Annotated in this window: 44 protein-coding genes and 1 tRNA gene (1 of these 45 running past the window's edge); 26 read left to right on the plus strand and 19 right to left on the minus strand. The window is 61.4% G+C overall.

What is annotated here, in order from left to right; genetic code table 11:
* The 19 genes from C100_RS0125295 to C100_RS43620 all read left to right on the plus strand — a co-directional run.
* A partial coding sequence (locus tag C100_RS0125295) for a thiamine-monophosphate kinase (protein ID WP_031310141.1) occupies nucleotides 1–401 on the plus strand: 401 nt, incomplete at its 5' end.
* A gap of 224 nt (nucleotides 402–625) precedes the next feature.
* A complete protein-coding gene (locus tag C100_RS43540; protein WP_024021441.1) occupies nucleotides 626–2749 on the plus strand; it encodes a sodium-translocating pyrophosphatase in 2124 nt (707 codons plus the stop codon).
* 91 nt (nucleotides 2750–2840) lie between these two features.
* Complete coding sequence (locus C100_RS43545; RefSeq protein WP_024021442.1) at nucleotides 2841–4784, plus strand: alpha/beta hydrolase family protein; 1944 nt, start codon at nucleotides 2841–2843, stop codon at nucleotides 4782–4784.
* 258 nt (nucleotides 4785–5042) lie between these two features.
* The gene (locus tag C100_RS43550) at nucleotides 5043–6167 is read left to right on the plus strand and encodes an 8-amino-7-oxononanoate synthase (protein WP_024021443.1); all 1125 of its coding nucleotides are present in this window, start codon (nucleotides 5043–5045) and stop codon (nucleotides 6165–6167) included.
* A complete protein-coding gene (gene bioD, locus C100_RS43555; protein WP_024021444.1) occupies nucleotides 6164–6796 on the plus strand; it encodes a dethiobiotin synthase in 633 nt (210 codons plus the stop codon). Before C100_RS43550 ends, bioD begins: the two co-directional genes overlap by 4 nt.
* A 105-nt stretch (nucleotides 6797–6901) precedes the next feature.
* The gene (locus tag C100_RS43560; RefSeq protein ID WP_024021445.1) at nucleotides 6902–8941 is read left to right on the plus strand and encodes a M13 family metallopeptidase; all 2040 of its coding nucleotides are present in this window, start codon (nucleotides 6902–6904) and stop codon (nucleotides 8939–8941) included.
* A 193-nt stretch (nucleotides 8942–9134) separates the two neighbouring features.
* Entirely contained in the window at nucleotides 9135–9548 is a 414-nt protein-coding gene (locus C100_RS43565) for a DUF4168 domain-containing protein (RefSeq protein ID WP_024021446.1), read from the plus strand.
* Nucleotides 9549–9674: 126 nt separating this feature from the next.
* Nucleotides 9675–11498 (plus strand): cation:proton antiporter, encoded by a 1824-nt coding sequence (locus tag C100_RS43570; RefSeq protein ID WP_024021447.1) that lies wholly within the window; start codon nucleotides 9675–9677, stop codon nucleotides 11496–11498.
* The gene (locus C100_RS43575) at nucleotides 11495–12100 is read left to right on the plus strand and encodes an OmpA family protein (RefSeq protein ID WP_024021448.1); all 606 of its coding nucleotides are present in this window, start codon (nucleotides 11495–11497) and stop codon (nucleotides 12098–12100) included. Before C100_RS43570 ends, C100_RS43575 begins: the two co-directional genes overlap by 4 nt.
* Nucleotides 12101–12133: 33 nt before the next feature.
* A complete protein-coding gene (locus C100_RS43580; protein WP_024021449.1) occupies nucleotides 12134–13423 on the plus strand; it encodes an adenosylmethionine--8-amino-7-oxononanoate transaminase in 1290 nt (429 codons plus the stop codon).
* Nucleotides 13424–13482: 59 nt separating this feature from the next.
* A complete protein-coding gene (gene infA, locus C100_RS43585) occupies nucleotides 13483–13701 on the plus strand; it encodes a translation initiation factor IF-1 (RefSeq protein ID WP_003049127.1) in 219 nt (72 codons plus the stop codon).
* 12 nt (nucleotides 13702–13713) lie between these two features.
* Nucleotides 13714–14286: a Maf family protein gene (locus C100_RS43590; protein ID WP_024021450.1), complete on the plus strand. Its 573-nt coding sequence runs from the start codon at nucleotides 13714–13716 to the stop codon at nucleotides 14284–14286.
* Between the two features lie 8 nt (nucleotides 14287–14294).
* The gene (locus tag C100_RS43595; RefSeq protein WP_024021451.1) at nucleotides 14295–15284 is read left to right on the plus strand and encodes a hypothetical protein; all 990 of its coding nucleotides are present in this window, start codon (nucleotides 14295–14297) and stop codon (nucleotides 15282–15284) included.
* A complete protein-coding gene (locus tag C100_RS48035) occupies nucleotides 15274–15468 on the plus strand; it encodes a DNA gyrase inhibitor YacG (protein ID WP_024021452.1) in 195 nt (64 codons plus the stop codon). Before C100_RS43595 ends, C100_RS48035 begins: the two co-directional genes overlap by 11 nt.
* 48 nt (nucleotides 15469–15516) lie before the next feature.
* Nucleotides 15517–15592: transfer RNA gene (locus C100_RS43600), tRNA-Phe, on the plus strand.
* Between the two features lie 336 nt (nucleotides 15593–15928).
* Nucleotides 15929–16807 carry a LysR family transcriptional regulator gene (locus C100_RS43605; RefSeq protein WP_200866588.1) on the plus strand — a complete coding sequence of 293 codons (879 nt, stop codon included), beginning with the start codon at nucleotides 15929–15931 and terminating at the stop codon, nucleotides 16805–16807.
* Between the two features lie 145 nt (nucleotides 16808–16952).
* Nucleotides 16953–17927, plus strand: a complete 975-nt coding sequence (locus tag C100_RS43610) for an alpha/beta fold hydrolase (RefSeq protein WP_031310146.1) — start codon at nucleotides 16953–16955, stop codon at nucleotides 17925–17927.
* A 58-nt stretch (nucleotides 17928–17985) separates the two neighbouring features.
* The gene (locus tag C100_RS43615) at nucleotides 17986–18615 is read left to right on the plus strand and encodes a pyridoxamine 5'-phosphate oxidase family protein (RefSeq protein WP_024021455.1); all 630 of its coding nucleotides are present in this window, start codon (nucleotides 17986–17988) and stop codon (nucleotides 18613–18615) included.
* Nucleotides 18615–19085: a nuclear transport factor 2 family protein gene (locus tag C100_RS43620; protein ID WP_024021456.1), complete on the plus strand. Its 471-nt coding sequence runs from the start codon at nucleotides 18615–18617 to the stop codon at nucleotides 19083–19085. The genes C100_RS43615 and C100_RS43620 overlap by 1 nt, the downstream gene beginning before the upstream one ends.
* Nucleotides 19086–19112: 27 nt before the next feature.
* Here the strand turns inward: C100_RS43620 and C100_RS43625 are convergent, their stop codons facing one another.
* From C100_RS43625 to C100_RS43635, 3 genes are all read right to left on the minus strand, one after another.
* Entirely contained in the window at nucleotides 19113–20354 is a 1242-nt protein-coding gene (locus C100_RS43625) for an FAD-dependent oxidoreductase (protein WP_024021457.1), read from the minus strand.
* A gap of 188 nt (nucleotides 20355–20542) precedes the next feature.
* A complete protein-coding gene (locus tag C100_RS43630; protein WP_235219132.1) occupies nucleotides 20543–23284 on the minus strand; it encodes a TonB-dependent receptor in 2742 nt (913 codons plus the stop codon).
* Between the two features lie 325 nt (nucleotides 23285–23609).
* A complete protein-coding gene (locus tag C100_RS43635; protein WP_031310148.1) occupies nucleotides 23610–24620 on the minus strand; it encodes a zinc-binding alcohol dehydrogenase family protein in 1011 nt (336 codons plus the stop codon).
* Nucleotides 24621–24691: 71 nt separating this feature from the next.
* Between C100_RS43635 and C100_RS48685 the strand changes: the two genes are divergently transcribed.
* From C100_RS48685 to C100_RS43645, 3 genes are read left to right on the plus strand one after another with little or no spacing between them, the layout of a single operon-like run.
* Nucleotides 24692–24949, plus strand: coding sequence for a hypothetical protein (locus C100_RS48685; protein ID WP_031310150.1), 258 nt, complete (start codon nucleotides 24692–24694; stop codon nucleotides 24947–24949).
* Nucleotides 24946–26061, plus strand: coding sequence for a D-mannonate oxidoreductase (locus C100_RS43640; protein ID WP_024021460.1), 1116 nt, complete (start codon nucleotides 24946–24948; stop codon nucleotides 26059–26061). Before C100_RS48685 ends, C100_RS43640 begins: the two co-directional genes overlap by 4 nt.
* On the plus strand, nucleotides 26061–27563 hold the full coding sequence (locus C100_RS43645) for a UxaA family hydrolase (protein ID WP_024021461.1): 1503 nt from the start codon (nucleotides 26061–26063) through the stop codon (nucleotides 27561–27563). The genes C100_RS43640 and C100_RS43645 overlap by 1 nt, the downstream gene beginning before the upstream one ends.
* Before the next feature lie 106 nt (nucleotides 27564–27669).
* On the opposite strand, the gene C100_RS43650 is transcribed toward C100_RS43645, so the two are convergent.
* The 4 genes from C100_RS43650 to C100_RS43660 are packed head-to-tail and all read right to left on the minus strand — an operon-like array spanning nucleotide 27670 to nucleotide 32730.
* Nucleotides 27670–28029: an L-rhamnose mutarotase gene (locus C100_RS43650; protein ID WP_037531150.1), complete on the minus strand. Its 360-nt coding sequence runs from the start codon at nucleotides 28027–28029 to the stop codon at nucleotides 27670–27672.
* Between the two features lie 8 nt (nucleotides 28030–28037).
* Nucleotides 28038–28214 carry a hypothetical protein gene (locus tag C100_RS48690; protein WP_024021463.1) on the minus strand — a complete coding sequence of 59 codons (177 nt, stop codon included), beginning with the start codon at nucleotides 28212–28214 and terminating at the stop codon, nucleotides 28038–28040.
* Nucleotides 28211–31081 carry a TIM-barrel domain-containing protein gene (locus tag C100_RS43655; protein WP_024021464.1) on the minus strand — a complete coding sequence of 957 codons (2871 nt, stop codon included), beginning with the start codon at nucleotides 31079–31081 and terminating at the stop codon, nucleotides 28211–28213. The genes C100_RS48690 and C100_RS43655 overlap by 4 nt, the downstream gene beginning before the upstream one ends.
* A gap of 17 nt (nucleotides 31082–31098) precedes the next feature.
* The gene (locus tag C100_RS43660) at nucleotides 31099–32730 is read right to left on the minus strand and encodes a DUF5597 domain-containing protein (protein ID WP_031310151.1); all 1632 of its coding nucleotides are present in this window, start codon (nucleotides 32728–32730) and stop codon (nucleotides 31099–31101) included.
* On the opposite strand from C100_RS43660, the gene C100_RS48695 reads away from it, so the two are divergent.
* From C100_RS48695 to C100_RS43675, 4 genes are read left to right on the plus strand one after another with little or no spacing between them, the layout of a single operon-like run.
* Entirely contained in the window at nucleotides 32722–33012 is a 291-nt protein-coding gene (locus C100_RS48695) for a hypothetical protein (RefSeq protein ID WP_161633935.1), read from the plus strand. The genes C100_RS43660 and C100_RS48695 overlap by 9 nt on opposite strands.
* A 56-nt stretch (nucleotides 33013–33068) precedes the next feature.
* A complete protein-coding gene (locus C100_RS43665; RefSeq protein ID WP_024021467.1) occupies nucleotides 33069–34616 on the plus strand; it encodes an alpha-L-fucosidase in 1548 nt (515 codons plus the stop codon).
* Nucleotides 34617–34658: 42 nt separating this feature from the next.
* Nucleotides 34659–36749 (plus strand): beta-galactosidase, encoded by a 2091-nt coding sequence (locus C100_RS43670; RefSeq protein ID WP_024021468.1) that lies wholly within the window; start codon nucleotides 34659–34661, stop codon nucleotides 36747–36749.
* Between the two features lie 37 nt (nucleotides 36750–36786).
* Nucleotides 36787–37617 (plus strand): IclR family transcriptional regulator, encoded by an 831-nt coding sequence (locus tag C100_RS43675; RefSeq protein ID WP_235219133.1) that lies wholly within the window; start codon nucleotides 36787–36789, stop codon nucleotides 37615–37617.
* 540 nt (nucleotides 37618–38157) lie between these two features.
* On the opposite strand, the gene C100_RS43680 is transcribed toward C100_RS43675, so the two are convergent.
* The 12 genes from C100_RS43680 to C100_RS43730 all read right to left on the minus strand — a co-directional run.
* A complete protein-coding gene (locus C100_RS43680; RefSeq protein ID WP_161633936.1) occupies nucleotides 38158–39561 on the minus strand; it encodes a DNA phosphorothioation-associated putative methyltransferase in 1404 nt (467 codons plus the stop codon).
* On the minus strand, nucleotides 39558–40025 hold the full coding sequence (locus tag C100_RS48700; protein WP_024021471.1) for a hypothetical protein: 468 nt from the start codon (nucleotides 40023–40025) through the stop codon (nucleotides 39558–39560). Before C100_RS48700 ends, C100_RS43680 begins: the two co-directional genes overlap by 4 nt.
* On the minus strand, nucleotides 40026–45365 hold the full coding sequence (locus C100_RS43690) for an FtsK/SpoIIIE domain-containing protein (RefSeq protein ID WP_024021472.1): 5340 nt from the start codon (nucleotides 45363–45365) through the stop codon (nucleotides 40026–40028).
* Entirely contained in the window at nucleotides 45352–46989 is a 1638-nt protein-coding gene (locus C100_RS43695; RefSeq protein WP_024021473.1) for a hypothetical protein, read from the minus strand. Before C100_RS43695 ends, C100_RS43690 begins: the two co-directional genes overlap by 14 nt.
* Nucleotides 46989–48839 (minus strand): hypothetical protein, encoded by a 1851-nt coding sequence (locus C100_RS43700; protein ID WP_052028374.1) that lies wholly within the window; start codon nucleotides 48837–48839, stop codon nucleotides 46989–46991. Before C100_RS43700 ends, C100_RS43695 begins: the two co-directional genes overlap by 1 nt.
* On the minus strand, nucleotides 48836–49660 hold the full coding sequence (locus tag C100_RS43705) for a phosphoadenosine phosphosulfate reductase family protein (protein WP_024021475.1): 825 nt from the start codon (nucleotides 49658–49660) through the stop codon (nucleotides 48836–48838). Before C100_RS43705 ends, C100_RS43700 begins: the two co-directional genes overlap by 4 nt.
* A complete protein-coding gene (locus C100_RS43710) occupies nucleotides 49657–52827 on the minus strand; it encodes a hypothetical protein (protein WP_052028375.1) in 3171 nt (1056 codons plus the stop codon). Before C100_RS43710 ends, C100_RS43705 begins: the two co-directional genes overlap by 4 nt.
* Nucleotides 52824–53732 (minus strand): DUF4007 family protein, encoded by a 909-nt coding sequence (locus tag C100_RS43715; protein WP_024021477.1) that lies wholly within the window; start codon nucleotides 53730–53732, stop codon nucleotides 52824–52826. Before C100_RS43715 ends, C100_RS43710 begins: the two co-directional genes overlap by 4 nt.
* On the minus strand, nucleotides 53729–55045 hold the full coding sequence (locus C100_RS43720) for a cysteine desulfurase family protein (protein ID WP_084625500.1): 1317 nt from the start codon (nucleotides 55043–55045) through the stop codon (nucleotides 53729–53731). The genes C100_RS43715 and C100_RS43720 overlap by 4 nt, the downstream gene beginning before the upstream one ends.
* 496 nt (nucleotides 55046–55541) lie before the next feature.
* Nucleotides 55542–56774 carry a type II toxin-antitoxin system HipA family toxin gene (locus C100_RS43725; RefSeq protein ID WP_024021479.1) on the minus strand — a complete coding sequence of 411 codons (1233 nt, stop codon included), beginning with the start codon at nucleotides 56772–56774 and terminating at the stop codon, nucleotides 55542–55544.
* Nucleotides 56774–57151, minus strand: a complete 378-nt coding sequence (locus C100_RS48040) for a helix-turn-helix domain-containing protein (RefSeq protein ID WP_080622530.1) — start codon at nucleotides 57149–57151, stop codon at nucleotides 56774–56776. Before C100_RS48040 ends, C100_RS43725 begins: the two co-directional genes overlap by 1 nt.
* A gap of 165 nt (nucleotides 57152–57316) precedes the next feature.
* On the minus strand, nucleotides 57317–57671 hold the 3' portion of the coding sequence (locus tag C100_RS43730) for a type IV toxin-antitoxin system AbiEi family antitoxin domain-containing protein (protein WP_024021481.1). It continues 224 nt past the right edge of the window; the window shows 355 of its 579 coding nt (coding positions 225–579); its start codon lies off the right edge, out of view — the gene reads right to left on this strand; its stop codon occupies nucleotides 57317–57319.

The following is a 57671-nucleotide window of genomic DNA, read 5'->3' on the forward strand; positions in this document are numbered from 1 at the left end:
ACCCCGCCGCCGCCGGCCCGCTGGTGGAGGCCTATCGCCGCCCGCGCCCGCGCCTGGCGGAAGGGGCGCTGCTCGCCCCCATCGCCACCGCGATGATGGACCTGTCCGACGGCCTGCTCATCGACGCGTCCCGCATGGGCGCGGCGAGCGGCGTCGCCATCACCATCGACCATGTGCCGCTGTCGCCCGCGCTGGAACAGGTGCGCGGCGCCAGCACCGCGGTCCAGATCGCCGCCGCGCGCGCGGGCGACGATTATGAGCTGCTCTTCACTTTGCCGCGCGGGCGCATGTGCCCGGTCCGCGCCATCCCGATCGGCCATGTCGCGGCCGGGTCGGGCCTCATCCTGATGATCGACGGCGCGTCCATTCCCTTGCCCGACCGGCTCGGCTGGGAGCATTGATCCCCATCCGCCGCCCGTCTTGACGCGGGCGGTGCGGTCTGTAGCTTTGCGTCACCCTATTTCTCAGCCGGTTGGAGCGCGTGCGATGCGTGACGTCCTGATGCTGATTGACGCGGTGCCCTATGCCGAACCCTTGTCCGGCAGCCCGCCCTTGCGCCCTTCGTCTGCCCGTCATTCCCTGCGGAGCGGCCGATGACAGCAACAACAGGGGGAGAGGAACAAGCATGGAGATAGTCTATATCGCCATAGGATGCGGCCTGCTGGCCGTGCTCTACGGGCTGTTCACGAGTCGCCAGATATTGGCCGCGTCACCGGGCAATGAAACGATGCAGGCGATCGCCGGCGCGATCCAGGAAGGGGCGAAGGCCTATCTTGGCCGCCAATATACGGCCATCGGCATCGTCGGCATCGTCGTTGCGGTGCTGGTCTTCGTCTTTCTCGGCCTGACGTCGGCGGTCGGCTTCCTGATCGGTGCGATCCTGTCGGGGGCGACGGGCTTTATCGGCATGAATATTTCCGTGCGCGCCAATGTCCGCACCGCCGAAGCCGCGCGCGGCACGCTGCAAAGCGGCCTGACCGTCGCGTTCCGGGCGGGCGCCATCACCGGGATGCTGGTGGCCGGCCTCGCCCTGCTCGCGATCAGCGCCTTCTTCTGGTATCTGACCGGCCCGGCCGGCCATGCGCCCGACGACCGGCTGGTGATCGATTCCCTGGTGGCGCTGGCCTTTGGCGCGTCGCTCATCTCCATCTTCGCGCGGCTGGGCGGCGGCATCTTCACCAAGGCGGCCGATGTCGGCGCCGACCTTGTCGGCAAGGTGGAAGCCGGCATCCCGGAGGATGATCCGCGCAATCCCGCCGTCATCGCCGACAATGTGGGCGACAATGTCGGCGATTGCGCCGGCATGGCGGCCGACCTGTTCGAAACCTATGTCGTCACCATCGGCGCGACCATGGTATTGACCGCGCTGCTGGTCACCGGCGTCGACAACGCCTTTCTGATGCGCCTGATGGCGTTGCCGCTGATCGTGGGTGGGGCGTGCATCATCACGTCGATCATCGGCACCTATATGGTGCGGCTGGGCGCCAGCCAATCGATCATGGGCGCGCTCTACAAGGGATTCTGGACCACCGCGATCCTGTCCATCCCGGCGATCTACGGCGTCACGACCTTCGTGCTGGGCGACATGACCACGGTGTTCGGCGCGGATCTGGATGGCGTGGGCGGCTATACCGGCATGGCGCTGTTCTGGTCGATGATGGTCGGCCTGGCGGTCACCGGCCTGCTGGTCGTCATCACCGAATATTATACCGGCACCAATTATCGCCCGGTCCGCTCGATCGCCAAGGCGTCGGAAACCGGCCATGGCACCAATGTGATCCAGGGGCTGGCGATCAGCCTGGAGGCCACGGCGCTGCCGACCCTGGTCATCGTCGTCGGCATCATCGTCGCCTACGGCCAGGCGGGGCTGATCGGCATCGCCTTCGCCGCGACCGCGATGCTGGCGCTGGCGGGCATGGTGGTGGCGCTCGACGCTTATGGCCCGGTCACCGACAATGCCGGCGGCATCGCCGAAATGAGCCATCTCGACGAAAGCGTCCGGGTCAAGACCGACGCGCTCGATGCGGTCGGCAACACGACCAAGGCGGTGACGAAGGGCTATGCCATCGGGTCGGCGGGGCTGGCTGCGCTGGTGCTGTTCGGCGCCTATACGGAGGATCTGAAATTCTACAACAGCGCGCTGGGCCTCACCGCGCCGGTCGATTTCAGCCTGTCCAACCCCTATGTCATCGTCGGCCTGCTGCTGGGGGCGCTGCTGCCCTATCTGTTCGGCGCCATGGGGATGACCGCGGTCGGCCGCGCGGCGGGCGACGTGGTCAAGGATGTGCGCGACCAGTTCGCCACCAACAAGGGCATTATGGAGGGCACGTCGCGGCCCAACTATGCGCGCACGGTGGATCTGGTCACGCGCGCGGCGATCAAGGAGATGATCGTGCCCAGCCTGCTTCCGGTGCTGGCGCCGATCATCGTCTATTTCGCGATCGCCGCCGTGGCGGGCGTCGATAATGGCTTTGCCGCACTGGGCGCGTTGCTCTTGGGCGTCATCGTGTCCGGCCTGTTCGTCGCCCTGTCGATGACCAGCGGCGGCGGCGCATGGGACAATGCGAAGAAATATATCGAGGATGGCCATCATGGCGGCAAGGGGAGCGAGGCGCACAAGGCCGCGGTCACCGGCGACACGGTGGGCGATCCCTACAAGGATACCGCCGGCCCGGCGGTCAACCCGATGATCAAGATCACCAACATCGTGGCCCTGCTGCTGCTCGCCGCGCTGGCGCATGGCGGTTGATTCAAGATATTGATTAACAGTCAATTTCAGGTGACGCGGGATCGGCTCCGTCCTAATAGGGGGCGGGGCCGATCTTGTTCGGGGGGAATGAATGAAACGCGTTGTCATCATGCTGGCGGGGGTCGCCGGCCTGTGGGGAACCATGGCTGCGGCGCAGACGCAGGCGCCTGCATCGCAATGGACGATCCAGGATTTCGCGGCGCTGCCGCTGATGGACCAGCCCATGCTGTCCCCCGACGGGCTGCACATCGCCAGCCGCGTGGCGATTGGCGGCGAACAACGGCTGGTGATCGCCGATGTTCACGAAGGACCGGACCGCATCCATATGCTGGGCCTGGGCGACAATGACCTCAACTGGTGGAAATGGGTGAATGACGACTGGCTGATCGCCGGCGTCGGCAATGAAAGCAATATCCGGGGTATGCCCTGGTATATCAGCCGCGTCGTCAGCGTGAAGCGCGATGGCAGCAAGATCAATCTGCTGGCCAAGAATGTCGCCGCGCAAAATGCCGACGATGTCATCTGGATGGCGCGCGACGGCACGCCGCGCATCCTGCTCTCCTATCAGACGTCCATCTATTCCAACGACGCGGGCTTCTGGCCGAAAGTGGATGAAATCGACGTCACCAACGGCCGGATGCACAGCGTCATCGCGCCCAGGGAATTTGTGCGCAGCTGGTATGCCGATGCGACGGGCACGGTGCGGATGGGCATCGGCTATAATGATTCGAGCCGCACCGCCAAGCTGCTCTACCGGCCCGACGCGCGGTCCAGTTTCCGCACCGTCGATCGCGCCGACCGGCGGCGCGACGAATCGCTGGTCGTGCCGCTGCTCTTCACCGCCGACCCGGCCCGCGCGGTCGCCAGCGACGATCATGAGGGCACCGATGCGCTCTATGAACTCAATCTCGATACGCTCGAACTGGGGGCGAAGATCTTCGCGGCGCCCGGCTTCGACATTGGCGGGATCGAGGAGGATGCCGCCGGCACGGCGCTGGCGGGCGTGCACTACACCGCCGATGCGCCGTCGGTGCATTGGCTGGACGCCAATCTGGCGAAGATTCAGGCCGATCTCGACAAGGCGGTGGGCGATCGGCGCGCGCGGATCATTTCCACCAGCCGCGACGGCCAGCGCATGATCGTCCATGTCGGCACGCCCGACCAGCCTGGCGCTTATTATTATTACGACACCGCCGCCGGGGCGATGAGCCTGCTTTCGCGGGTCAGCGACAAATTCGCGACCAAGACCCGGCTCTCCCCGGTCAGCACCATCCACTATAAGGCGCGCGACGGGCTGGACATCGCCGCCGTGCTGACCCTCCCGGCGGGCAAGGATCCGAAAAACCTGCCGTTCATCCTGTTGCCGCATGGCGGCCCCTTCGCCCGCGACGCGGAAAGATGGGACTGGTGGGTGCAGTTCCTCGCCTGGCGCGGCTATGCCGTGCTCCAGCCCAATTATCGCGGATCGTCGGGCTTTGGCACCGCCTTCGCCGAAAAGGGGGAGGGACAATGGGGCCTCGCCATGCAGGACGACCTTAACGATGCGGTCGACTGGGCGGTGAAGCAGGGCATCGCCGATCCAGGACGCGTCTGCATGGTGGGCGCTTCCTATGGCGGCTATGCGGCGATGCGCGCGGCCCAGCGGGACGGCGCCAGATATCGCTGCGCCGTATCCTATGCCGGCGTGTCCGACCTTGGCGCGATGATGCGCTATGACCGGCGCTTTCTCTATCATGGCACGCGCAAGGACTGGATGAAGGAACAGGCGCCCGATTTCGCGTCGGTGTCGCCGATCGGCCATGCGGCGCAATTTACGACGCCGATCCTGTTGATGCACGGCAAGAAGGACCGCCGCGTCCAGGTCAGCCAGTCGCGCGAGATGGCGGAAAAGCTCAAGGCCGCCGGCAAGGTGGAGGGCAAGGACTATATCTATGTCGAACAGCCGCTGGCCGACCATCATTTCTCGCGCGAGGCGGACCGGCTGGATTTCCTGGAGCGGCTCGACGCCTTTTTGAAAGCGCATAATCCCGCCTGATCCCGACGGGCGGGCGCGACCATGATTCCCGGCCGGAATCATGGTCGGCCGCGCCTCTTTGCGCGCTGTCCTATCGCCATGCGGTCATGCGACGGGCAGTGCGAAGATCCGCGGCGAGCTATCTGCGATATTTACCTTAATTTTCAATATATTGTGCCCTGAAAGGAAAAATGTCGCCATGCTTCACTCGCGCGATCTTTCGGCGCGGCGACCGGGCGCCGCTTGCCCCTCTTTCCGGCCGCGCCTATAGGCCGCGCCATGACCGCCGAACCTTTCCGTTCCCAGCTCGCGGCGCTGGAACAGCGCGGCCGGCTGCGTCGCCTGTCGCCGCGTGCCGGCCGCGATTTCGCCTCCAACGACTATCTCGGCCTGGCCGGCGATCCGATGATCGCCCAGGCCGTGGCCGACGCCGTCGCCCGCGGCGTGCCGCTGGGATCGGGCGGCTCGCGGCTGCTGCGCGGCAATGCGCCCGAACATGAAGGGCTGGAGGCGAAGGCCGCCGCCTTCTTCCGCACCCAGGCCGCCCTGTTCGTCGCCAATGGCTATGTCGGCAACCTGGCGCTGTTCTCCACCCTGCCGCAGCGTGGCGACCTGATCGTCGCGGACGCGCTGATCCATGCCAGCGTCCATGACGGCATCCGCATGTCGAAAGCGACCGCCGTCTTTGCCGCGCATAATGACGTGCAGAGCTTCGCCGACCTGATCGCCGCCTTCCGCGCCGAAGGGGGCAAGGGGCGCGTGTGGATCGCGGTGGAAACGCTCTATTCGATGGACGGGGACATGGCCCCGCTCGCCGACCTCGCCAAGCTGGCGGCGAAGCATGATGCGATGCTGTTGCTGGACGAAGCGCATGGCACCGGCGTCTTCGGTCCCGGTGGCCGGGGGCTTTCGGCGGGACTTGACGGGCTGCACAATGTCGTCACGCTCCACACCTGCGGCAAGGCGATGGGGGCCGAAGGGGCGCTGATCTGCGGGCCGCGCATCCATGTCGACTATCTCATCAACCGCGCCCGTCCCTTCATCTACTCCACCGCCCCCTCGCCGCTGATGGCCGTCGCCGCCTCCGCCGCGCTCGACCGGATCGAGGCGGCGGATAATCGCCGCGACCGGCTCGCCACCCTGCGGCAGGACGCGGCGGAGGCGATCTGCGCGCCGCTGGGCCTGCCGCGTCCGCGCAGCCAGATCGTGCCGGTAATCCTGAACGAGGATGCCCGCACCATGGCCGCCGCCGCCGCCTTGCAGGAGGCCGGCTTCGACGTGCGCGGCATCCGCCCGCCCACCGTTCCGGCCGGCACCAGCCGGCTGCGCGTCTCCCTGACCCTCAATATCGGGCGCAGCGACGTGCTGGCCCTTGGCGACATGCTGCGCCGGCTGGCGCAATGACCGTCCTCATCGTCACCGGCACGGACACCGACATCGGCAAGACCGTCTTTGCCGCCGGCCTCGCCGGGGCGCTCGGTGCTTATTACTGGAAGCCGGTTCAGGCCGGGGTCGAACCGGAAGGGGACAAGGAACGGGTCGCCGCCCTGTCCGGCCTGCCCGCCGACCGCATCCTGCCCGAAGCCTATCGTCTCGCCACCCCCGCCTCGCCCCACCTCGCCGCGCGGATCGATGGCGTGGACATCCGCCTCGATCGCCTGACCCTGCCGCAGGTCGAAGGGCCGCTGGTGGTGGAAGGGGCAGGGGGCGTGCTCGTCCCGCTCACCGATACGCTGCTGATGGCGGACCTGTTCGCGCATTGGCGTTGTCCGGTGATCCTGTGCGCGCGCACTGGCCTTGGCACCATCAACCACAGTCTGCTGAGCGTCGAGGCGCTGCGGGCGCGGGGCGTGGCGATAGCCGGCATCGCCTTCATCGGCGATCCTCATGCGGAAAATGAGCGCATCATCCCGCAGCTTGCCCGCGTGCCCTCGCTCGGCCGTCTGCCGCGGATCGACCCGCTCGACGCCGCCAGCCTGGCCGCGGCCTTCGCCACGCATATCCGCTTGCCCGAAGCTCTCAACCGCCGATAGATTTCGACCAACGACATGGACAAGCCTGTTGCACGAGCGTTCAAGTCCCGCTCAGGCCGGGCGTGTCACAAGCGCCCGAACGGATAGCAAGCAAGGGACGCTTTGATGAACAAACTCCTCCTGGGCGCCGCCGCCGGCGCGCTCGCCCTGGCCGTGACCACGGCCCATGCCGATCAGGCAGCGACGCCCGCCGCCGCTTCCACCGCCAAGCCCACTTATGGCACATTCGGCTTCGACAGTGCCGGCATGGACAAGTCGGTGAAGCCGGGCGACGATTTCTATGATTATGCCAATGGCACCTGGGCGAAGAACACGCCCATCCCGGCCGACAAGTCCAACTATGGCGCCTTCAACACGCTGGACGACCTGTCGCGCGAGCGCACCAAGGGCATTCTCGAAGCGGCGCAGGCGGACCCGAACAGCAAGATCGGCAACGCCTATGCCGCCTATATGGACGGCGGCACGGTCGAGGCCAAGGGATTGGCGCCGATCAAGCCCTGGCTCGCCGAGATCAATGGCGTCACCGATCGCGCCCAATATGCGAAGATCGCCGCCAAGGCCGCGCGCGCCGGCATTCGCGGCCCGTTCCGTTTCTATGTCGGGCAGGATGACAAAGACCCGGAAACCTACATCCTTTCCATGATGCAGGGTGGCCTGGGCCTGCCCGACCGCGACTATTATCTCGACCAGGGCGAGAAGATGGCGGCGATCCGCACCGCCTATGTCGCGCATCTGGAAAAGATGCTGACCCTGGCCGGCGAGGCCGATGCCAAGGCCCGCGCGCAGGCGCTGATGGCGTTCGAGACGGAGATCGCCAAAGTCCATTGGACCCAGGTCGACAGCCGCGATGCCGACAAGACCTATAACAAGATGACGCTGGCCCAGTTGCAGCAGGCGGCCCCCGGTTTCGACTTTGCCGGCTATTATGCCGCCAATGACCTGAAGCCCGCCGACCTGATCGTCGCCCAGCCCAGCGCGGTCGCCGGCGAAGCCGCGCTGATCGCCAAGGCGCCGCTGCGGGTGCTCAAGGATGGGCTGCTGCTTTCCAGCCTGCACGCCTATGCCGACTATCTTCCCGACAGCATCGCCAATGCCGATTTCGCCTTTTACGGCACCACCTTGTCCGGCACGCCCGAACGCGAGGAGCGCTGGAAGCGGGGCGTGACCTTCCTCAAGGAGTCGCTTGGCGAAGAAGTGGGCAAAGTCTATGTCGCCAAATATTTCCCGCCCGAAACCAAGGCGGCGATGGACGAACTGGTCAAGAATGTGCTCGCCGCCATGGGACGCCGCATCGACGGTCTGTCCTGGATGAGCGACACGGCCAAGGCGCGCGCGCACAAGAAGCTGGCCGCCTTCACGCCCAAGATCGGCTATCCCGACAAATGGCGCGATTATACGGGGCTGGAGATCAAGCGCAACGACCTGTTCGGCAATGCGATGCGCTCCAACAATTTCGAGTTCGCCTATAATATCAACAAGCTTGGCAAGCCGATCTATCGGTGGGAATGGGGCATGACGCCGATGGAGATCAACGCCTATGCCAATTTCGGCATGGTGGAGATCGTCTTCCCCGCTGCCATCCTGCAACCGCCCTTCTTCGATCCGCACGCCGACCCGGCGGTCAACTATGGCGGTATCGGCGCGGTGATCGGCCATGAACTCAGCCATCATTTCGACGATCAGGGCGCAAAATATGACGAGACCGGCAAGCTCAACCAGTGGTGGACAGATCAGGACGTCGCCAATTTCAAGGCGCTGACCCAGAAACTCGGCGCGCAATATGACGCCTATGAACCCTTCCCCGGCGCGCATGTGAAGGGCGCCTTCACCATGGGTGAAAATATCGGCGACCTGGGCGGCCTTGCCGTGGCGCTTGATGCCTATCATGCCTCGCTTGGAGGCAAAAAGGCGCCGGTGATCGACGGGCTGACCGGCGATCAGCGCTTTTTCCTGGGATGGGCGCAGGTGTGGCGGCGCAATTATCGCGAGGCGAATCTGCGCCAGCGCCTGGTCACCGACCCCCACGCGCCGTCGCAATATCGCGCCGACATCGTGCGCAATTTCGATGCCTGGTATGATGCGTTCAAGCCTGCGCCAGGCGGTAAAATCTATTTGGCTCCGGAGAATCGAGTGAAGATCTGGTAAGAAATGGCCGGGCCGGCACAGCATTATGCGCCGGCCCGATACTATATCTGTCTGTCAGGCCGTTTGGTAAAAAGGACAGGGTGAATGGAACCCGGCAATCGTCCTTATAATGGCTCGATTCGACGGAATACCCCTTTTCTGCTTCGGGCACGTCCCTCAAATTATTGGGGTGACAGTGCAAAGGAGAAGACAAATGAAGGGTCTGAGGAGTTCTTATATGATGAAGGCCGGCATCGCGTCGGCCGCTCTGTTCGTCGCCATGCCGCTTGCCGCACAGTCGAGCCCGGCCGCACCCGCTGAGCCTGCCGCCCCTGCCGCGAGCGCCGGCAATTTCAGCGATGCCGAAATTCAGCAGTTTGCAGCAGCGGCAATGGAAGTGACCAAGATCCAGCAGGATTCATCCATTGCGGCGGCCGACAAGCAGCCCAAGATGCTGGCCGCCGTCCAGTCGTCGGGCCTGCCGCCCGAAAAGTTCAATCAGATCGGTCAGGCGGCCGCTGCTGATCCAGCGTTGCAGCAGCGGATCCAAGCGTCTGCGCCTGCCGCTGCGGCGCCCGCTCCCACAACGCCAACCGAGCCGGCACAGCCAGCCCAGCCGCCGCAATAATATAGGCTGAATATCGACAAAGAGGCGGCCCCCGCAAGGAGGCCGCCTCTTGCACATTCGCCATTGTAACCTGGTTCCCGGCGCGAGGAAAAATATCGGGGGTGACGCCGTCGCCTGCGTCTGTCTATGCTGCTCATTATGCAGGAACAGGCCCTTTCCATTGCGCTGATCGGTATATTCGGGATTGGCGCGCAATGGATCGCCTGGCGCACGGGCTGGCCCGCCATTGCCCTCATGCTGGCCGCTGGTGTGATCGGCGGTCCGGTGCTGCACCTCATCAATCCCGAGCATGTGTTCGGGGAACTGCTGGAACCGATGGTGTCGGTCGCGGTGGCGCTGATCCTGTTCGAAGGCGGGCTCAGCCTCAATTTTCGGGAACTACGCAAGACCGACGGCGCCGTCACGCGGCTGGTGTTGCTCGGCGCCCCGATCGGCTGGGTGCTGGGGGCGATCGCCTGTTTCTATGTGGCCGGCCTCGTCTGGCCGGTGGCCATCCTGTTCGCGGGCATATTGGTCGTCACCGGGCCGACCGTCGTGATGCCGCTGTTGCGCCAGTCGAACATAGCCGCCCGGCCGCGCGCAATCCTGAAATGGGAGGCGATCGTCAACGATCCGGTCGGCGCGCTGCTGGGCGTCGTCACCTATGAATATCTGCGCCGCGCGGGTGAGGGCGGAACGCTGGCGTCGGTCATCCTCTCGCTGGTCGCCGCCGCGGTCGTCGCCGGCCTGATCGGCTGGCTGGCGGCGCGCGCTGTCTGCTGGCTGTTTCCACGCGGTCATGTGCCTGAATATCTGAAGGCTCCGGTGCTGCTGGTCGCGGTGATCGGCGTTTTCGTCCTGTCCAACGCCATCCAGCAGGAAACCGGGCTGCTGGCAGTTACGGTCATGGGCGTGGCGCTGGCCAATATGCGGCTCGATTCGTTGCGGGACATCCAGCCGTTCAAGGAGAATGTCACCGTTCTCCTCATCTCCGGCGTGTTCGTGATCCTTTCGGCGTCGCTGGATTTCGACGTGCTGCGCCAGTTCGAATGGCGCTTCCTCGCCTTCCTGCTGGTGCTGCTGTTCCTGGTGCGCCCGGCGACGGTGTTGCTGAGCCTCGCCTTCAGTCCCGTGCCCTGGAATGAAAGGCTGCTGGTCGCATGGATAGCGCCGCGCGGTATCGTCGCGGTGGCGATCTCGGGTCTATTCGCGCTGCGGCTCGACCGGCTCGGCTATAGCGATGGGTCGATCCTTGTCACCTTGTCTTTCGCGGTGGTGGTGGTGACCATCCTGTTTCATGGCTTTTCGATCAAGCCGGTGGCCCGCCTGCTCAAGGTGACAGGCGCGTCCGACCAAGGGTTGCTGATCGTGGGCGCCACGCCCTTCAGCCTGGAACTGGCCACGCAATTGCGCCAGCTGGAAGTGCCGGTCACGATTGCCGACAATAGCTGGCAGCGGCTGGCGCCCGCGCGCCATGCGAACATTCCGACCTACCATGGCGAGATATTATCGGAAGCGACGGAAGAGCGGTTGGACCTGACCCAGTTTCAGGTGCTCGCCGCCGCGACCGACAACGAAGCCTATAATGCGCTGGTCTGTAGCGAGTTCGCGCCGGAAATCGGCCGTGACAATGTCTATCAACTGGGCGATGCGAGCGATGACGAGGATCCGCGCGCGCTGCCAGAATCGCTGCGCGGCCGTGCGCTGTTCTCGTCAGGCCATGGCGTGGAAGACATCATGCAGCGCGAGGAGCAGGGCTGGGCCTTTCGCAAGACGCGGATCAGCGAGCAGTTCGATTATGAGGCGGCCCGCGCATCCCTGCCCGAAGGCGCGGACATGCTGTTGCTGCTGCGCAAGGGAGGCGCGCTGCGTTTCTTCACCCATGCCTCGCGTCCCACGCCCCAACCCGGCGACACGATCCTGTCCTATGTGCCGCCCGCTCCGCCCAGGTCGAAAGGAGAGGAAGAATGACAAGATTGGCCCCTGTCGTGCTGCTATGCACCCTGGCCGCCTGCCAGCCGCCCGAGGCGGACAAGATGGTCAACGAAGCCGACGCCGCCGGCAACGCCGCCAACATGGCGGCGGCCAATGAGAGCGACAATGCGGACGAACCGCAGCGCTCGATCCTGCGCCCGGAGGTGATCGAACCGGAAGAGCCGCCCAAAATCGAGCCTGCACAAGCCGTGATCGGGTTCGGCGCCACGCCGATGAAGCTCGACGATGCGGCCACCGCGGCGCTTGATGCGGTGATGGATACGCCGGCGTTCAAGGCGGGCGGGCCGATCATCCTGCGCGGGCATAGCGATTCGCGGGGCGCGGACGGCGACAACAAGGTGGCGTCGCGTATCCGCGCCGAATTGGCGCGCGACTATCTGGTCAAAAAAGGCGTGGCCGAGGATCGGATCAGCGTGATCGCTATCGGCGAAGGCCGGCCCATAGCACCCAATGCGAAGGAAGACGGCAGCGATGATCCGGAAGGCCAGGCGAAGAATCGCCGGGTCGAGGTGACCGTTGCACTGCCGACGGTCGTCGTCCCGCCCCCAATCGAGCCGAACGCGCCGGAGACACCATAGCCATGATCCGCGCTCTTCCCTAAAGGGCGGGACATGATTTCTCCCGTCTGGCACCCCTTCACCCAGCATGGCCTGAACGAGCCTGTTCCCCACATCGTCCGGGCGGAAGGCGCGTTGCTGCATCTGGCCGATGGGACGACCCTGATCGACGCCATATCGAGCTGGTGGGTGACGACGCATGGCCATTGCCATCCGCGCATCGCCGCTGCCATCGCCCAACAGGCGAGCACGCTGGATCAGTTGATCTTCGCAGGCTATACCCATGAACCGGCCGAAGAGGTGGCGCGGGGTTTGATCGATCTGGCGCCGCGCGGGCAGGGGCAGCCCGACCTGCGGCATGTCTTCTATTCCGACAGCGGGTCGACCGCGGTCGAGGTCGCGCTCAAGATGGCGCTTGGCTATTGGCACAATCTGGCGCTCGACGGGCGCGGGGAAGCGCGCAGCCGCATCCTCGTGCTGGAGCATAGCTATCATGGCGACACCATCGGCACGATGTCGGTGGGCGAGCGCGGCGTCTACAATGCCGCCTGGACGCCCCTGCTCTTCGACGTCGACACCATCCCCTTTCCAGAGCCGGGCAAGGCGCAGGCGTGTCTCGACGCGCTCGAAGCCGCCTGCGCGGACCGTCCCGCCGCCTTCATTGTCGAGCCGCTGATTCTGGGGGCCGGGGGAATGCTCGTCTACCCGCCCGCTATCCTGCGCGATATGGCGGCGATCTGCCGCCGTCATGACGTGCTCTTCATCGCTGACGAGGTGATGACCGGTTGGGGCCGGACCGGGACGCTCTTCGCCTGCGAACAGGCAGGGGTCGTGCCCGACATCATGGCCGTGGCCAAGGGGATTACGGGCGGCGCAATTCCGCTCGCCGCCACGCTGGCGACCGAATCGATTTTCGAGGCGCACCGTTCGACCGACCGCGCCCGGCTTTTCTATCATTCGTCCAGTTATACGGCGAATGCCATCGCCTGCGCCGCCGCCGCCGCCAATCTGGCGATCTGGCGCGAGGAGGATGTGCTGGGCCGAATCGCAACTCTCGCTGACGGGATCGCGCACCGCTTGGCCGAACTGGCGCTGCATCCCGCCTTTGCCAATCCACGTCAGCTGGGCACGATCGCCGCCATCGACCTGACCGCGCCGGATGCGGGCTATCTGTCCGATCTTGCGCCGCGCCTGCGCGCCTTCTTCCTGGAACGCGGCCTCTTGCTCCGGCCGCTGGGCAACACCATCTATATGATGCCGCCCTATTGTCTCGATGTTGACCAGCTCGATTTGATGTTCGCGGCACTTCACGCTGCCGGTGAAAAGTTTGGCGTGCACAGCTGACTTTCATTTTGCACGATTTGGCGCTATGGCGGCGCGATTTTTTGCTTACTCGGGATATTATGGCCAAAGAAGAACTGCTTGAAATGCGCGGACAGGTTGTGGAGCTTCTCCCCAACGCCATGTTCCGCGTCCGGCTTGAGAATGATCATGAAATTCTCGGCCACACTGCCGGCAAGATGCGCAAGAACCGCATTCGTGTGTTGGTGGGCGACGAGGTGCTTGTCGAACTCACCCCCTACGACCTGACCAAGGGTCGGATCACCTATCGTTTCAAATAAGCCGCGCGACTGATGCGGCTCATCCTTGCTTCGGCTTCTCCCAGGCGGCGCGACCTTCTGGGGCAGATCGGCGTCGTGCCTGATGCCGTCGATCCGGCCGATATCGACGAAACGCCCCGCAAGCACGAACTGCCCGCCGTCTACGCCGCGCGCGTCGCGGCGGAAAAGGGCGTGGCGGTGGCGGCGCGCCATCCTGGTGCGCTGATCCTGTCGGGCGACACGGTGGTCGCGGCGGGCCGACGAATCCTGCCCAAGGCGGAGAGTGAGGCGGAGGCCCGTGCTTGCCTGACCCTGCTTTCAGGGCGCCGCCACCGCGTGTGGAGCGCGATCACGCTGATCGACGGTGAGGGGCGCGCGCGCCATCGGCTGTCCGACAATGTGGTCATCTTCAAGCGGTTGGAGCGGGCGGAGATCGACCGTTACATCGCCAGCGACGAATGGCGCGGAAAGGCGGGCGGCTATGCCATACAGGGCCGCGCGGCGGGTTTGATCCGCGCGATCCAGGGCAGTCACAGCGCCATCATGGGCCTGCCCCTTTACGAAACCCGCGCGCTGCTCAAGGCGGCGGGCTATCCCCTCGACTAGGAAAAGAAATGGCCGAATGGCTCTATGAAGAAGGTATTGGCGAGGCGCGCGCCGCGTTGATCGAACATGGCCGCCTGGTCGAAGCGCTGGTGGAGCGCGAGGGCGAGGCGGCGCGGGCAGGCGCGGTGGCACAGGGGCGCCTGATCGCCACCATCATTCCGAGAAAGCGGGGCATTGTGCGCCTGACCTCCGGCGAAGAGCTGTTGCTGGAGCCGATCCCGCCCCGGCTGGCCGAGGGCGCCAATGTCCTGGTGGAGATCATGCGCGAAGCCATTCCAGAGGAAGGTCGCCCCAAGCGCGCGAAGGGCCGCGTGGCGCAACCGGGCGTGAAAGCGCATCAAGGTCCCAGCCTGTTGCAGCGCATCCGGGCGACCGGGGTGCCCGTCACGCCATGCCCCGCGCATGAGGAAGACCGGCTGGAGGCGCATGGCTGGAGCGAGTTGATGGAAGAGGCGATAAGCGGGGAGGTCGGGACCGAGGCCGCCGCGCTGCGGCTCTATCTGACACCGGCGATGCTGCTGATCGATGTGGACGGATCGCTGCCGCCCGCGCAGCTTGGCCCCAAGGGCGCGAAGCTTGCGGCGCAGGCGGTCCGCCGCATGGGCCTGAGCGGTTCGATCGGCATCGACCTGCCGACGATGAACAACAAGGATGAGCGGATGATCGCCGCGGCGCAGATCGACAAATATCTGCCGCTCCCTTTCGAGCGGACGGCTGTCAACGGTTTTGGTTTTCTGCAGATCATTCGTCGTCGCGAGCGCGCCAATTTGATGGAGTTGCTGCGCGAGGATGCGGTTCTGACCGCGACGCTGGCGCTGCTGCGACGGGCGGAGCGGCATGGGACGGGCGGCGCGGCCGCGCTGACCGCTGCGCCCGCCATCATCGACTTGCTGCATCTGCGCCAGGACTGGACCGAGCAGCTTTGCCGTCGCCGGGGCGGCGCGATAAGCTTGCACGCGGACCCGGCGCTCACCATATCGGGCGGACATGTCGCCTAGAGCCTCCCATTGCCCGATCTGCGGTGCGTCTTCGCAAGCCGAGACCCGCCCCTTTTGCGGCCCTGCCTGCCGCGACCGGGATCTGCTGCAATGGCTGGGCGAGGGCTATCGCGTCGCTGGTTCGCCGGCGGACGAAATCATGCAAAAAAACCGCAACGAAGGGCTGGACAGTCAGTCGGATTGACGCTTATAGGCACGCCTCCATCCGGCGGGGCCTCCGCCGAAGGCCCGTGCCCGGGTAGCTCAGTTGGTAGAGCATGCGACTGAAAATCGCAGTGTCGGCGGTTCGAATCCGTCCCCGGGCACCATTTCCTCATTCGTTGTTCCCGATACCTTGTGCCACAACCGGTTCAGAATCGACTGGCCGATGGCGCTGAAAATAATCGCTGTTCCTGCCTCCAGGCCCCTCAAGGCCTCAGCGGGCAACGATATAGAGTCTAAATTCGACTCCTTGGATGCCTTCAGGCTAACGGCAAGGCTCCCCCTTATCGGGAGTGAAGAAGGGCGGGCAGGGGCGAAACGGACGTCCTCCGCTGATGCCAGAGGAAATCCATGCGGCTCGAGCATTGACCCGCCGGCGGGACTACGCACAAATCCTGCAACGATAACGCAACCGGGGAATGGCAGTGGACCGTTGGCAAGCCATGAAGATTTTCGTCCGAGTGGCGGAGACGGGCAGCTTCGCTCAGGCTGCGCGGCAATTGCACCTGAGCCCGCCAGTGGTCACCCGTGTGATCGCGGCGCTGGAAGACCAGATTGGTGTGCGGCTCCTTACCAGGACGACGCGTTCGGTAAAGATGACTGAAGCGGGCAGCGGCTATTTCGAAGATTGTCGCCGCATTCTGGCTGACATGGCGGATGCGGAAGCGGCGGCGGCGGGGTCGCACGGCAATCCGACGGGCACCCTACTGGTCACGGGATCGGTGATGTTCGGGCAGATATATGTGCTGCCTATCCTGCTCGAATATCTTGATCGCTTTCCGGCTGTGACGGGACGCAGCCTGTTCGTCGATCGCATCGTCAATATCATCGAGGAAGGGGTCGATGTTGCGATCAGGATTGGCCACCTGCCTGATTCAGGTCTCAGCGCCATCAGGGTGGGGCAGGTCAGGCGGGTTATCTGCGGCGCGCCAGCCTATTTCGAAAAGCACGGCATCCCGCGCACCCCGGCCGATCTGGCGCATCATCGGATAATATTGCCGACGGGCGCCTGGGTATCGCCGGACTGGCATTTCGGAACGGACGGCAAGACCAGCATCACGGTCCATCCCCGGTTGCTCTGCAATACCAATGAGGCGGCTATCGCTGCGGCCGAGCAGGGATGGGGACTGACCCGCATTCTGTCCTATCAGGTCGGCGAGCCCTTAGCTGACGGGCGCCTGCTTGCAGTGCTCGATCAATATGCAGAAAAACCCCTGCCCATTCATGTCGTTCACGCCGAGGGCCGCCGTACCGCCGCTAAGGTGCGGAATTTCGTAGATTTGGCGGTGGAACGTCTAAGAGCATATCCGCCATTCCAGTGATGGCCTCGCCGCATATCGGCATCATTCCATTTTCAAGAATTATGAGTTCGGTAATGAGGAAATTATCACCGATCTCCGCAACGATTATCTCTGCTTGCACAGGCTGATGCCGCTGCTCGGCACTGCGGGCAAGATGGAGGACAAGATGAACCGACTGGTCATTTCGCTGCTGCTGGCGACCGCCAGCATGACGGTGTCGATGAATGCGATCGCTGCCCCGGTCCCCGATACGACCATGGCCCGCCCGGCGCCTGCCACCGTTCACTATCGCACCGCCACGGTTGAGGGCGTGAAGATATTCTATCGCGAGGCCGGCCCGGCCGACGGCCCGGTTGTGTTGCTGCTCCACGGTTTTCCGACATCGTCGCACATGTTCCGCAACCTCATCCCGCAACTGGCCGACCGCTATCATGTGATTGCACCCGACTATCCGGGCTTTGGCCAGAGCGATGCGCCCGGTCATGAGACATTCACCTACAGCTTTGCCCATTATGCTGACATGGTCGATACGCTGATGGGCCAGCTCGGCGCAAAGCGCTACGCCATGTATGTCATGGATTACGGCGCCCCTGTCGGCTATCGGCTGGCGCTCAAGCATCCCGAGCGGGTCAGTGGGCTGATCGTTCAGAACGGCAATGCCTATGAGGAGGGGCTGGGCGCCTTCTGGGATCCGGTCAAGGCCTATTGGAAAAGCGGTTCGGCCGAAGATCGCGCCGCGCAGGCGTGGGTGGTGACACTCAAGGCGACGAAGTTCCAATATACCGATGGTGTCAAGGACGTGTCGCGCATCAGCCCGGACAATTGGGTGCAGGATCAGGCGCTGCTCGACCGGCCGGGGAACAAGGACATCCAGCTCGACTTGTTCTACGACTATCGCACCAACGTGCCGCTCTATCCCCGATTCCAGCAATTCTTCCGCGACCGCAAGCCGCCGACGCTGATCCTGTGGGGCAAGAATGACACGATATTCCCCGAATCCGGCGCGCATCCTTACATGAAGGATCTGCCCGATGCGGAGATGCACATCCTCGACACCGGGCATTTCGCGCTGGAGGACAAGCTTGATGTGATGGCGCCGCTGATCCGCGATTTCCTCGACCGCGAGGTGGCGGCCCGCTGAGCTGTTGGCCAGGGCGGCGCCCGCCGCCCCGGTATCCCTGCCGACCCGGAGACGATCCATGCCCTACGGCTTTCTCGACATCGCCATCACCCCCAGTGTCCGCGCGGCGCAGGCCGAAATGGGTGCCGCTGAGCAGTGGGAGCAGTTCAAGGGGCATAGGGAATTCGACCGGTTCACCCCCCATGAAACCGCGTTCATTGCGGCGCGCGACAGCTTTTACATCGCATCGGTGTCTCAAAGCGGCTGGCCCTATGTTCAGCATCGCGGCGGACCGGCCGGCTTCCTCAAGATGATCGACGACCAGACCCTGGCCTTTGCCGACTATCGCGGCAACCGCCAATATATCAGCACTGGCAATTTCGCGGCGGACGATCGCGCGAGCCTGATCCTGGTGGATTATCCCCGGCGCGCCCGGCTCAAAATCTACACCCATGTCGAAAAGCTGGCGCTTGATGCCGATCCGGCGCTGACCGATCTTGTCATCGACGGCGGCTACAAGGCGCGGCCCGAGCGGATATTCCGGCTGCGGCTGGCGGCGTTCGATTGGAACTGCCCCCAACATATCACCCCGCGCTTTACCGAGCGCGAGATCGAGCAGGCGGTGCAACCGCTGCATGAGCGGCTTGCGCAGCTGGAAGCGGAAAATGCGGCGCTGCGAGGCCGTCTGGATGGAAAAGGAGACGCATGATGGACAGCCCGAGACCACCCCTGCCGCCCTTCACGATAGACAGCGCAATCGAGAAGGTCCGACTGGCCGAAGATGGCTGGAACAGCCGCGATGCCGCCAGGGTCGCGCTGGCCTATACGCCTGACAGCCAATGGCGCAACCGGGCCGAATTTGTGACCGGCCGCACCGCCATCGTCGAGTTCCTGACCCGCAAATGGCAGCGCGAACTGGATTATCGGCTGATCAAGGAATTATGGGCGTTCGCCGGAAACCGCATTGGGGTGCGCTTCGCCTATGAATGGCATGACGACAGCGGCAACTGGTTCCGCTCTTACGGCAACGAGAATTGGGAGTTCGACGAGAGCGGGCTGATGCGCAGGCGCTTTGCCTGCATCAATGACGCGCCGATGCGCGAGCAGGACCGCCGCTTTCACTGGCCGCTCGGCCGCCGCCCGGAGGACCATGCGAGCCTGAGCGATCTGGGTCTCTAGCTGTTTTTGCCGATGGGAATATTCCCTCTAGGTTCGAACCGGACCAGAGAGGATTTCGTACGACGAGGGCTCCTCGTGCAGCCCGAGCGGTCGGAGTGGATCGGCAATCAGGCCGCTGACCATCGCGGCCTGAATGGTTGTGACCGGCCAGAATCTGGACAACGGCCCCACCAACCGGTCGCGGATCAATGGCAACAACCGGCTGTCCGATTGGTATACGGGCGTGAACAGAGCCGTGAGCCACTGATAGATCAGCACATGGCGACGGCGCAGCTTGACGCCCTGCGCAATGCCCTCGTCGATGTTGCAAGCCCCCGCCAGCCCCTTGGCGAGCGCCCATGCGTCGAGCAGGGCCATGTTCGCGCCTTGCCCGAGTTGCGGACTGGCTGAATGCCAGGCGTCGCCGATATGGACCAGCGCCGGTTCCGCAGGTGCGCGAAGCGTTCGATGGGCGTAACGGGCGAAGGTCAATTGCGCGACATCGTGAAGTTGATCGAGCAGCGGCGCGCAATCCGGCCATAGCGCCGCGACCTGATTTTTCCATGGCGCCAGTCCGCCCTGTCGCCAATCCTCCAATCGATCGGCCCGAAGAGACCAGAAGAAGGCGGCCTTTGGCGATTGCGCATCCGGTGGTGTGCCGATGGGCAGGACGCCCGCCATGATATTCGCGCGATTATAGCGCTGTTCGAGCATGTGGGGATTAAAGCCTCCTTCCTGGGGCCAATCGAGACTGGCCCACAGTGCGCCATAGGCCAGTTCCCGGCCCGATGGTGGCGCCAGCGGTGTTCGGGTGCCCAACGCATCCACGACAAGATCATGGGGGCCGCTTGTATCACCATCAGTGAAATGCAGCGCGCGTTTCGTTCCGACCAGGCTGCTTCCAGTCAATGTCCGATCGGTATGGATGGCGATGCCGGATTGCCGCACCGCTTCATGCAATATCATGAACAGGCTGGCGCGATGAATGCCGATCCCGAACAGGTCCGGGCGGCGCAGAGCCGTATAGCGGACGTCCAGGACGACGCGTTCGCCCGCCTTGCCGAACAGCCGGTCGACCCGCGACCCCTGGGCCAGCACCGCATCCAGCAGGCCGAGCCTGGCAAGGACCGCCATGCCCGTGGGCTGGATCATCAAGCCCGAACCAACCGGCCGCGCGCTGTTGAAGCGTTCGAACAGGGTGACTTTGTGCCCCGCGCGATGGAGTAACAGCGCTGCTGTAAGTCCGCAGGGTCCACAGCCCGCGATCGCAATGTCCAACCCCCGCATCATGCCGGTCTAAACCAGGATCACATGGCTTCCAATAGGATCAAGGATGGGGATAGAGCTTCAATTTGAAGATCTTGCATCCAGCGACGCCGTTTCGTCGTGCCTCGGCTCATATCGCCAAACCTGCCCGTCCCGCAGAAAAGGGCCGAAGCATCGCTTCGGCCCGGAGGAAGATCAGCCTGTCATGTCGATCAATAGGTGAGCCGCGCCGTAACGCTGAGGCGGCGGTCGGAAATGGTGGCGGTTCTCGGCCGCGTGCTCAGGCCGAAATAGGAGTCCTTGCGCGCATTGGTGATATTGCGCGCATCCATGCCCAGCGTGAATTGCGGCGTGACTGCATAGGTCATCGAGGCGTCGAGCTGACCGAATGGCCGCACGAAGATAGGCAGGTTGCCCGTCCCTACTCCCGATGTCGTCTCCACGAACTTGCTGCGCCAATTGTAGGCGGTCCGGAGCGAAAAGCCGCCCTTTTCGTAGATGCCGACGATGTTATAGCTATATTTCGACAGCTGTTCGAGCGGCACCTGGATCGCCGGACCGGAAATGGCCGGACTGGGCGCCTCGGAGTCCACATAGGTGAAGTTGGCTTGCATGCCGAGGCCGTTGAGCGGTCCCGGCAGGAAGTCGAAAAACTGTTGGTAGGACAATTCCGCGCCCTTGACCGTGGCCGTGTCGGCGTTGGTGTAGGACGTCACCTGATAAGTGTAAGTGTCGCCACTGGGGAAAGTAATGTCACGCGGGCTGATCGCTGTCTGAATGAAGCCCTTGATCCGCTTGTAGAAACCGGCGACCGCAATATAGCCGGTACGATCGAAATACCATTCCAGCGATGCGTCGAAGTTCCGCGATGTCATCGGCTTCAGGAACGGATTGCCTCCCGATGCCGTGTGGATCTCGTTCTGTTGCGCGGGGCCGGGTTCTGTGAGGGTCAGGCTGGGGTTCAGTTGACCGAAGCTGGGCCGTGCCAGGTTGGCCGACGCCGCCAGCCGCAATTGCAGATTGTCGCGAAGGTGCACCCGAAAATTGAGGCTGGGCAGGACTTTGGTGTAGGAATCGCTGAATGTGATCTGATTGAATTCCGGCGGACCGGTCATGCTCGAACCGTCCGGCGCGATGATCTGAGGCACCTGCTGATAGAAGCCCGATACATCGAGGCTGGTCTTCACGATACGAACGCCGATATTGCCATCGACCGGAACCGACAGGGGCCGCGCGTCAAAGAAGGCGGCGATGTAGCCCGCATAGGTCTGCTGGCTCTGCGCGTTCGACCCGCTCGGCAGATATTCGGGCGGGCCGTCAATGCCGAACGCGGCCAGCGTCTCATCATAGTTGCCGATCGTATCGAGCGGGAAGGTGATCACGCTGTCGAATACGTCCGCCTTGCCGCGGAAAATGTCAGATAGTGAATAGGGTACATAATCACCGCGACCGTTGACGCTGGTATAGCGATACCCGGTGGTACGCGTGCCGGCCTGACGATCGGCATAGCGAAATCCTGCGCGCAGCGACTGTAGGATGCTGTCGTCGAAACTATATTTGATATCCAGCCTGCCGCTCTTTTCGGTGCCGCGAGAGCGGCTGAAATTGTCGAGATAGCCATTATGCGTGAACAGCGACGGGTCGCTGGTGTCGGTTGCCGGAACGGTGCCGAAGGACGGCACGGCGCCGGATACGTCCTGGTAGAAGGTCGTGCTCGGACCGTTGGTGATGACGATCTGATTGGCGGTGCGGGTGTTCGACCGGATATATTGGCCATCGGCCGTGATTTCCAGATTGGACGTAGGCGTCCAGCGCGCATTGAGTGAATAGTCCGTGGTGGTCGACCGTCGGGTGGTGAGACTGGCATAGGAGCCGAGCGGTACGTCCTGCCATGTGCCGCTCAGGAAATCGCCGTTGTCGGAAAATTCGAAGTCTGCTCCGGGCGCGGGCGTGATGGGTGCATCACCCGTCGTCGCAAAGAAGGCGTTGCCGCGGATGTTGAACTTGTAATTGTTGCGGAAGACTTCTCCCGTCACAGTCAGCGTGTCGGAAGGCTTCCACTGAAGCGCGACATCCAGCCCGAAGCGTCGGCGATTGCCGCTGTTCTTGTTGAGGCCACCTCCATGCGGGATCGTCGTGGCGATCCCCGACCGCCCCAGCGCCGCCGCAACGGCAGCGTCGTCGGGATTGATGAAATTGCCGTCTGCGTCACGGTCCTGATTGAGCGTATAGAAGGGTTCGGTCGAAATCTGGTCGTCGCGGAAATAGGCCTTCTGGTAGGCGACGTCGATCAGCAGGCCGATTTCGCCGATGCCCGTATCCCATCTGTCGCTCAGAAGCACCGACCCCGAAGGGCCGCTTTTACGGACGAGATCATAATAATTGTTGGTGATGGATGCGGCAGCTTTGAAACCGCTGAAATCAAAGGGCTTACGCGTGCGGAAATTAATGACGCCGCTCAATTGCCCCTCAATCTGGTCCGCCGATGGATTCTTGTATACGTCGACGCCCGCCAGCAGTTCGGCCGGCACATCCTCAAGATTCAGCTGATCCGTGTCGCTGGCGGTGAAGATGTCGCGGCCGTTGAGCTCTGTGCGAACCTGTGTAAGCCCACGGATCGCAACCGAACTGCCTTCGCCATAGCTACGCTGGATCTGAATGCCTGCCACGCGTTGCAGCGCCTCGGCAACATTGCGATCAGGCAATTTGCCGATGTCTTCTGCAACGATCGAATCCACAATCTCGTCGGAGTTGCGCTTGCGCGCCTGCGCTGACTGAAGGCTTGCGCGAACACCGGTGACGATGATGTCGGTGGTCTGCGCATCATCCTGAACCGAAGTCGTGGCTGCGTCGCTTTGCGCGACCGCAGGAGCGGCCCACGCAAGGCATAGCGGCAAGGGGGTCAGCGCGAGGCGCATCCGATTCCGGTAGAGCCCGAAACTATCCTGCGTCAACACATCTCTCCCGCATGAATTCTGATATATTCTCACGGATAGAATTCAAATCTCACAAGTGCAATGTAAAAATCCAGTTTTTCTGGGCCTTTGCCGCAAAGCCAGCCACTCCCAGCCTTTTCAAAGCATTTCTCTATATGAAAAATTATTTGTAAAAATGCGAATCACGGCAATTGACAGGCTGCAAAGCCGAACGCGGTAAACAATGGCGAGCGGGGAGTCGTGGCCTCGCGCGCGCTCCTGTCGCTAACCTGGCAAGAGACATTGCCAGGGACAGATGCGCCGACCGGAGATGTTGGGCGACCCGCGGTGAGCAGGGCGTCGCTCAGAATATCGCGATGGCTTTCAGCACATGATCCGCATCGTCGATCAGTTGTGGCAGCCGGGTCGCCATGTTCTGCGCGTCGAAACTGTGCGTGTGCAGGGCAGACACGGGTATCTTCCCATCAAGCATCGCCTGCTTCACCCGCTCAAAATCCGATGAGAGGGCGTTGCGACTGGCCATCACCGTCGTTTCACGCTTGTGCAGTTCCGGGTCTGGCAGAATCAGATCCCCAGGCGCGACGCCGACAAAGACCAGCGTCCCGCCATGCGCGACATAATGGAGACTCTGCGCCATCGCGCTCAGCGATCCCGTCGCGTCGAACACGATATCGAACATTTCGCCGTCGCTTCTGTCGAGCAGGGCCTCGGCCAGGGTCGTGTCGGCAAGGGCGACATGGTCGAAGCCGAGATGGTCGCGCGCATAGTCAAGGCGGGCCTGCCGGGTGTCAATCATTGTGATGTCTGCGCCGTTCAGCCGCGCGAACAATCCGGCGGCAACGCCGATCGGACCTGCGCCGACGATCAGCACCCGATCGCCTGCGCCGACCGTTGAACGCGCGACCGCGTGCGCGCCGATGGCCAGAAATTCGAGCATGGCGGCCTCGTCCGGCGTCAGGCCGGTCGCGTCAATAAGGGCGCTCTCTGGAACGGAAAGCATTTCCGCCATGCCACCATCGGCATGGACGCCCAGGACGCTGACGTTGACGCAGGCATTGGGTTTGCCCTTGCGACAGGCGATGCAGACGCCGCATGCGAGGTAGGGATTGATTGCTACCAACTGGCCGGGCCGCAACGACGAACCTGCGGCAATCGCTTCGATTTCGCCTGACAATTCATGGCCCATCACACGCGGATAGGAGAGGAATGGATGACGGCCGCTGTAGATGTGAAAGTCAGTGCCGCACAGTCCCACGCGGCGGATCCGGATGAGTGCTTTCCCCGGCTGGGCCGTTGGAGAGGGCCGATCCTCAATGTCGATCTTGCCTGGCTCACGACACACAACAGCCTTCATCACCGGTTCCTCATGCTGATATCGCATAAAACTAGACGTTGTATATCATATATGCAAGTAAATGAGCACATATGCGAAATGATGCCCCTCATAATCATCCCTGGCAATATGATGCCGTCCCCCATGGCCGGACCCAATCCGGATCGGCCACATGGCAGTCTGAAGCAGAAACGCGATGTCCACTCGGCGCGACCTTCGGGGCCTTCGGGATCATTGGCGTAGGAGGACGGCTGGAGAATTTCGTTTTGCGTCGTTGCTTGGAAAAGGACGCTGCGATCTTCGTCGGCGATGTCGCTCAAGCCCATGTAGGGAAGGCGATGATTGGATGATATTTCAGTTCGGAACAAGTCGCTTCCTTCAGGCCCATGTCGATCTGTTCGCGTGGGAAGCATCGAAAGCAGGACAGAAGGTGCCTGCCATTGCGATCGTACAGGTCAGCAATGATCCCGGCCGAGGCGAACGTCTTCACGCATTCAACAACCCGTCGGGTTTCCCAGTGCATATTCGCGGCCTGAAAGATGGCCGGATTATCGATGAATCCACCCAGGTCAAAAGCGTCAAATGCGGCCTTTCCGCGTCCCGCGACTGGGCCGCGCTCTGCTCGGCCTTCGTCCATCATGCGACCCACATCGTGTCGAACAGCGGTGACGCGGGCTTTGAGATTCCACAGGAGGATCATGTTCGACCCTCGGAGGGCGCGCCGCGCAGCTTTTGCGCCATTCTGCTGAGCCTTCTGCATCTTCGGTGGCGTGCAGGACAGCCCGGCATCACGCTGATGCCATGCGAACTGGTGGCTTCCAATGGCCGGACGCTTCAGCGGCACGTCAGTGCGCTGGCAGAAGCATGGGCGCTTGACGCGCTTTTCCGGCAGTGGCTGGCGACGGACTGCAAATGGGTCAACACGCTGGTCGATCGCATTGTGAGCGAGCCGCTGGAGCCGGCGGGGGCAGTCGCGGAACCCTACGCGCTATGGGCGATAGAGGAGCAGCCGGAACTGCGCCTTCCTTTCACCCATCCCTCAGTCGTCCTGACACCCGACCTTGCGCCATTTGAGCGGCTGAAGCTGCATATATTGAACCTTGGTCACACCTGGCTTGCCGAACAATGGCAATCGGCTGGCGCTGATTTCCAAGTGACGGTGCTGGCGTTGATGCAGGACGATGGATCCCGGAAAGGGCTGGAGGAACTTTATGAGGGAGAGGTTCTTCCGGGCTTCGCTGCGCGCGGGATGGAATGGGCCGCGAAAGCCTATATCGCCGAGATACTTCAGCGTTTCGCCAATCCCTATCTTCATCATCGAATGACCGATATCCACAGCGCGCACCCTGCCAAGATGCGGAAAAGAATGGGCGGGTTCGTGCGTTGGGTGGACGATAGTGGCCGCAATGTTCCTCTGCCGCGCCTGAGAGCGGCTCTGGGCCCCTACGAAGGACAGAAATAATGGTTCGTGCGCTGCGCATAACGTCGCATGACGATGTCGCTATTCTGATCGATCCGGCCGAACAAGGCAGTGTGGTTCTGGGTTTGGTTGCCCGCGACGCGATACCGGCGGGGCACAAGATGGCGCTCCATGACATAACTACCGGGTCGATAGTGCATAAATATGGACAAATGATCGGAGTGACGTCTCGCGCCATCCGGGCTGGAGAGCATGTTCATTCGCACAATCTGGCCGTGGGAGAGCATCGATCGCATGTCGATGCGATCAGCCGGCCCGGCGCTTCCCGGCCGGCATCTTCCCTTTCTGACGGCGTTACCTTCGATGGCTATGCGCGCGCGGACGGCCAAGTGGGAACGCGCAATGCGATCGGCATCATCGCCAGCGTGAATTGCGCGGCTACGGCCGTGCGCCGGATCGCCCGGCGATTCGAACAGGATCTTCCGCCGACGATCGACGCGGTGGTTCCCTTCACCCACAACAGCGGATGCGGCATGGCGAAATCGGGAGATGGCTTCGAAACGCTGGAACGGACACTCGCCGGCTATGCCCGCCATCCCAATTTCGGAGGCGTATTGATGCTCGGCCTGGGGTGCGAGGTCGCGCAGATCGACGGGTTGCTGGAGCGACATGGTCTGCGGACCGGACCACGCTTACGCACGCTGACGATTCAGGATGCGGGAGGCACCGCGCAGGCCATTGAGCAAGGCAGCGCGATCGTCCGGGACCTGATCGAGGAGGCGTCAGGCGATCGCCGTTCCCCCCGGCCTCTGACCGATCTGGTGCTGGGTCTGCAATGCGGCGGGTCGGATGGCTGGTCCGGGGTGACGGCCAATCCCGCGCTGGGGGCAGCGACGGATATGCTCATTGCGGCAGGCGGATCGGCCTATCTGTCCGAAACGCCAGAGATTTACGGTGCGGAACATCTGTTGATGGCACGGGCGACCAGCCTTGAGGTCATTCAGGCGCTTAAGGCGCGGATCGACTGGTGGGAAGCTTATGCTGCCCGTAACGGCGCCAGCCTCGACAATAATCCCTCGCCGGGCAACAAGGCCGGTGGGCTGACGACGATCTTTGAAAAATCTCTGGGCGCGATAGCGAAGGCGGGCACTGCGCCGCTGGCGGACGTTCTTCTCTACGGAGAACAGCGGCGCGTGCGCGGTCTGAGTTTCATGGATTCTCCTGGCTATGATCCCTGTTCGGCAACGGGCCAGATCGCGTCGGGGGCCAATCTCCTGGCTTTCACGACAGGGCGCGGATCGGTGTTCGGATCGCAGCCTGCGCCTTGCCTGAAGATCGCGTCCAACGCCGCGCTCGCGCGGGCCATGGCGGATGACATGGATATCGACGCCTCACCCGTTCTGGATGGCATGTCCGTGCAGGAAGCAGGTGCGACGATTTTTCGCGCCCTGATCGCAACGGCGTCGGGCAAGCCGACGAAGTCGGAGCTACTTGGGGTGGGCGATTTTGAATTCGTGCCATGGCAACTGGGCGCCTGGATGTAGATGTCCCATCGAAGGTGTCGGCGCAGATCCACGACTGCGCTGTTCAGTCGCTTCATGGCTTACATCGGCGTTTGCCGCACCCGATGGTCTGCGCGGCTTCGGCAGATCAGGGTTGATCGTCCAGCGAATAAATGCGTTGCGCCCGCACCCATTTGGTGTCGGTGGGAGCGGAAGGCAGGCGGCGCTGGAATTGGTCCATCAGCGCTTCCCATGCCTGGACGTCAGGATCCGCCGCATCCGCCGCCGCCTTTGCCTCGAAGGAAAATCCGGGAGCCGTTTCCATGACCATCGCCAGCCGATCGAACATATGCCAGATTTCGAGCGAAACAATGCCGCTCTGGCGGATCGATCGCGTGATGGCCTCTGGCGGTCCGCCGGCGCGATGCCAGTCGCGATAGGCGCTGACGTTCGCGTCGTCGGGGTGAATGTCGAGCAGCAGAACGTGCCGCGTTGTGGGGGCGGGCATCGCGTTGCTCATTTTGCCATCGGTTCAAGGGTGACGGGGACAACATCATCGATGCTGAAAGGCAGTGTCCGGTATCGCATTCCGTCAGTCGTGCCTGCTGCCTGTGCCTGCATGGGCAGGGGGCGCGCGGCGGCTGCGACCAGCAGTGGTTTCAGACGTATTCCGGCTCGGGACAGCATGGTCATGGGCGCTCGACGGTCCTTGCGGCGCCGTCATAGCTGATCTCGGCGTCATAGCTCATGTCATCCGTCACCGGCTTGCCGGCGCTGACCCATTTGACGCGAATCTTGCGGGTGGCTGGCATGTCGTGCCAAGCTTGGCCTTCCCTGGCGCCAAATGATATGCGGCCGCTTTTGTCATCGTAGCGGATGGGAATGCGGCTGTACCGCCCCTGCTTATATTGCTCGCTTCGCCCGTCATCCTCATAGAGTGAGAACTGGCCGTCGGCGCCGGTATAGATGACGATGGTCAAGGGGGCGTCGGGCGTCTGGTCGACATATTGCATGACCGGTCCCATCGGCACGATCGCGCCTGCGCGCACGAACAGCGGCATACGGTCCAAGGGCGCGGCGACATCTGCGGTCGTGCCGCCACGATAGGTTTTGCCCGTGGAAAAATCGTACCAGTTGCCGGTGCCGGGCAAATAGACTTTGCGCGAGCGTGCCCGATATTCGGTGATCGGCGCGACCAGGAAAGCGTCGCCGAACAGATATTCGTCTGGCAGGTCGCGCGCGGCCCTGTCTTGCGGGAAATCGGCGGCGAGGGTCCGAATGATGCTGCCGTCGCGCATATAGGTATCGGCGGCGAGTGTGTAGATATAGGGCATCAGGCGATAGCGCAGGCGGTCATACCACAGCATCGACGCCCGCATCGGCGACCCTTCCGGGCTGATCTCGTAAATTTCACGATAGGGATATTCGCCATGGCTGCGGAACAGGGGGCTGAAGGCGCCGAATTGGAACCAGCGAAGGTTCAGTTCGCGCCATTCGTCCAGATCCGCCGCTGAGGGCGTCTTGCTGGCATAGCGATCCTCCAGCGCAAAACCGCCAATGTCATGCGTCCAGTTGGGCAGGCCCGACATGGATGCGTTGACGCCCGCCGAAATCTGGGCCTTCAGGTCGAACCAGCGCGATGCGACATCGCCCGACCAGACGGCCGACCCATAGCGTTGCAGCCCGCCAAAGCCCGAGCGGGTCAACAGGAAGGGACGAACGTCAGGCTTGTACTGCGTCCATCCTTCGTAAAAGGCGCGAGCATTCATCAACGGATAGCTGTTGAAATATTGCGCAGCAGGACCGATCGCGGTCGGCCCCATCGTGTCGATGCGTTCGTCGATTGAAAGGTTGGAATGCATATCGGGTTCGCTGGCGTCGGCCCACCACGCATCGATGCCGATGCTCGCCAGCTGCTTTTCGATCTGCTTCCAGAATATCGTGCGACCTTCGGAAGAATAGGGGTCGTAAAAGCTGTTGGCATAACCAGGCCCCACCCAATCCTTGTTCCCCTGCCTCAAATTACCCTGGTACACTGCGCCAGCCTTGGCCAGTTCCTTGTAATTCTCGGTCGTGGGGTAGAATTTCGGCCAGACCGAGATCATGAAATTGGTGTTGGCGGCATGGGCCGCATCGACCATGGCCTTGGGGTCGGGGAAGCGTGATGGGTCAAATGCATGGCTGCCCCATTCCGGGTCGCGCCAATAACGCCAGTCGAGCACGATATTGTCGAGCGGTATGTCAAGCTGGCGATATTTCGCCACCACGTCGGTGAGTTCCTTGGCGGTTTCGTAGCGCTGGCGCGATTGCCAGAAGCCATAGGCCCATTTGGGCAGCATCTGCGCCTTGCCCGTAAGTTGGCGATAGCCCGCGATCGACCCGTCAATGGTCCCGCCGGCGATGAACCAATAGTTTTTGGCCTGGCCCACATCGCTGGAGAACCAGATGGAGTGACGATCGGCGTCGGGTAGCGGGTCATTGTGAAAGAGCGCCATATAGCCGGCATTGGGCTCCCATTCGATCCGCATTTTTGCAGGCTTCCCCGCCGTCAGCGGCACTTCGAAGTTTGCATACCAGGGATTCCAGTTTTGCCGCCAGCGGTCCAGGACCAGCTTGTCGTCGACATAGACTTTAAAATAGCTCGATCCATATAGCTGGAACTTGTGCATACCCGTGGCGGTGGGCTGGACGTCGCCAGTCCAGATGACCGTCTGTTTCTGGGTTGCGTTGCCCGCCGTATTCTGACCGCCGGTCGCGGCTTCGGTCTTCGCCTTGGCAGCATCCGGCCAGTTTTTCTGATCGCGGATATATTGATAATCGATGATCTTTTCGCGGCGCGTGACGACGCGCTTGCCATCGAGATAATAATCGGCCTGCCAACCCGGCTGGCCGCCGCTCGTCACCTTCAACCCGTCGCCCACCGGCGCATAGGGCGCGGGATTGCCGAAGCGCGTGATGCTATTATTGTCCCACAATAGCCCATAGCCGCGCGTCGACACCAGAAACGGGACGGCGATGTCCATGTTATGCTGGGCAAGTTCCACATCTTCGCCATTATAGTCCATCTGGGCGTTCTGATGCTGGCCAAGGCCATAAATCCCTTCATCCGTGCCGCGATTGAACTGCTGCGAGACGGTGACGAATTTCTGGCCGCCCGCTGTTGTCGGGGAAAAGGCGGTGGGGCCTGATTCGCTCAGCAACGGCTTGCCCGTCAGGTCGAGAAAACGCACTTGCCCCGTGTCAAGGTCGATGTCGGCCGTCGCCTTGGCGGCCTTGACCATCACATGACCGTCCTGCCGGGTGACGGTGTAGCCGTCCGCCTTCGGCGGTGTCGGGGCCATGAGGCTCTGTGCAATCGTAGAGTGCGCTCCGTCACGCGGCATGGCGACAACATGGAAGATATGATCGCCATGGACCGTCACTTCGACCCGCGAAGACGGGCCACTGTGCGGCATCACCGCCACGCCGCCCTCGATCTTTGTAAACGGACCGTCCTGCGCCAATGCCGGCATCGAAAGGAGAAGAGCGCCGGTCGATACCAGCAAAGGCAGAGATTTCATGATGGCGTCCCCTTGGTTCAGCGGTAATGGCTCATGGTGATTTTCAGCACCTGGGGCAGGTCGGTAAGATTCAGGCCGTAATCGGTCTGATCGCCGTTCCACAGGCGGCTCATGACCCAACGGCCATTTTCGAACCGTCCCTCTTCAGCGCGCAACATGATGCCGTTGGGCGGCGAACCGGGCGCAGGTTCAAAGTTCACGCGGACATGATCGCCCACCAGCAGGAACTCATCGGGCGAAAGCTGGATGACGGCAAATCCGCCGACCGGCTCGTCAGCGGTTGGCGTCGGTTCGGGATTGAACATCGTCCACTCCTTCATCCCGAACTGCCATTGGCCCCATTCGCCGCTGATCTTCCAATTGCCCATGATGGTCGAAATGCTGGACCCGTCATCGGGCTTGGCGCCGCCCCACGTCGGATGCGTATAGGCGAGGCGCGCCCAATCCCGCATGATGGAGTCCAGCATTTCATAGGGTAGGGCAAAGGCGCCGATGACCTTGTCATCCAAAGCCTTGGCGCCCAGCGGATAATTATAATAGCCGCTGCGATCCATGCCGAACGGAGCAAAGCCGATCGCGCCGCGGCCGATCGCCGGATAAAAATAGCGGGCGAACAGCCTCGCATTGCCGATTTCAGGCACCATCAGCGGATTGTCGGCGCGCGCATATTTGTCGAGATATTGGATGACGTTGGCGCTCTTGCCATCATAGATGTCGGGCGCTTGCAGTTCGAGCGAGGGCGCGCCAGCCTTCCAGATGTCCAACACGTCCTGCTGCGGACCGCCGCTGGCCACGCCGGTCGGATCGGGAACATTGGACGGCCCCGCCAGCGATGCGTTCACATACATGGGCAGCGGCTTGATCGCCTTGCCCGCTTTGGCGATCGCCTCGACATAAATGGCGGTGTACCAGGTGTTGAAGGCGCGGTCGGCTTGCGCTCCGAAGGCTTGCGACCAGGTTCCACGCTTGCCCGTCGCCTTGGCGAGGGCCGGCGGTATGGGCTGCGCGAAGAGGCGATTGCCTTCGGCGCCATAGTCGCGCGGCACGCGATAGCTGCCGGTCTCATTTTCCACTTGCACCATGATAACGGTGTTTTGCGCGTCATGGTCGCGCAAATATTCCATCATCTTGACAAATGCCCGTCTGTCTGCGGCCAGCGTCTGTTCGCCATGAGCGCTCAGCACGCCATGATCCTCGCCGGTCCTGGTCTTCAGTCGCGGGAAACGCTTGCTGTCCAGCTTCACCCAATCGGGGGTATAGGCGTAACCGGTGTTCTTCCAGGTGCCGAACCAGAGCAGCACCAATCGCTTTTCATGCGCGCGCGCTTGATCGAGCAGCGTCTGGAGATAGGAGAAGTCGAATGCGCCCTCGACCGGTTCGACCTGTTGCCAGGCGACCGGAATCTCGAGGGTATTCGCATGCATCTGGTCAAGCACTGGCCAGATCGTATGAAGAAAATCCGGATAATTGACGGCATTGTTGGCCTGCGCGCCAAGCATCAGGAACGGCGCGCCGTCCACCATCAGGGCGTGGCGCCCATTACGGCTTTCGATCTTGGGCAGGGGCTTTGCCGCATCGCTCTCTTGGGCGTGAATCGGGGCGGATAGCAGCAGGCCCATCGTCGCCAAAAGATATCGGTAATGCTTCATGCCTCTCCCTTAGTGGCTATCAGGTTTTTGCGCGCGCGCCCTGTCGGGCGACGAGGACAAGCTGAAACGCTTGCCTGCGATCAACGGACAGGCCCTGTCATACTCGAATTTTTCTTTAAGAAAAGAATTTTGCACCAGCAAAAACAACAGCCGGCCGCGGCCCGGATTGATGCCGCTCCCCCGGCGATGAAACCGGAAGTCGCCTTGCAATATGAAAACATATTTGCAAATATGCCATTCAATCTGTTTCGGGCTCGGACACTCGGCCTGGAATGGGACTGACGAAATGGACTGTCCTACAACGATAACACGGATATGGCGAAGGGACGCGAGAGAGAATGGGCGGCTACAGCAAAAGGGATATTTTGGGCGTCTCGGCGGCAGCCTTGGGGCTGAGCGTGGCCGCGCGGGCGCAGGACGGTTCCGATGGGCGGCAGAGCCCCGGCGTGTCTATTCCCACGGGGCGCTACGACGCCAGCATTTCGTCGCTCCAAGCCTATCGGACGCCCGACTGGTTCCGCGATGCAAAGTTCGGCATCTGGTCGCATTGGGGGCCGCAATCCGTGCCGCGCCAGGGGGATTGGTATGCGCGCTTCATGTATGTTCCCGGCCATCCCCATTATGACCATCATGTAAAGGCCTACGGCCATCCGTCAGAATTCGGATACAAGGACGTCATTCCGCTGTGGAAGGCGGAAAAGTTCGATCCCGACCTGTTGATGAGCAAATATGTCGCCGCCGGTGCGAAATATTTCGTGTCGATGGGTGTCCATCACGACAATTTCGACCTTTGGAAATCCTCCAGCCATCGCTGGAATGCCGCAGCCATGGGGCCAAAGCGCGACATCGTAGGGGATTGGCAAAAAGCGGCCCGCGCGCACGGCTTGAAGTTCGGCGTGTCCGAACATCTCGGCGCCAGCTATACCTGGTGGTATCCCAATCATCTCTACGATCAGTTCTGGCCCAAGCTGGGCCTGGCCTATGACGGCGCAGATCCGGAATTCGCCGATCTATATCATGATAATCGGGATGAGCCTTTCCGTAATTCCGGCGAGAGCTGGTACACGAAGAAGGCCGCGTTTCACCGTCTGTGGTTCGATCGTATCCGCGATCTGGTCGATCATTACGACGTCGACCTTCTCTATTCGGACGGGGGCTTGCCCTTTGGTGATGTGGGACGATCGCTCGTCGCGCATCTTTATAATCGCTGCATCGCTCGATCGGGCAAGGCTGACGCTGTCTACACCTGCAAGGATTCAGGATCGGGCGAATATCACCCCGCATTCGTGCAGGATGTGGAGCGTGGCGTTCTCAAGGGGATCAATGCCAGGCCTTGGCAGACGGACACTTCGAACGGCGACTGGTTCTACAGCGACAATTTCGAGTATAAGACCGCGTCGCAAATATTGACCATGATGGCTGATATCGTCAGCAAGAACGGCAATATGCTGCTCAACGTCGTGCAATATCCCGACGGCAGCCTGCCACCTCAATCCGAAACGCTGCTTGCAGACCTTGCCGCATGGATGAAGATCAATGCGCCCGCTATCCACGGGACGCGCCCGTGGACGATATTCGGTGAAGGTCCGACCGAAACGGCGGCCGGCATGTTTCAGGAAAAGAGCGACTATACCGCGAAGGACATCCGCTTCACGACGAAGGGCGACGCGCTTTTTGCCATTACGTTGGGGGAACCGTCGGGTCAGATCGCCATCGTATCGCTGGCCAGCGGCAACCCGAACGAGCCGCGCGCCGTGCGTCGCGTGCGTCTGCTGGGACACCGCGGCGACCTGATATTCCGACAAGGGGATCAGGCGCTGATGGTCGACCTGCCGTCGCAATTGCCGACGCGGCATGCCTCCGTTCTTGAAATCCACTTTGCCTGATCACGTTCGCGATCCTCTTCAATCCCGTCAACGGACTGGAAAATGATGTCACTTTACTCGCTCCGCTCGGGCCGCCTCGCCCGGTTCGCCCTCGCTATCGGTCTTGCGGCTGGCCTTCCCGCTATTGTCGCGCCGACCCAAGCCATGGCGCAAAGTGCCGCCGGTCATCCCGACTGGCCGGGCAAGGGCGATATCTTTGTTGGCGCCTGCTATCAGCCGGTCGATCGGTCGCCCGAGCAGATCAGGCAGGACATAGCGATCATGAAAGCCGCCGGCTTCAACATGGTTCGTATGGGCGATCTGTCGTGGGATTCCTTTGAACCCGAAGAGGGGCGCTTCACGTTCGAATGGTTCGACGATGTCATAGCGCAGATGCACGCGGCAGGGATCAAAGTGGTCGTCGACATCCCCGGCCAGCCTGCACCGATCTGGATGCACAAGACCTATCCGGGCGTGAATCTGGTCAATCAGGATGGCGCGAAGCTCAACGCTGCGAGCCGCTATTGGGACAATATCAGCGATCCCGACTATCGCCGCCTGGCCAAGCGCCTGGCAGAAAAGATGATGCAGCGCTACGCCCATAACCCCGCCGTTATCGCGCTGGGCTATGACAATGAAATCGGCAACGGGCATATGTCCTATTCCGAAGCCGACCGCCTCCGCTTCGTTGAATGGCTGAAGCAGCGTTACGGATCGATCGAGGCGTTGAACAAGGCCTGGGCTACGCAACGCTGGTCGCGCCGGATCAACAATTGGGATCAGGTCGATCTGCCCTATAATAAGGGACCGGGGCCGAACGAACGCTATCTGGATTTGCATCGCTACTGGTCCGACGACACTGTCGGGGCGCTCAGAGATCTGGAGTCCGTGCGGAAGCGATATGCACCCAACCTGCCGGTCGCCTCCAATTTCTGGCCGACGGCCTGGACCAAGGGTTTCGACTATTTGCGATCATGGGAAGGCATCTCCACCTATGGCGCGCAGGGCTTCTATCCGGGCGATCCCATGGGCGCTTCTTTCGAAGTGATGATGAACCGGGCAGGGCATGACACGCCGGTCTGGTTCAACGAATTCACGGCGGGCGGCGGGGGCTATTATGGTACGCCGGGGCGCTCGCGCATGTGGGCCTATTTCGGACTGTTGAACTATTCGCAGACTTTCCTCGCCTGGACATTCAATTCCCACATCGGCGGTGAAGAGCAGGCCTTGTTCGGCCTGGTCGATCATGATGGACGCGCATCCTGGAAGGTGGACGAATTCGGCCGCATCGCGAGTGAGTTCAAAACGCTCAAGTCCATGGGCTTCCCGCGCTACCGCGAGCCTGAGGTGGCCGTGCATTTCTCGTTCGATACGATGTGGCTGACCAGCCCGCCGCCAGGCCCCAACACGATGCAGGAATATTTCAAAGGCAACTATACCGATCAGGTGAAAGAGGGCTTCAAGCCCCTCTATCAGGACAATGTCGATGCAGCGGTGATCGATGTCGGCCATGATGCGATCGACAAATATAAGCTTGTGATCCTGTCCAGCGCCTATCTGATGGACAAGCCGATGCGCGCCGCCATTCGCAACTATGTGTCAAAGGGCGGAACCGTCATCATGACGGGCTATTCCGACAAGGTCGATGTGACGGGCAAATGGTACGAAACGCCCTTGCCGGGCGATTTGACCGATGTGTTCGGCCTGCGGACGAACGAGTTTTATCGATCAGGGACGCCTCTGGTCGTGGATTTCGGCGGCCAGAAGCTGACGGGAACGGACGATTATTACGAGGTGCTTGAACCCAGCACTGCCAAGACGCTCGCGACGTTCGACAACACGCCCAGGAAGAGCCCGGCCATCACGACGAACAGGTTCGGAAAGGGCCAGGCAATCTACATCGCCACAGCGCCGCAGTCAGCTTTGATGGGGCCGCTGATCCGGTCGCTCTATGAGCAGCTTGGGATCCAGCGCGGTCCGGTAACGCCGGAAGGTGTCACTGCGCGTGAAGTCGATGGGCGTACGCTTTACGTCAACACCACCGAAGCGCCTGTGACAGTGCGTTTCGCCGGAACCAGGCGCGGTTTCCTCACCCGGAAAAGCTACACCGGCAGTATCGAGCTGTCCGGCTATGGCGTCGAACTGTTGCAATAACGAATTGGAAAATTGACAGTCGGCGCTTCCCACATCATTGCTCCTGAAACCAGTTTTTGGCCGAGGAGATGTGATGCGAAGTGGCCCGAAGGCGAGCTATGCCGCGCCGGCTGTCGAAAAAGCCTTTGAAATTATTTCTTTGCTGGCCGAAAGGCCAGGTGGCGTCTTGATCAGCGAAATGGCCGTTCTGATGAACAGATCGGTCGGCGAGATTTTTCGGATCGTCATCGTGCTTGAAAAGCTGGGCTATCTTCGCAAATCGCCCAAGGATGACAGATATTCGGTAGCCTACAAGCTGCTGGAATTGGCCTTTCGTGCGACTCCGGCGCAGGATCTGGTTGCCGCCGCGACCCCAACGATGCGCAAGCTCGTCATTGAAACCGGCCAGTCCTGCCATCTGGTCGTCATCAATGAAGGGGCGGGCCTGGTCATCGCGCGCGAGCAGAACCCTGGAACACGGGGATTCTCCTTACGGCTGGGCGCGGAGGTCAATTTGATGACCAGTTGCTCGGGCGCCGTGCTCCTCACTTATCTGCCGCAGGATTTGCGGGAGAATGTCATTAACCAGGCGCGGCAGTCGGGGAGCGGCCAGTCGCAGCTGGAGGATCTGGAAAAGAAGTTCGGCACCATAAGGAAACGCGGCTATGAGCAGCGCAAAAGTTTCATTACGCGCGGTGTCACTGATCTCAGCTTTCCGATATTCGGCTTCGATGGAAAGATTGCGGCGGCGCTCACCATCCCCTTTCTCGAACTGATCGACGGTTCGCAAAAATTGGACATAGCGTCCTGCAAACCCATATTGAGTGCGGCGGCAAGCGAGATTACCGAGTTGCTGGGAGGTTCACGGCAGCAGGATCAGTACCACTGAGGCCTCACAGGCACAGCAGAATGTGATCGCAGCCCCTTTCTCCCACAGCCATATATAACCTCATTCCCACTCTAATATTTTCTCTACAATAAGCGATTGATTTTATTGCAGAAAATCTTTTCTTTGGCCGTCAGCGCCGAGGCACAGGCCGTCAAAAACCGATCCTTTTGATTTTGCGGGATTTTTTGGCAATTTTAGCGCAGAAAAAATTCTGTGAACTATCGGTATCTATCGACCGTTTCGCGGTGAGGCGTAGACCTCAGACCTCGAATCTTTTGCTCCCGATAAAGTACCGTCAAAATCGGCGAAATCAATACACCCACCTCGATCCTATATCGCTGCGATGATCCCTGAAGGCCCGACCAACTCCTTGCTAGCAGGGATCGGCCGCAAGATCTGCGAACGCGTCTTTCCGCAGTAGCGTATCTAGCTGACGGCGTGCGCCGCCGACAAAACTGTCGTCCGTGAAGCCTGTTAACCCGTCAGAAATGGACATCCGTGTGCTGCGGACATCCGTCCTTACCCCTCGTTCCGTCTGTCTCAGAGTCTTACGAGAACCTTCGCTTCGTCAATGCCCTCTCGCACTCGCCTTTCCACTTCGCGCGATCGCTGGCGCGATCGTGCCGCCATGCCGAATACATCCGCCTTGCGCACCAATACGCGGCGATCGTTTCGCACGCTTACATCCTGCCGCTTCAGATCGATGGTGACCGACGTATTGGTTTCGGGAAAAGGAGTCCGCTTGCCAGACAAGGCGAACAGCGTCACCCTGCGCCTCAGCGGATCTAGACGAACGATGTGTTCCTGGTCGATCTCGCCCGAAAGATACGTGGCGCAACCTATGTAGCATCGGAGTATGCCGTCGAGTTCGAGAACGCGTCCGTTGTCGATGATGAGACGGCCGTCTTCGTCAATCGCTCCAAGCCCGCTTTCGGCTGCCCGGAGTGCCGCGTTGACCGTGCGGCTCTGGTCAGCAAGACCGTGGAGATACTCCAGTGCCTGCTCAGCGAACTGCTGCTGACTGCCGAAGTGGTGGCGGATATCGCGAACCATTGACGGACCGAGCCGGGCGGCTGAACGTGATCGGTTAAGGATGTTCAGCGCCTGGTGGACCAACAAATCCTCGCGACACTGTGCTTCCGCCTGAGCAAGAAGGTCATCGCTGATCCCGCCACCTCTGGTAGTATCAAGTGCGCGTGCAAACGACACTCGTTCCCTTACGAGAAGATCATGGAGCTCCGACGGCACCTCGTCGGGGTGGGGCATTCGTCCGCGTTGGGTGGCGAACGCTGCCATCGCATCGATGACGGGAGCAATCCGTTCCTCAAGATTCGGCCGAGTCGGCTTTGATCTGACTGGTCGGTTGCTGCGGTATGCGCTCGTCGAGGCCCTGCGTCCGCGTCGGCGCTCCAGGAGGAAATCTTGCTCCTCCTCGGGTGAACGGAATAGCGCGAAGATCCCAGGTGCTAGCGCGACTGGTTCAACGTCGACGACTTGGCTCAGCAGCGCCTTGAGTTCAGTCTGTTGGAAGTATTTCTGGAATGTCCCTCTAGCCGTAAGGTATCCGTCGCCAAAGGGTTTCAATCCATCCACAGGAACCGCCCCGACCACCATCACCGAGACGATGAGCACGCGCCGCGCGAGACTCCACGCCGCAGCGAGCGCATCCATCCTTTCGAACGGATTCTCGATTACGTTCAGGACGAAACCAATGTTGACGACGTCTGCCTCGCGCCGCTCCTGGTCTGCCGCGAAGTGCGGATCCCATCCATTGGCATCGACCCCAGCGGCAATGAGTGCGCGCAAATCGTCGCCGTGACCGCATCCATAATCGAAGACGGTGACGCCCGCATGGACCAGTCTATGCCTCACGGCCAAGGACATTGGTTGGGAAAGGGTATGGCGGACCATCGCCGTGCGATGACGCTGGACGTCTACACTCATGAAGCCCTGACTTCGTCGCCTACCACCAGCAGACCTGCGGCTGCGAGTCGCTCGGTCCAGGGTCTCTGCCGTCCGATCAGGTGGCTGTTTTTGAAGAGGCCCATTTCCACCAACCGCTTCGTCGTCTCTGCCCATCTCGCCCCCCTCGGGTCCCGATTGCTCACGAGCTGTTCCTTGCGGTGAAGAATTAGGGGGTTGTCGGATCGACTGAAGTCTGAGCTCTTGATTTCGCCAGTTGAGAGGTTCAGCCTTGTCGAACTGATAAGCCGTGGGAACGCCGCGCTATCGAAGTCCTCGTATTCGAGCAAGCCGACGACATCGCCCTGAAGCCGTGCGACGTTCCAGCCCACGGTTCCCGACATAGCTGTCGCCTTCTCGACCAGTGCGCGCGCCTCTGGAGCTAGTTCCGTGATCGCCGTACGATGTACATAGAGCGCCCCGCGGACGAGTTTCCCGGCAGACATCTATTCTCCCGCTTCCTGTCTCACCTCCAGCCACGACTGGATCACCGCGTCGGCCAGTTCCTCCACCTCATCATCCCCGATGAACGGAACCTGCAGATAAATCTTGTCATCGGTGTCCAGCTTAGCGATCAGGTGTCCCTTCCCAAGCAGACGGTCTGCTCCCACTTCCCCGAGAGCGATTCGGGAACTGCCTTCGTCGCCAAGGCGCAGGATCAGCTTGTTGCCCAGGTTTGTTCTCAACTGCATCGTCATCACCTGGTTGTCGGCCCGCTGGTAGACCATGAATAGGTGGAAGCCTGCCGCGCGCGACTTGGTGGCGATCTTATTGATCAGGCCATCGACGACTTTCTTGAACTCGTCATCCTGCATCCAGTTGGCAACCTCATCAAAGAAGATGACGATGCGAGGCATCCTCCGTCCAAGCGGCATTTTCCGATTATATTGATCAACGTTGCGGCAGTTCTCGCGGCTGATCTCGTCATATCGCCGATCCATATCTGCGACCAAGCGCTCGAGGAGTGCCAGGGCCTCGTCCTGCTCATCTATGATCCCGCCCCTCAAATGCGGAAGGCGTCGCGCCCAAGCATAGTCTACTCCGCGCTTAGGGTCGATCAGATGCATTTCCAGTTCATCAGGACTGTTGAGGGCGCAGAGGTCGAGTATGAGGTTAGTGACAAGGATACCTTTGCCGCTCCCGGTCGTCCCCGAGACAAGACTGTGGGGCGCGGCCCGTTCCTGCGAGAGATAGCCGCTGGCAAGGGGCAGGTAGCACAAGCTTCCGTCGTCTTCCTTCTCGCCCAGAAGCGGCGAGGTCTGCTGCCCTTCGACCGGGTCAGATGCGCGCTTCAGCCAAGCATCGGCAAGATGCAGGATAGCACGCGCGGGTCGGCGAAGTCCGATCGCGATCTGGCCGGGCATAGGGGATATCCGCACGATATCGAGGCCGTAGCGGGTCAACAGGTCGGTTCGTTTTCTCTCCAGCCAAGCCACGGTCAGGGTGCGTCCACCCACATAGACGAGGCCAGTGTTCGGCGTGAGCCGCTGCCCCAGTACCGGAGCGTCCATGCCCTCGCCCTGCAGTGCGGCACGGAGTGCGTCGATCTGCGCCGCTAGCCAGGAATTGCCCTCAGCTTCATCGCCTGCGTTTCTGAGGCGATGAAGCACGGAGTTAACCTGCTGACTCCAGGGACCGTTGGGCTCCATTGGGTTGTCGTCAACGGCGTCTTCCGCCAGCAGCGTAGCTCTGTCATCAGACACTGGCCCGTTCGGCTGGAGATCACGTGGTGGAGGCGTGTCATCCCGGGGACTGTCAACGTCCCTGCCACCACTGCGTTGCGGTGCTTCGGGCTGTTTTCCTTCTATCGCCTCGTCGAAGGACGTCGACTGAGGCCAACCGGAGGGCACGTGGACTATCCCGAGTTGCGCGTCATCAGCCAGGCCCCGCAGAGCCTTGGCGGTGTCAGCGCGTGAGAACACCCACTGCGCGAGACGTCGCCGTTCGGCGATAACCTTGGCCTCGTCAGGTAGATGAGGCATCTTCTCGAAGACCGTGTCGAGTTCATGGCTGAATACTATCGAGTGCCCGTCGACAGATATGGGAAAGGAGCCGTCTCGCAGCCCTTCGAGCCACCGATCCTGGGTGATTCCCCCGACCTGATCGAACGGGTCCATGTGCTCGAGAACCATGTCCGCGAGGCGATGCCGCCAGATCGCGGGGTCGAGATTGGCAGATCCCCCTAGCAGGCGTTGGTTGAACGCCGTCCAGGTGGACTCAAGCTGCCCTGCGGAACGCTTACGCTGATCGGAGATACCGTCCTGTCCGACATATTTCGCCTCGGCAACCACAATACGGATTTCCGGTCCGTTCGCACCGACTGCGAAGTCAATGGCGAGGATGTCTGCCATTTCACCGGTCAAATCGAGCCAATCGCGATAGTCGTCGAGGAAGAACCATGCGGTGCGGTTCTCGCGATCAACCTTGAGCAGGCGGTCCAGCTCGCGTTGCGACAGGACGAGGCCAAGGAGTTCGTGCGCGTAGTTCGTCCATTGTGCACCGCGCATGACAACGCCGCCAGAGAGCTGAGCCGCGCGGGTGAACAGCTGATGGCGCAAAGCCGAAAGGTCGTCGGCACCGATGCCTTGGAGCAAAATGCCAACGTCCGCATCGATGCAGTCGCCGAGGTCGCCCTCGGTTATCTCAGTCGAGACGATCACGTTGTGCGTCGATCCCGGCACGCTAAAGTATCGGATGATGCGACGTTGGTCGGTGGCGATCAACCGCCGATCCGCGACGCGATCGAACGTCATGACCCAGTTTCCGAGGCGGTGCGCCTTGCCGAGGATCTGACTGACTTCGCCTGCCTTAAATTCGACTTCCTGAACGGGGAGCCAAGGTTCGGGATTCGTCGCTACGTCCCGCATCATGATCGTGCGGAGCGCGTCGACGTAGATACGGCCTGCCAATGGCTGCCGCGGGGCCGTCAAATAGAGCGCAGATGTGGTGTTGCCTTTCCGGAACGGGCGACGCTTCGACCGAGCGGTAGGGACGAACGTGGCAAAGTCTTCGCTGGACCCGTCATCAAACCCCTTAGTCCATCGCACATTGCTGCTGCGAGCGATCACGTCCTGTAAAAGGACAACATCGTTGGCCTTCTGGGTTTCCTGAGCCAGAGTTTCCGGGCTGAAGATACCTACGCGCAGACGTGATAGGAAGTTGCGGGCGGCCTCGCTGGCAAGGCTCGTATCGATCTCGTGGCTTATGCGGCGGTTCTGCCTTTCGTAAACCTGCCGAAGCCGGATTGGATCGTCGTCGGTGACCACCAGTTCGCACCTGATTTCGCTGTCGTCCTCGACGCGACGTGACAAGCCATTCGCCATTGCCAGTGGGAGATTCTCCGAATCCGCATTGAGAATGACGACCGAGAAGTTGGCGCGCTCATGCGGCCGCAGCTTCAGATACTCATTCGCGACACGGTCGAAGGCCTTGATGGCCGCGTCCGTGGGCTCGTTAGTGACGCCGTGTTGGGATCGGCCGGACAGTGGTTCGAGGAGGCTGTAATCCATCACAGCCTGAGTCTCAGCTACGAGTTGTGCGTCGAGGCCAGGAAGCACGGCGACATCGCCGTAATACGTCCCGCCGAGGGTGGCAATGCGGTCCTCGACAAAGTCCTCAACCCCACTGCGCTGCTCTTGATTGCTAGTGACAACGTCAGTGATTGCACTCGCCAATTGGCGTGCTTTCGCCCCGATCTCGGCGAGCCGCAGCGGGTGCCAAGGGGTCAGTATCGCGGAGGGAGTGTCCCCGTCGATCAAGATGAGACCGATGCGCGCCAGAGGGGCGAGTAGATCTCGGATGCACAGTTCCTGGGGGGCTATCGTCATGACACTGCGAAGCAGGTCGCCGTAGACCTCGGCTTGGATCAGAAGCTCCTCGGCGCCTACTCCGCTGCCACGAAGGAGTGCTTCGATCGCTGCGCCATAGGAGGTAGTGAAGGCGTCGTAAGCGGAACCGAGTTCCTGTCCTTCGGCTGCTGTGATCACACCGCTATCGATGATGGCGGCTAGCGACTGCGGCCAAGTGATGTCGATCCGGTTCTCGTCACGCCCGGGATTGGCGAGCAGGCCCTCGCTTTGTTGGAACGCATCCAACACCGTGCTGCGCTGTGCGAGATCCACCACGCTCGGTGCGGCATTCCGACTCGCTCGATTATGATGGATGCGACCTGAGATGAGGAAGGTTGGCTGTATCGAATCCTGCTTGCGAATTTGGCGCAGATCTATCGAAAGCGACAGGCCGAGCGCTTCTGGCTTCGGCTTCCACGTCATCTGCGCCCGATTGGCGTGGGGCTTGCTCGACCGGCTTTTCCTAAGGGCTTCTAGTTCCTCGGGGGTTACCAGATACGCCTCGAATTCGAATTCCGTTGCGGCCTTGCCACCGCTCGTATTTTCCTCCTTGACGCTCTGCTCCCATTCGCCTTCCCAACAGCGACCGAAGTCGAGGACGGTGTGAGGTGCGAGGAGTTCCGGCAAACCGCGGTAACGGTCCCGGAGATATCGCAGAATGCGCGTATTCTTTTCCGAGGCCCAGAAATCCATCTTTTCGGCGTTCCGGAGCCTAACGAAGAGCACACGTTCCCCACCATCTCCCTCGTATTCGTCCGTTTGCGGAAATGCCCTGTGAGCCAGGCGCAGAAGGCCTTCCCCGAAATCTTGGACGTCAATCGGTGCGCGGAACACCATTCGTTCCCAGCGCTTATAGAGCTTGGGGTCCGTCTGGATTCGCGCCCGGTGCTTGGTAAAAAAATCGTCGACCTGTTCGGATGGCTTGAGGTTATCCTTCGCGAGGTCGGCGAGTAGTTCGTCCTCCGCGGGAGTCAGGGTGTCCGGATACTGCCGCTCGAAGAAAGACTTCGTCTCGCTGCCGAACGGCTGCTTCGGCTTCCGCTTCGCCTCGCTAAAAAATGGTTCGATACAATCCCATCCGAGTTCGGCGACAGCTTGCTGACTGGACGTCCATTGACCGTCATGCACACCACGGTCGGCGACCAGGTCGCTCAGCATGTCGTGCACATCATCGGTGAGTGCGCCATCGGACTTCATGTCGGCAAGGCGCTGGCGAAGTTCGCCCCGGTTGAGAGGATCGCCGTCCTTAGTTCGCAGATAGATCGCGGGCTGGGCTTCTTCGACGATCTTGCGGAAGAAGCGGGAAGCTGTGTCTACGGACTCGGTGATCTTCAGCCGAGGATCTCCACTATCCCTTGGCAAACGTAGCGCAGGGAGCGCCGCGCGGACCGCGTTTTCAGGCGCCATTCCCTTGTCGATCAGATTGTAGACAAAGCTCGAGGCGAATTCGCCGACGGTTTCCGCGTCATGGGCGACATGCGCCTCCAGCATACCCCCGAGGACGTTCGTGAATTTGTCACGAATGTCGTCCGAGCTCCGCTTGAGCGCCTGCGCCGACCAGACAGAAGGCTTTTGCAACAGCCAGGCCTCGTCGATCTTGGAGTTGTGTGCGAGCGTCGGCTCCGTCGCCTTCACCATGTCGGGTGGCACGGTGCATACGGTCAACTTGACGCCTGGGGTGGCGTGGTTCCGGTGCCACGGGGCCGTCTGGTCCGCAATTATCGCAGGAGACACGTCGCCGACGACCAGTCGGGGATGTATGAACACCTCGACGCCTCCGCCGTTCGCGACGGCATCCTTTGCAACCGCTTTTGCGATGGCGCTGGTGACGTCGGCGCGGAGGCCGATGATGCAATAGAAGGCTCGGCCGTTCGATGTGTCACGAATTTCGGCGAGCCGGTGCGCCGCGACCTGGCCGATGAGTTCAAGCGTCGACAAGCTGCGGTGCTCCGTTGTTTGCGGTTTGGGTGCCGTGGAAGGGGTTGATCACGAACGCGCAATCGTCCGACTTCCTGTCGAGGAATCCCAGCACGCGCAGGCGATCTTCCAGTCTGCGTTCGTTCTCCTTCAAGTCCGCAAGCGGTGCGGGCAGTGCACTCGACTTGACGTTGAAGGCGGCGCGGACCTCCTCAGGTCCGATGACGATCCTGTATCTCGTCATCAGTCGATTCAGGAAGTCACCGAACTCCATCGGCATGGTCACGTTCGCCAGCACCAATGCTTCGAGAAATGCGTCGCTCGGCGCGTACCAGGTTCCCGAGCTGCGTTGTGCGCGCAGCATTCCGATATGCTTGGCGTGGTTCGAGAAGGTCGAAGTGATCGAATGGCCCTTGCTGTTCTGTGCCTGCGTCCGCAATTCGGTCAGCTGCTCCTCTGGATCTGGCGTCCGGTCGGGATTCGGCGACCAGCTCGGTTTCCAGAGGAAACGCGCTGCGATGAGATCCATCGCCTCCTTTCCTCCAGCCGCGCTGTCCAGAACCGCCCGCCATTCATCCGATGAGGCGAATGCGTCGATGAACGCTCCGATGGCCTCGACTGGCATGGAGCGGTGGCGCTTGAATTGGTTGGCGGAAAGCTTGCGGATCGGGTTGTTGCCGGGCGCTCCGAGCACGTCGAGGAAGAACGGGGGAATCGCGACATCATCGCCGATGATGTCTTGGGCGCGTTCCAGGATGTAGAGGATCTGCATCAGGCCGCTGACGCGCTCCAAGGGGTCGAGCAGGTTCTCGACTGGGATGTTCTGGAGCGTCAGAAGCGACAGCCAGTCCACGGCGAGGCGGTCGTAGACGGACGAATTCGGCATCGGAAGATAACCGATATGCGCGTCGCTCACCGAGGCGGTATTCGCTCCGCCAAGCCGTCGAGCGAGACGGTTCCAGGGGCTGCTCGCGTCGAGCAGACGCTCCTGCACGAGTTTGCCTAGCTCTTCCCGCGACGCCGATCGGTTCAGCATCAGATAAAGCATCTCTCCGGTGCGGCGCATGAACTTGCGGTCGAGCGAATTCTTGTCGTTAACGTCGGCGAACAACATGTCGGGGCCGAGCGGAAGGATGTGGCGCGACGTCCATCGTTTTGCCGACTGTGCCTCGATCTCGGCGGTTCGCAGCAGTTCGACCGATCTCGCCATCTCGCCGAATGTGTCGAATTCGTTTTGAAGGAAACCAAGCTCGAGACCAGCGTAATCGCGGCTCAGCGTATCAAGCCATGCCTGCCAACGAGCTTTGTCGTCGACGGATTGTCCGTTGGCTATCCGAATGACCTCACGGTCGCGGAAGAGCATGTGCCGCAAGCCGTTGTTGAGCCGAAGCCGATAGGTGATGACTTCATGTTCGCCCGAATCGGCCGGTGAAACCGCAGTGAACACGGCTTCACCCTCCGACTTGCGATGAAAGCATATCTGAAGCGCCTCGACGACGGTGAGCCAAGGGGACTGATCATCGTGGAAGAGCAGCCCCCAGATAGCGTATTCGCACCAGAGCTTCACGCTGGAGAGGTTCTGCGTCTCCGGCACGCGGACGGCACCCGCCGTTAACTGCAGATGCTGGTTTCGGCTTTTCGTCATCAGATTTCGATCCTGCTGGCTTGGACCTCACCTTGGGCGCCTAGCGATAGCATTCGCACCACCTCCGGCCCTGGCTCGTCATCCGAATGCATCGACCGTATGGCCGCAATCGCGACTAGTGCGTAATGCCGGATTTCCTGATGACATTGGCGTGAGAAGCTCGCTGGAAGACTCCCGTTAGCCACGCGCATCAGATATTCAAAGAGAAGAGGGCGCAGATCCAACTGCGGCATCTTCGACTGCCCCCACATCTTGGGGACTGCAACCCCCAATGCAGGTCGGCGGGTCACCGAATCCTTCGACAGTTTTACGGAAAGATTGGTGGAGGATGTCCGATCGACCGCGTCGACTGTGGCTACGCGCCCTGACGGATCGTCAGTCTTGCCGATGGTTCCGGACAGCCACAGATGATTGTCGTCCGTCGCCATCATGCCCGTGAGCGCCCGGTTGAGACCACGCACCAGTTGGCGAGTAAAAGGGTCCGTGACGTCTCGGCTAGCGCTGCCGTTCAGAGCATTGAGCAGTCGCAGGTATTCTCCACCATGATGGAAGATGGTTAGTCGCCAGGGCGTCGCTGCCTCAACGTCTGGGTGGTCGGGCAGCAGGAAGAACGCTCGTCGGCGTTGCGCCTCAAGCCCGCGTCGAAAGTTCTTGATCGCGCTGTCGCCTCCGCCTCCGCCGAGATAGTCGCGCCTGAGCGGATCAAACAGCCTCGTTCCATAAGTCGGCTCCTGGTCGAAAAGCTCGTCATACAGCGTCTTGGGTTCACGTTGGACGAGCATTGCGTCGATCAAATTGTTAGTCTCGAAGCCGATACCTAGCACCTCGAAGATGCCAAAAACGCGGTTCGCACGCCGACGGTCATCCCGAAGGTTACGCCCCATCGCGTTGTTATAGGGGTTCGTGCTGCCGTAGTCATTGGACGCCGCCCGCCGCTTTGCGGTGGCACAGTCGAGCAGCGGACGATCCGCGTTCTTCGAATCCCCGAGAATAATGTTCACGACGAGAGTGAGCAGCTGCCGGATAGGCACGTGCTGATCGTTCGCTGCCGCCAGACGAAGCGATTCTCGAAGGCGGCTACGGAACAAGGACGGCATGCTGTCGCTCGGCATCAGCAGCGACCGGTTGAGCCGGATCGGGCAAGGATTCTCCCCCGTCGTTCCCGCGCAGCCAGTGCATGCGCCATCCCAGTCGGGATGGTCGAGCACCGCATCGAATATCGCATCGACGGTCTCGCTGCTCCAGGTCCTGCTGAGGTTCATTAGCCGTAGCGACAGAGTGTCGTCTGCCTCGCGCTCGCTTCGGAGCATCTCGGTCAGGCATTCGTGGAGGTTTTGGTAACCTGTCGCCTCAGGGCCACCAACGTGCACCGCGTCCCGGAAGTATTTCAGTAGCTGGCCGTCATTGGCGGCGACCAGATAGAGAGCGTCGGTGTTCTCTCCAAGAAGGGCCCCTGCGAAGCTCTGTAGTTCGGCGAGCTTCTCGCTATCGGAGATTTCACTGAGATCACGGATGACGCGCAGCTCGCGTCCATCGGAGCGCGCGATCTTGAGGACGCCCTCCAGCCCGGGCCAACTGCTCAATGCGTCGGGATAGTGGTCCTGCAGATAGCGTCGGATGTGAAAGGTCTTGCCGTCGCCGGCGGTTCCGGTGAGGATCACGTTTCGACCGACACCGGACAACTCGGATTCGATGTCATTGAGACGGGGTGCTTCCGTGCTGATGCTAGCAATGCCATAATCTCGCTCCGCCTGCCGGACATTTTCGTCGCAAAGACTGTCCGAGGCTGCCACAGGCCCGTAGGTGGCGAGGAAGTCGATCAGCCTATTGCGGTCCTGAGCCCCCGTCACAGGTGGCACACTGCGCAGCCGTCCTCTGACTTCGCTGATACCGCTCTCCGGGGCATGCGCTCGACGTCATCCAATGATCGGCCGTCCACCCAGGTATATTTCCGCCCCCGCTTCATCGTCTCGTATGCCTTCGACTTTTCGTAGAGTTCGGGATGCTTCTCCTTGAGCCCCTGCCACTCGCCGATCTGCTGATAGAAGCAGAAGTAGCAGCCCGAACGGCTGCGCCACTCATAGTATTCCGGGAGGCCCAGGCCCGCGCTGTCGAGGATGCGGCCGACCTCGGCGAGGTCAATACCGTCGTCGCGATAGGGATAGACAGGTGTGATGTTCGGGCGTTCGGAGATCACGACGGGTTTCGCTCCCGCGGTGCCGCTGCCCAAATAACCAGAGCGGTTTTCGTCCGCCCTGATGCCTATGTAAGAATAGGCCCTGTCCGTTCCGACGAACTTTTCGAATGGCGCAATCTTCATGATGCGTGTGCACCACCGCGCGCGCGGGCTAGGGAGGAATCCTGCAAAATGCTCGTAGAGTGCGATGTCGAAAGCGGTTCGACCCGGCTTTTCGGCGACGTCAAACAGGTCGAGGGCCGAAACCCGATTGATCTCGATTCCGAGCACGTTTTCAAGACGGTCGAGATAGTCGTAGGTTTCGGGCAGTTCAACGCCAGTGTCCGAGAACACGTATTCGAACCGAATCTCGGGGTTGCGCTGACGCAGATAGACAGCGAGCGCAGATGAGTCCTTCCCGCCGGACACCGGAACGATGTGCCGAGCCTGATCATCGGCCAATGCGTCGTCGATGTGAGCAACAGTTGCAGTCATGCTCGCCCCCCGTTTTTTCTGATACCTGGTCCGGAATGTGCAGGTAGATCATCCATTTGTGCAAGCAGATTGGTGAGATCTGAAAGCCGCGCCTCGATGATCGGCCTCAATTCGTTCTGCGGATTTGACGTGTCGATGGCGGCAGTCTCGATCCGCTCCCGCGCTTCGCGGAGCGCGGCGCGGAACTGCGGCGCCGTGCGATCATCCCACTTGTCCAGCCCACACTGCAGCAGGATCGAACTCAAGGCGGTCGCGAACGATTTCGGCGAGAAGCGCTCGTTCGCCGTCTCGACAGCCTTGCGCAAGACGGCCTTGTCGCTGATGCGAAGATCTGCGCGCTGTTCCATCGCGCGACTATCAAAGCAGGCGGCCCAATTCTTCACCGCTGACAAAAGGTCATCGCCGCCACCTTCGATGCGAAAGGCTTCGGCCAGAACAGACATGGCTTCGGTGGCATACTGTTCCGATAGTCCGTCGATGCATTTACGCGCACGTTCGACCTTCGGGATGATCGTCATGTCGCCCTTCGCGGCGCCAAACGCTGCAGGGATATGGTGGAAGATCATTTCGACCGGATCTCCACCGGCATCGATCGCCCGCAGAAGTGCCTTGGCGGGCGCGTCCAGCTTCTGCGTCCGCCGCGAGCCCTCCGGCACGCCCGCCCGCCATTGGCCGATGGCGTCGTACGCCGCCCGGATAAGTTCGTCCTCGGCGCCGGGCTGTTCGTGGGTAAAGGCGTAGGACAGCTCACGCAGATAGTTGATAACCTTCAGGTCGGTCGCTTCGACTCTAATCGCGACGGCGTCCGAGTTCATGACGAGTTGGTCGAACTGGAAGCCCAGCACGTCGGGAAGGTAGATACCATCGATGTAGAGCGCGACGGCGCGCGCGAAGGCGCGGTAGCCTGCCGCGATGATGAGCGGCATCACCGCGCGCGGCACGCCGTAGTTAGGCGCAGCAAGCCGCTTTACCAGGGCGGATAGGGGCTTGCCACGAGAGTCTGTCGGCTCGCGAAGGAACACGGCGATCTCGGTCCACACTGCGGATAGGCCCTCGTCGCTGATTTCTTCCAGATGCGCGAAGCCCCAACCGATGCCGTCGAACCGGTGCAATCCGGTGCGCTCAAGGACAGTGCGGTAGATAGACGCCTCAGCTCCCTTGTCGTCGGCCGCGTAGCCGAGTCCTTCCCGCTCGGCATGCTCGAGAATTGCGCCGACCACGCGAACACGAGCGGTCTGCATCGTTCGTGAAGCGACGTCGCGCATAAGCTGTTCGTTGGCGATGCGTGGGGTCAGACGATACCAGCGGTCTAGCAGCGACGAAGCTGCGATCGAACCGGGGCGGTCCCCGGACACGTCGAGCTGTTTGCCCTCGGACCACCAGATTGCCGCCGAAGCCCTCGGATCGAGCAGCGAGCGCAGGAGGGTGGCGAGGTGCTCGAAGGCGACCGACTGCAGTTCGTCCAACTCGGTCGTGACCATCGGGTCGCTGGCAATGAACTCCCGGTCCTCCCGCAGTGCCTCTAGGGCCATGATCTCGACCGCAGCGCTTTCGACGTCGACGGGAAGCACGGGAATTACAAGGATGCGCCCGACTTTGATATCATCACCCGCGGCCACGGTTGCCGCCTCAATGTCGGACACGCTGCGGGCGAGTACGTATTCGATGTGGCAACCATCACCCGATCGCTGCGAGGTTGTGATCGCCCCTGGCTCGACATATGCGCCGTCGAAGAAGCGGTTGACCCCGTGACGCGCGTTGTGTCCGGGCGCGCGCAGGCTGGGCGCTGGGAAGCGATCGTCGAGGAACTGCTTCAGGTCGAACCCGTAGGCCTGCTTTTCCCGCTCCTCCCGCACCCTGATGGCGACGTCAATATCCGCTCCGTGCCAAACCGCGACGTCGTCGTTGTTGCGACGCCAGAGGAGCAGCTTTGCGTCTATGAGTGCGGATACGGCGCAGGTAACGGCGGCCGGCTTAACTCCCGGTCGCAAGACGGCCAACTCTAGGACGTCGCGCGGAAGGCGACGCCGCTCACCGCTGGTGCCGAGCTGGAGCAGACAGGCCGCGGCGAGAGCTTCACGCTGGAGCTCGTCTGATGCGCGTGAACGCGCGCTCTCGGTTTCAACCCAGCGCCGGTATGCGCCACCGATGCCAACGTCGCCGCGCAGCGCATCGGAGAATGCAGTGTAGATTTGCTCGACGCCCACTGTCGACGACAGGTCCGTCTCGCGAAGAAAGCTGAACAGACTGCGCTCGTGCTGTCCAACCCGTGCAGCGAGGATAGGTAGGATCTGCAGAGCTCCTGCCGTCAATGGCCGCGCGTCGCTTATTGTCTCGGCGATCACCGCCTCGTCCGACATTCCGTCGAACCACCGCGCTTCCCGAGCTCGATCGATGGTCTCGGCCGTTACCTTGCCTTTGGGCTGGCTGGGACGCAGATCGGCGACCACCTGTCCGATCAGCCGGTATATTTCTTGGCTATCCTCGATCATGCGAACGACGGCGAAACGACCCTCGACTTTACGCCACTCACTGCGGGTCGTCTCGTTGAGCCTGGAAGCATAGGACAGCAGGTTCTGGTGGAGCAGCAAGGTCAGGCTCATTGTCGGCCCGCTCGCGCGGGCCACACGCTCGGCGAGCCGCTGCAGCGTATCGAGCTCGTCCGGTCGGCCGCTACCAACGATTCCTTCGAGATGCCGACCGAACTCGTCCCAGATGATCGCCACGTGGTCCCATCCGCCGCTTCGCATGGCTTTTCCGAAGCCGTCCACGGTCTGCGGCTTGGATGCCATCCCGAGTCCCTCGGCTATAGCCGCGAGTGGATCCGTGACATGACCCGATAGAGTGATGACGAGACCGCGGCGCTCCGCTTCGAGCCGCTCGGCCAGTATGCCGTGCAGGCTTATGTCCAGTTCCTCGAACGCGCGAAGCAATCCGCTAACGACGGCGCTGTCTGAGGTCTCGTTACGCACGGCGAGTGCGGCGACGCCGGCAGCTAGGCTCTTTCCACTCCCGTAAGGGGCGATGACCATGGTCGCAGCGCCTTGTGTCAAGACTGCGGATAGGACAGCCGTTGCGCGTTGTGTAGGTCGATAGTGTGCGAACCGCTCGGGCTGACTGAGATCCTCGACAAGGCTCATCGACCGGAAGAAGTCGTCGCGGATCATGCCGCAGTCCTCGTCGCCCGGCTCTTGACGCGCGCGTAGAGCTCGGCGAGCCATGCGTCGGGATCGCGCGGGGAGACGACTAGATGCCGTTCGCCTGCGGACGTCTCGACCCCGACTCTGCCGGACCATCGTTCCCCTCCGATTTTTCCAACCATCTCCTCGATAGCATCAAAACCCATGCACAATATGCGGCCCGGGCCGCCCCGAACCGAAGCGAGCTCGCGCAGCGACAAGGCCGATTTGTCTAAGTCTCCGCTGAGGATAGAGGCGCTCGCCAAAAATGCCTCAACCGGAACGGCGTGGGGATTGCGCGTACGTTCAAAACGATTGACAGCGTCGTGGCGAATGATGAGGCCAAGCTCGCGTAGCGGGCAGGCGCCAACGTCGGCAGGATCGACCACATCCACGCCGGGGCGGGCGGCATACGAGCCGACGAGACACGCGATCTCGCGCTGCGCCGCACCGGGGGTAGCGGGGCGAATGGCGTGGCTGCGTGTGAACTGCAGGAATGCGTCGGTGCACGCTACGCGGTCGAAGATCCGGTCCGTGTGGTCGTTGAAAAACCACGACCACACGGTACCTTCCCGGCGTGCGAGGGCAAGATGCAGGAACCACCACGTTCCGGGCAGCTCGAAATACGGGTCATGTTCCAGGATCAATGCATTAAGGGGGCTGGGTTCGATGGCGCTCCGCCTTCCTTCCCGGGGGGCACCAATCCCAGTCATGTCGAGCCAGTAGCCAAGCGAGTCTACCATCTTAGACCCAAGGCCCAGATCGTCGGCGGTCACAGCGTTCGCTACGAAAGACCCTTCGTCCCTCAAGCGTGATGCTCCCTTGGGCAGCCAGCCATATCTCACCGGGAAGGTGGCGTGGCCACCATATTGGAAGCGGATCAGATTGCTCATTCGAACATACTCATCGTGCGGGTGAGACGTGCTATTGTGGCGACCACGGTGTCGATCTCCTCAATGGTGTTGAGGGGCGACACGGCGAAGCGGATTGTGGAGAACGCCTCCGCTTCGGTCATTCCCATCGCTAGCAGGACATGTGAAGGGGTCGGCCTCATACTCGAGCAGGCGGATCCCTGCGAGACCATGATGCCCTCGGCATCGAGTTGCGCGACCATAGCCATACCGTCAATGCCGGTGAATGTAACGCTGCTCGTATTCGGCAGGCGCTCGGCCTTCGCGCCGTTCACCCTAGCGTTCGGGACCCGTTCGACTAGCTGCTGCTCCAATCGGTCGCGCAGCTTCCGCATGCGATTTACATCCACGAGAAAGGTGGAAGCCCGCGCTGAACACGCTGCGGATAGGCCAGCGATCAATGCGACGGGTTCGGTGCCTGCGCGTCGACCGCGCTGCTGATCTCCACCGTGGACCAGCGGACCAATGCGGTCTTCTCCCATCTTAGTGATTATCGCGCCAATACCCATTGGAGCGTGAAGTTTATGCCCGGATATTGACACAACATCGGGGGCTCCGCGCCCCACCCCGACCGAAATCTTGCCGAAGGCTTGCGCTGCATCTGAATGAAATAGAATGCCCGTACGGCCTTCCAGAAGGTCGGCGATCGCTGCAATGGGCTGCATCACCCCCGTTTCGCTATTCGCCGACTGGATGGATAGAACAACTGGTCTGTCCACACACGCCAAGGTCGTCTCCAGATCGTCGAGACGAATCACTCCATCGGCGTCAACGCCGATCACCGAGACACTGACGCCCTGGCTGGAAAGCGCGCGCGCTGTCGCCAGCACCGATGGATGCTCGACTTCAGTCGTCACCAGCGTGGCACCCATCGTGACGGCCGCATGCAGAACCGTGTTGTTGGCTTCAGTGCATCCAGATGTGAAGGTCACCGTCTCGTCAGACGATCCATTGACCAGCGAGCTTACGGCATCGCAAGCATCAGTGACGATCCCGCGTGCTATCGCACCTCCATGGTGAGTGCTGGACGGGTTCCCCGCCTCCCGCAGCGCCGCGGTCACTGCCTCGATGACTACGCCAGTCGTTGTTGTATTAGCATTCGCGTCAATATTGATCACGCGATTACTGTGATCGACGCAGGAATTATCTTTCGTATTCAATTCAAACATTTCAACCCGCATCGGAAATTTATGACTCAAAACAGTATATGAGACAAATGCCATTAGGCAAAGCAAGCTGTCGCGATCGCCTGAATTTTTCCACATTAGCGCATGTGTCTTTTTTGTTCCATCCATGACGGCGTCCGTTGCAACAAGTATGCTGCTTGATCGCCCAGATGGCCCATAGTTTTCGGCTCGGAGTAAATAACCGGCCCGCGACGTTCGCGTAGCTGCTTCCTGGGATAGCGACTTCTAACGTCAGCTGTCCCCGGGTCGCTTTTCACAACCTACCGTTCCGGACCGTCCACCGAAGCGTCATTCCGGCGCGAGCGCGGCGCCGATTCAAAAGGAGAAAGCATCGTTAGACGGCGGCGTGTGGCGCACTGGCGGTCACGCCCGATGAAGATGAGCACCACGCTTTACACAATTGCACCACGACAATCGCGCTGGGGGGCTTTATTCGGAAAGCTTCGTGAGCATCGCAGCAAGGTTCGTCCAGCTTCACTCAACGACCAAACCGGCTTGATGGCTCTCGGTTTCGTCTGACGAAGCGGAGAGCACAATTGATGGGGGGCTATATCTTAAAATAACATATATGATGAATAAATATTCTTTATCTGCCAAATATGACTTAAATTCTGTGCGCCGTTTCCATCTCAGCGGTATCGAAAGCGGCCTCATAATCGCGCGCCAGCGCGCCAGAAACGCCAACCTGTCTGAAGGCTTCCCGCCATCCGTCTGAAATGCGCTGCGCCATTGTCCGGATGATATCCCGTGCCTCGGTCTCGGCAATCTCGAAAAATTCACAGGCTTCCAGGGCAAGATTGATCGACCGATCATGAGCCCCGCCCTCGAGGATCGCCGTCTCAAGATGCGGGTTGCGGTCCGGTGCCGGATTCACGTCGAATACCGGCGACAAGCGCCACTGACCCGCCCCCACATAGAGGAAGCCGTGGTTCTTGAGATGATCATCCTTGTTGGACACGAGGATCGTGAAGATCAGACGCCGATAGAGTTCACGGAAATCGTCGGAAGGATCGGGTGAATAAGCCCGCATGAAATCGACGATCTCCGTATAGGAGCCCAGCTCCACCCCCGTCTTGCCGAGTGCGGTGCGCGCGGAGATGTAGGGAATCCGTGCGGCCCCACGCCGGTCGAACCGCTGGATCAGCGCGACCGGGAACGGCGTGTCGGCCAGTTCCAACCGTGTCTCGGGCGTGCGGATACCGCAGGCTGCCGCCAGGCGGAGGGTCGCGACCTCGACGCGCTCGATCGGCTGTTGATCGTGGACCGAGGTGAACTTCGCCAGCCACAGCGCATCGCCGTCCCTGACATTGGCTTTGGGACGAGCGCCGCCGGAGCCGCCGGCGCCGGCGAGCGCCTGCATATCCTCGGGCGACATTTCCTTGCCTTGCTCATAGGCGCGCGCGATCGCCGTGATGGTTTCGAGATCGACCAGACGCGGGATGGCGTCCGCTGCCTTGCCGCGAATGACCTCGCCCTTTTCATCCAGAAAGCGCAATGCACCTTGCCGGCAGGCATCGTCGGAAAGCGTCAGATACTCGAATTCGTTGAGACCATTGCCGTAGGCGCGTTCGAGCAGCCTTCGTCCCCAACTGTCCGGAGCCGCATCGGCGAAAACGCCCGCCAAAGCGTCGCGCATGTTGCCGGGCTGCCCCGAGGTGTGAAATGGGCCGGCCTCGAGAGGGAAATCGGGCTGTATGGCGAAGGCACGCGGATTCTCGATCCATTCGGCGCCATAGGCGAAGGTCGAGAATTGACGCGACCCGGCATGGGTGAAACGCAACTGGCCCACCGATGTCCGGCCTTCGCCAAGCGCGACATGGGCGACGAAATCGGCCATCAGAAGGAAGCCCCGTCAGGGTCCACAACGTCCTGCCGATCCTGCGTCTCCTCCGTCTGAGCCTTCTGCCTTTTCAGCCTTGCCGCGAAGGAGCGGCCCCTGCGCGGTCCGTGCTCCGCTGCCAGCGCCAGCCCCAGATCGTCCTTGCGGATATCGACCAGGTCAGCGAGCCGCTCCAGAAGGCCCAGCACAACGAGAACGTCGGCAAGCGTTCCGATGGCAACGCCCGGATCACCCCGTTCAAGGCGGGCGATGGAACTTGGCGAGGTTCCCGCACGCACGGCGAGATCCGCCACGGCAATACCACGCCGCAGCCGCGCATTGCGGATATCCTGGCCCAGCCGTTCCAGTGCTGGCTTCGCCTTGGGAGAACCCATCTCAATCATCCATATATGATGCAAAACGCTGATAAACTGATCATATATGACTAATTATCTCCAAGGTCAAGAATTTCAGTCGGTGCCTCCAAGATCACCATCGCCTCGTTTTGGCGATCTGCGACAGGCGGGGCGCGAACTGATGCGCCGATATTCTCGATTTCCTTAGCCATTGGCGGTCAGTGCCTCGAGATAGGGCCGAATGACCGTGGCGACCAATCCTCGCTCGGCCTGGCTGGCAATCTCGCTTGGCGTGGTCTTGCGCTCGCGCAGCGCTTCCTGCAGGCCTTCGATCGCCACCGACAGGCCAATCTTGTTCCGATATCGGAAGCAATCGGCGATCGTCTTTGCGACGCCGAAAACCTTCACGGGCACCCTCTCGACAGGGTGGGTCTCAACCCCCTCCGTCAGGAGACGATCTGTGAAACGCACCAGCCGAATGGGCGTGCCTTCGGGTTTCGGGGACCAGTCCTTCTGACCCACGGCGAGCCAAACTTTCCTTGGCAGCTGATCGGTCAGC

It is taken from the genome of Sphingobium sp. C100 (assembly GCF_000508185.1).
Lineage (GTDB): Bacteria > Pseudomonadota > Alphaproteobacteria > Sphingomonadales > Sphingomonadaceae > Sphingobium.

Excerpts from the sequence above, each read along its gene's own strand:
- C100_RS43540 (WP_024021441.1), top strand. The coding sequence starts at position 626 with ATGGAGATAGTCTATATCGCCATAGGATGCGGCCTGCTGGCCGTGCTC.
- C100_RS43545 (WP_024021442.1), top strand. The coding sequence starts at position 2,841 with ATGAAACGCGTTGTCATCATGCTGGCGGGGGTCGCCGGCCTGTGGGGA.
- C100_RS43550 (WP_024021443.1), top strand. The coding sequence starts at position 5,043 with ATGACCGCCGAACCTTTCCGTTCCCAGCTCGCGGCGCTGGAACAGCGC.
- bioD (WP_024021444.1), top strand. The coding sequence starts at position 6,164 with ATGACCGTCCTCATCGTCACCGGCACGGACACCGACATCGGCAAGACC.
- C100_RS43560 (WP_024021445.1), top strand. The coding sequence starts at position 6,902 with ATGAACAAACTCCTCCTGGGCGCCGCCGCCGGCGCGCTCGCCCTGGCC.
- C100_RS43565 (WP_024021446.1), top strand. The coding sequence starts at position 9,135 with ATGAAGGGTCTGAGGAGTTCTTATATGATGAAGGCCGGCATCGCGTCG.
- C100_RS43570 (WP_024021447.1), top strand. The coding sequence starts at position 9,675 with ATGCTGCTCATTATGCAGGAACAGGCCCTTTCCATTGCGCTGATCGGT.
- C100_RS43575 (WP_024021448.1), top strand. The coding sequence starts at position 11,495 with ATGACAAGATTGGCCCCTGTCGTGCTGCTATGCACCCTGGCCGCCTGC.
- C100_RS43580 (WP_024021449.1), top strand. The coding sequence starts at position 12,134 with ATGATTTCTCCCGTCTGGCACCCCTTCACCCAGCATGGCCTGAACGAG.
- infA (WP_003049127.1), top strand. The coding sequence starts at position 13,483 with ATGGCCAAAGAAGAACTGCTTGAAATGCGCGGACAGGTTGTGGAGCTT.
- C100_RS43590 (WP_024021450.1), top strand. The coding sequence starts at position 13,714 with ATGCGGCTCATCCTTGCTTCGGCTTCTCCCAGGCGGCGCGACCTTCTG.
- C100_RS43595 (WP_024021451.1), top strand. The coding sequence starts at position 14,295 with ATGGCCGAATGGCTCTATGAAGAAGGTATTGGCGAGGCGCGCGCCGCG.
- C100_RS48035 (WP_024021452.1), top strand. The coding sequence starts at position 15,274 with ATGTCGCCTAGAGCCTCCCATTGCCCGATCTGCGGTGCGTCTTCGCAA.
- C100_RS43605 (WP_200866588.1), top strand. The coding sequence starts at position 15,929 with ATGAAGATTTTCGTCCGAGTGGCGGAGACGGGCAGCTTCGCTCAGGCT.
- C100_RS43610 (WP_031310146.1), top strand. The coding sequence starts at position 16,953 with ATGAACCGACTGGTCATTTCGCTGCTGCTGGCGACCGCCAGCATGACG.
- C100_RS43615 (WP_024021455.1), top strand. The coding sequence starts at position 17,986 with ATGCCCTACGGCTTTCTCGACATCGCCATCACCCCCAGTGTCCGCGCG.
- C100_RS43620 (WP_024021456.1), top strand. The coding sequence starts at position 18,615 with ATGGACAGCCCGAGACCACCCCTGCCGCCCTTCACGATAGACAGCGCA.
- C100_RS43625 (WP_024021457.1), bottom strand. The coding sequence starts at position 20,354 with ATGATGCGGGGGTTGGACATTGCGATCGCGGGCTGTGGACCCTGCGGA.
- C100_RS43635 (WP_031310148.1), bottom strand. The coding sequence starts at position 24,620 with ATGAAGGCTGTTGTGTGTCGTGAGCCAGGCAAGATCGACATTGAGGAT.
- C100_RS48685 (WP_031310150.1), top strand. The coding sequence starts at position 24,692 with ATGCGAAATGATGCCCCTCATAATCATCCCTGGCAATATGATGCCGTC.
- C100_RS43640 (WP_024021460.1), top strand. The coding sequence starts at position 24,946 with ATGATATTTCAGTTCGGAACAAGTCGCTTCCTTCAGGCCCATGTCGAT.
- C100_RS43645 (WP_024021461.1), top strand. The coding sequence starts at position 26,061 with ATGGTTCGTGCGCTGCGCATAACGTCGCATGACGATGTCGCTATTCTG.
- C100_RS43650 (WP_037531150.1), bottom strand. The coding sequence starts at position 28,029 with ATGCCCGCCCCCACAACGCGGCACGTTCTGCTGCTCGACATTCACCCC.
- C100_RS48690 (WP_024021463.1), bottom strand. The coding sequence starts at position 28,214 with ATGACCATGCTGTCCCGAGCCGGAATACGTCTGAAACCACTGCTGGTC.
- C100_RS43655 (WP_024021464.1), bottom strand. The coding sequence starts at position 31,081 with ATGAAATCTCTGCCTTTGCTGGTATCGACCGGCGCTCTTCTCCTTTCG.
- C100_RS48695 (WP_161633935.1), top strand. The coding sequence starts at position 32,722 with ATGCTTCATGCCTCTCCCTTAGTGGCTATCAGGTTTTTGCGCGCGCGC.
- C100_RS43660 (WP_031310151.1), bottom strand. The coding sequence starts at position 32,730 with ATGAAGCATTACCGATATCTTTTGGCGACGATGGGCCTGCTGCTATCC.
- C100_RS43665 (WP_024021467.1), top strand. The coding sequence starts at position 33,069 with ATGGGCGGCTACAGCAAAAGGGATATTTTGGGCGTCTCGGCGGCAGCC.
- C100_RS43670 (WP_024021468.1), top strand. The coding sequence starts at position 34,659 with ATGATGTCACTTTACTCGCTCCGCTCGGGCCGCCTCGCCCGGTTCGCC.
- C100_RS43680 (WP_161633936.1), bottom strand. The coding sequence starts at position 39,561 with ATGAGTGTAGACGTCCAGCGTCATCGCACGGCGATGGTCCGCCATACC.
- C100_RS48700 (WP_024021471.1), bottom strand. The coding sequence starts at position 40,025 with ATGTCTGCCGGGAAACTCGTCCGCGGGGCGCTCTATGTACATCGTACG.
- C100_RS43695 (WP_024021473.1), bottom strand. The coding sequence starts at position 46,989 with ATGACGAAAAGCCGAAACCAGCATCTGCAGTTAACGGCGGGTGCCGTC.
- C100_RS43705 (WP_024021475.1), bottom strand. The coding sequence starts at position 49,660 with ATGACTGCAACTGTTGCTCACATCGACGACGCATTGGCCGATGATCAG.
- C100_RS43710 (WP_052028375.1), bottom strand. The coding sequence starts at position 52,827 with ATGATCCGCGACGACTTCTTCCGGTCGATGAGCCTTGTCGAGGATCTC.
- C100_RS43715 (WP_024021477.1), bottom strand. The coding sequence starts at position 53,732 with ATGAGCAATCTGATCCGCTTCCAATATGGTGGCCACGCCACCTTCCCG.
- C100_RS43720 (WP_084625500.1), bottom strand. The coding sequence starts at position 55,045 with ATGGATGGAACAAAAAAGACACATGCGCTAATGTGGAAAAATTCAGGC.
- C100_RS43725 (WP_024021479.1), bottom strand. The coding sequence starts at position 56,774 with ATGGCCGATTTCGTCGCCCATGTCGCGCTTGGCGAAGGCCGGACATCG.
- C100_RS48040 (WP_080622530.1), bottom strand. The coding sequence starts at position 57,151 with ATGGGTTCTCCCAAGGCGAAGCCAGCACTGGAACGGCTGGGCCAGGAT.